51 protein-coding genes, 1 pseudogene and 1 riboswitch (1 of these 53 running past the window's edge) are annotated in these 57,671 nt (G+C 41.6%); of the genes and pseudogenes, 27 read left to right on the top strand and 25 right to left on the bottom strand.

What is annotated here, in order from left to right; translation table 11 throughout:
* A protein-coding gene (locus R0K30_RS12620; RefSeq protein ID WP_099727271.1) for an MFS transporter crosses the window boundary here: on the bottom strand, positions 1–484 show its beginning. 698 nt of this gene lie to the left of the window's left edge; only the first 484 of its 1,182 coding nucleotides appear in the window; it begins with the start codon at positions 482–484; its stop codon lies off the left edge, out of view.
* 418 nt (positions 485–902) lie between these two features.
* Positions 903–1,925 carry a LacI family DNA-binding transcriptional regulator gene (locus R0K30_RS12615; RefSeq protein WP_230031389.1) on the bottom strand — a complete coding sequence of 341 codons (1,023 nt, stop codon included), beginning with the start codon at positions 1,923–1,925 and terminating at the stop codon, positions 903–905.
* Positions 1,926–2,199: 274 nt separating this feature from the next.
* A riboswitch (glycine riboswitch) is annotated at positions 2,200–2,279 on the top strand.
* A 162-nt stretch (positions 2,280–2,441) separates the two neighbouring features.
* Here R0K30_RS12615 and R0K30_RS12610 point away from each other — a divergent pair.
* The gene (locus R0K30_RS12610; protein ID WP_410611009.1) at positions 2,442–3,788 is read left to right on the top strand and encodes an amino acid permease; all 1,347 of its coding nucleotides are present in this window, start codon (positions 2,442–2,444) and stop codon (positions 3,786–3,788) included.
* Positions 3,789–3,836: 48 nt separating this feature from the next.
* Here the strand turns inward: R0K30_RS12610 and R0K30_RS12605 are convergent, their stop codons facing one another.
* Positions 3,837–4,517 carry a DUF3169 family protein gene (locus R0K30_RS12605; RefSeq protein WP_099727268.1) on the bottom strand — a complete coding sequence of 227 codons (681 nt, stop codon included), beginning with the start codon at positions 4,515–4,517 and terminating at the stop codon, positions 3,837–3,839.
* Positions 4,514–4,720 carry a helix-turn-helix transcriptional regulator gene (locus R0K30_RS12600; RefSeq protein ID WP_034323321.1) on the bottom strand — a complete coding sequence of 69 codons (207 nt, stop codon included), beginning with the start codon at positions 4,718–4,720 and terminating at the stop codon, positions 4,514–4,516. The genes R0K30_RS12605 and R0K30_RS12600 overlap by 4 nt, the downstream gene beginning before the upstream one ends.
* Positions 4,721–4,890: 170 nt before the next feature.
* Here R0K30_RS12600 and R0K30_RS12595 point away from each other — a divergent pair, with 170 nt between their 5' ends.
* Positions 4,891–5,514, top strand: coding sequence for an NUDIX hydrolase (locus R0K30_RS12595; RefSeq protein ID WP_249705689.1), 624 nt, complete (start codon positions 4,891–4,893; stop codon positions 5,512–5,514).
* 11 nt (positions 5,515–5,525) lie between these two features.
* Here the strand turns inward: R0K30_RS12595 and R0K30_RS12590 are convergent, their stop codons facing one another.
* Together R0K30_RS12590 and R0K30_RS12585 are read right to left on the bottom strand one after the other, a co-directional pair.
* Entirely contained in the window at positions 5,526–6,008 is a 483-nt protein-coding gene (locus tag R0K30_RS12590) for a DUF4188 domain-containing protein (protein ID WP_099727266.1), read from the bottom strand.
* Between the two features lie 4 nt (positions 6,009–6,012).
* Positions 6,013–6,564 (bottom strand): PadR family transcriptional regulator, encoded by a 552-nt coding sequence (locus R0K30_RS12585; RefSeq protein WP_327924962.1) that lies wholly within the window; start codon positions 6,562–6,564, stop codon positions 6,013–6,015.
* Between the two features lie 192 nt (positions 6,565–6,756).
* Here R0K30_RS12585 and R0K30_RS12580 point away from each other — a divergent pair, with 192 nt between their 5' ends.
* From R0K30_RS12580 to R0K30_RS12565, 4 genes are all read left to right on the top strand, one after another.
* Positions 6,757–7,653 (top strand): hypothetical protein, encoded by an 897-nt coding sequence (locus R0K30_RS12580; protein ID WP_410611005.1) that lies wholly within the window; start codon positions 6,757–6,759, stop codon positions 7,651–7,653.
* Between the two features lie 308 nt (positions 7,654–7,961).
* On the top strand, positions 7,962–9,821 hold the full coding sequence (locus R0K30_RS12575) for a beta-glucoside-specific PTS transporter subunit IIABC (protein ID WP_410611003.1): 1,860 nt from the start codon (positions 7,962–7,964) through the stop codon (positions 9,819–9,821).
* A gap of 4 nt (positions 9,822–9,825) precedes the next feature.
* Entirely contained in the window at positions 9,826–11,292 is a 1,467-nt protein-coding gene (locus R0K30_RS12570; RefSeq protein ID WP_410611001.1) for a glycoside hydrolase family 1 protein, read from the top strand.
* Positions 11,293–11,323: 31 nt separating this feature from the next.
* The gene (locus R0K30_RS12565) at positions 11,324–12,172 is read left to right on the top strand and encodes a PRD domain-containing protein (protein WP_249705685.1); all 849 of its coding nucleotides are present in this window, start codon (positions 11,324–11,326) and stop codon (positions 12,170–12,172) included.
* Between the two features lie 99 nt (positions 12,173–12,271).
* Here R0K30_RS12565 and R0K30_RS12560 read toward each other — a convergent pair whose 3' ends face one another.
* On the bottom strand, positions 12,272–13,450 hold the full coding sequence (locus tag R0K30_RS12560; RefSeq protein ID WP_410610998.1) for a response regulator aspartate phosphatase: 1,179 nt from the start codon (positions 13,448–13,450) through the stop codon (positions 12,272–12,274).
* 386 nt (positions 13,451–13,836) lie between these two features.
* Between R0K30_RS12560 and R0K30_RS12555 the strand changes: the two genes are divergently transcribed.
* The gene (locus R0K30_RS12555) at positions 13,837–14,049 is read left to right on the top strand and encodes a hypothetical protein (protein WP_099727260.1); all 213 of its coding nucleotides are present in this window, start codon (positions 13,837–13,839) and stop codon (positions 14,047–14,049) included.
* Between the two features lie 32 nt (positions 14,050–14,081).
* Here R0K30_RS12555 and R0K30_RS12550 read toward each other — a convergent pair whose 3' ends face one another.
* The 4 genes from R0K30_RS12550 to R0K30_RS12535 form a co-directional block, all read right to left on the bottom strand.
* Positions 14,082–14,843, bottom strand: a complete 762-nt coding sequence (locus R0K30_RS12550; RefSeq protein ID WP_099727259.1) for an ABC transporter ATP-binding protein — start codon at positions 14,841–14,843, stop codon at positions 14,082–14,084.
* 13 nt (positions 14,844–14,856) lie between these two features.
* On the bottom strand, positions 14,857–17,184 hold the full coding sequence (locus R0K30_RS12545; RefSeq protein ID WP_410610995.1) for an FtsX-like permease family protein: 2,328 nt from the start codon (positions 17,182–17,184) through the stop codon (positions 14,857–14,859).
* Entirely contained in the window at positions 17,181–18,434 is a 1,254-nt protein-coding gene (locus R0K30_RS12540; RefSeq protein ID WP_410610993.1) for an MFS transporter, read from the bottom strand. Before R0K30_RS12540 ends, R0K30_RS12545 begins: the two co-directional genes overlap by 4 nt.
* A 69-nt stretch (positions 18,435–18,503) precedes the next feature.
* On the bottom strand, positions 18,504–19,154 hold the full coding sequence (locus R0K30_RS12535; protein WP_230031379.1) for a TetR/AcrR family transcriptional regulator: 651 nt from the start codon (positions 19,152–19,154) through the stop codon (positions 18,504–18,506).
* A gap of 161 nt (positions 19,155–19,315) precedes the next feature.
* On the opposite strand from R0K30_RS12535, the gene R0K30_RS12530 reads away from it, so the two are divergent.
* The 8 genes from R0K30_RS12530 to R0K30_RS12495 all read left to right on the top strand — a co-directional run bounded on the left by R0K30_RS12530 (position 19,316) and on the right by R0K30_RS12495 (position 26,919).
* Positions 19,316–20,428 carry a CdaR family transcriptional regulator gene (locus tag R0K30_RS12530; protein ID WP_249705681.1) on the top strand — a complete coding sequence of 371 codons (1,113 nt, stop codon included), beginning with the start codon at positions 19,316–19,318 and terminating at the stop codon, positions 20,426–20,428.
* 117 nt (positions 20,429–20,545) lie between these two features.
* The gene (locus R0K30_RS12525; RefSeq protein ID WP_099727254.1) at positions 20,546–21,817 is read left to right on the top strand and encodes a GntP family permease; all 1,272 of its coding nucleotides are present in this window, start codon (positions 20,546–20,548) and stop codon (positions 21,815–21,817) included.
* A gap of 29 nt (positions 21,818–21,846) precedes the next feature.
* Positions 21,847–22,986 (top strand): glycerate kinase, encoded by a 1,140-nt coding sequence (locus tag R0K30_RS12520; protein ID WP_230031376.1) that lies wholly within the window; start codon positions 21,847–21,849, stop codon positions 22,984–22,986.
* A gap of 93 nt (positions 22,987–23,079) precedes the next feature.
* On the top strand, positions 23,080–23,418 hold the full coding sequence (locus tag R0K30_RS12515; protein ID WP_034323363.1) for a zinc ribbon domain-containing protein YjdM: 339 nt from the start codon (positions 23,080–23,082) through the stop codon (positions 23,416–23,418).
* A gap of 369 nt (positions 23,419–23,787) precedes the next feature.
* Positions 23,788–24,309, top strand: a complete 522-nt coding sequence (locus R0K30_RS12510) for a tubby C-terminal domain-like protein (RefSeq protein WP_410610988.1) — start codon at positions 23,788–23,790, stop codon at positions 24,307–24,309.
* Positions 24,310–24,588: 279 nt separating this feature from the next.
* Entirely contained in the window at positions 24,589–25,518 is a 930-nt protein-coding gene (locus R0K30_RS12505) for an ABC transporter ATP-binding protein (protein ID WP_410610986.1), read from the top strand.
* Complete coding sequence (locus tag R0K30_RS12500) at positions 25,515–26,465, top strand: ABC transporter permease (protein ID WP_249705677.1); 951 nt, start codon at positions 25,515–25,517, stop codon at positions 26,463–26,465. Before R0K30_RS12505 ends, R0K30_RS12500 begins: the two co-directional genes overlap by 4 nt.
* Before the next feature lie 25 nt (positions 26,466–26,490).
* A complete protein-coding gene (locus tag R0K30_RS12495) occupies positions 26,491–26,919 on the top strand; it encodes a DUF4064 domain-containing protein (RefSeq protein ID WP_249705676.1) in 429 nt (142 codons plus the stop codon).
* A 44-nt stretch (positions 26,920–26,963) separates the two neighbouring features.
* Here R0K30_RS12495 and R0K30_RS12490 read toward each other — a convergent pair whose 3' ends face one another.
* From R0K30_RS12490 to R0K30_RS12460, 7 genes are all read right to left on the bottom strand, one after another.
* The gene (locus tag R0K30_RS12490) at positions 26,964–28,292 is read right to left on the bottom strand and encodes a CitMHS family transporter (protein ID WP_249705675.1); all 1,329 of its coding nucleotides are present in this window, start codon (positions 28,290–28,292) and stop codon (positions 26,964–26,966) included.
* 294 nt (positions 28,293–28,586) lie between these two features.
* A complete protein-coding gene (locus R0K30_RS12485; protein ID WP_410610982.1) occupies positions 28,587–30,653 on the bottom strand; it encodes a beta-galactosidase in 2,067 nt (688 codons plus the stop codon).
* Positions 30,654–30,676: 23 nt separating this feature from the next.
* Complete coding sequence (locus tag R0K30_RS12480) at positions 30,677–31,885, bottom strand: glycoside hydrolase family 53 protein (RefSeq protein ID WP_099727246.1); 1,209 nt, start codon at positions 31,883–31,885, stop codon at positions 30,677–30,679.
* A gap of 11 nt (positions 31,886–31,896) precedes the next feature.
* The gene (locus R0K30_RS12475) at positions 31,897–32,739 is read right to left on the bottom strand and encodes a sugar ABC transporter permease (RefSeq protein WP_249705672.1); all 843 of its coding nucleotides are present in this window, start codon (positions 32,737–32,739) and stop codon (positions 31,897–31,899) included.
* Position 32,740: 1 nt separating this feature from the next.
* A complete protein-coding gene (locus R0K30_RS12470) occupies positions 32,741–33,979 on the bottom strand; it encodes a carbohydrate ABC transporter permease (RefSeq protein ID WP_099727244.1) in 1,239 nt (412 codons plus the stop codon).
* Positions 33,980–34,125: 146 nt separating this feature from the next.
* Positions 34,126–35,391: a galactooligosaccharide ABC transporter substrate-binding protein GanS gene (gene ganS / locus R0K30_RS12465; RefSeq protein ID WP_249705671.1), complete on the bottom strand. Its 1,266-nt coding sequence runs from the start codon at positions 35,389–35,391 to the stop codon at positions 34,126–34,128.
* A 172-nt stretch (positions 35,392–35,563) separates the two neighbouring features.
* Positions 35,564–36,559 carry a LacI family DNA-binding transcriptional regulator gene (locus R0K30_RS12460; protein WP_410610978.1) on the bottom strand — a complete coding sequence of 332 codons (996 nt, stop codon included), beginning with the start codon at positions 36,557–36,559 and terminating at the stop codon, positions 35,564–35,566.
* A 172-nt stretch (positions 36,560–36,731) separates the two neighbouring features.
* Between R0K30_RS12460 and R0K30_RS12455 the strand changes: the two genes are divergently transcribed.
* A complete protein-coding gene (locus R0K30_RS12455; RefSeq protein WP_410610976.1) occupies positions 36,732–37,631 on the top strand; it encodes a LysR family transcriptional regulator in 900 nt (299 codons plus the stop codon).
* A gap of 15 nt (positions 37,632–37,646) precedes the next feature.
* Here R0K30_RS12455 and R0K30_RS12450 read toward each other — a convergent pair whose 3' ends face one another.
* The 3 genes and pseudogenes from R0K30_RS12450 to R0K30_RS12440 all read right to left on the bottom strand — a co-directional run bounded on the left by R0K30_RS12450 (position 37,647) and on the right by R0K30_RS12440 (position 41,339).
* A complete protein-coding gene (locus tag R0K30_RS12450) occupies positions 37,647–39,323 on the bottom strand; it encodes a hypothetical protein (protein WP_099727240.1) in 1,677 nt (558 codons plus the stop codon).
* 82 nt (positions 39,324–39,405) lie between these two features.
* Entirely contained in the window at positions 39,406–39,816 is a 411-nt protein-coding gene (locus R0K30_RS12445; protein ID WP_099727239.1) for a hypothetical protein, read from the bottom strand.
* 12 nt (positions 39,817–39,828) lie between these two features.
* A pseudogene (locus R0K30_RS12440) lies at positions 39,829–41,339 on the bottom strand (lipase family protein).
* A gap of 84 nt (positions 41,340–41,423) precedes the next feature.
* On the opposite strand from R0K30_RS12440, the gene R0K30_RS12435 reads away from it, so the two are divergent.
* The 7 genes from R0K30_RS12435 to R0K30_RS12405 all read left to right on the top strand — a co-directional run bounded on the left by R0K30_RS12435 (position 41,424) and on the right by R0K30_RS12405 (position 48,731).
* The gene (locus R0K30_RS12435) at positions 41,424–41,921 is read left to right on the top strand and encodes a DUF1433 domain-containing protein (protein WP_230031365.1); all 498 of its coding nucleotides are present in this window, start codon (positions 41,424–41,426) and stop codon (positions 41,919–41,921) included.
* A 63-nt stretch (positions 41,922–41,984) separates the two neighbouring features.
* Entirely contained in the window at positions 41,985–42,467 is a 483-nt protein-coding gene (locus R0K30_RS12430; RefSeq protein ID WP_230031364.1) for a DUF1433 domain-containing protein, read from the top strand.
* Positions 42,468–42,564: 97 nt separating this feature from the next.
* Positions 42,565–43,500 (top strand): nucleoside hydrolase, encoded by a 936-nt coding sequence (locus R0K30_RS12425; protein WP_410610972.1) that lies wholly within the window; start codon positions 42,565–42,567, stop codon positions 43,498–43,500.
* A gap of 91 nt (positions 43,501–43,591) precedes the next feature.
* The gene (locus tag R0K30_RS12420) at positions 43,592–44,449 is read left to right on the top strand and encodes a MurR/RpiR family transcriptional regulator (protein ID WP_367308039.1); all 858 of its coding nucleotides are present in this window, start codon (positions 43,592–43,594) and stop codon (positions 44,447–44,449) included.
* Positions 44,450–44,634: 185 nt separating this feature from the next.
* Positions 44,635–46,179, top strand: a complete 1,545-nt coding sequence (gene gntK / locus R0K30_RS12415; RefSeq protein WP_410610970.1) for a gluconokinase — start codon at positions 44,635–44,637, stop codon at positions 46,177–46,179.
* 24 nt (positions 46,180–46,203) lie between these two features.
* Positions 46,204–47,532: a GntP family permease gene (locus tag R0K30_RS12410; protein WP_099727232.1), complete on the top strand. Its 1,329-nt coding sequence runs from the start codon at positions 46,204–46,206 to the stop codon at positions 47,530–47,532.
* Positions 47,533–47,624: 92 nt separating this feature from the next.
* Positions 47,625–48,731 (top strand): DNA alkylation repair protein, encoded by a 1,107-nt coding sequence (locus R0K30_RS12405; protein ID WP_410610967.1) that lies wholly within the window; start codon positions 47,625–47,627, stop codon positions 48,729–48,731.
* 32 nt (positions 48,732–48,763) lie between these two features.
* Here the strand turns inward: R0K30_RS12405 and R0K30_RS12400 are convergent, their stop codons facing one another.
* Positions 48,764–50,101 (bottom strand): amino acid permease, encoded by a 1,338-nt coding sequence (locus R0K30_RS12400; protein WP_099727230.1) that lies wholly within the window; start codon positions 50,099–50,101, stop codon positions 48,764–48,766.
* 320 nt (positions 50,102–50,421) lie between these two features.
* Here R0K30_RS12400 and R0K30_RS12395 point away from each other — a divergent pair, with 320 nt between their 5' ends.
* Positions 50,422–51,936 (top strand): methyl-accepting chemotaxis protein, encoded by a 1,515-nt coding sequence (locus R0K30_RS12395; protein WP_410610965.1) that lies wholly within the window; start codon positions 50,422–50,424, stop codon positions 51,934–51,936.
* Between the two features lie 39 nt (positions 51,937–51,975).
* On the opposite strand, the gene R0K30_RS12390 is transcribed toward R0K30_RS12395, so the two are convergent.
* Together R0K30_RS12390 and R0K30_RS12385 are read right to left on the bottom strand one after the other, a co-directional pair.
* Positions 51,976–52,959 (bottom strand): Gfo/Idh/MocA family protein, encoded by a 984-nt coding sequence (locus R0K30_RS12390; protein ID WP_410610962.1) that lies wholly within the window; start codon positions 52,957–52,959, stop codon positions 51,976–51,978.
* 144 nt (positions 52,960–53,103) lie between these two features.
* Positions 53,104–53,463, bottom strand: a complete 360-nt coding sequence (locus R0K30_RS12385; protein ID WP_099727227.1) for a MerR family transcriptional regulator — start codon at positions 53,461–53,463, stop codon at positions 53,104–53,106.
* A 309-nt stretch (positions 53,464–53,772) separates the two neighbouring features.
* On the opposite strand from R0K30_RS12385, the gene yidA reads away from it, so the two are divergent.
* Positions 53,773–54,585: a sugar-phosphatase gene (gene yidA, locus R0K30_RS12380; RefSeq protein WP_099727226.1), complete on the top strand. Its 813-nt coding sequence runs from the start codon at positions 53,773–53,775 to the stop codon at positions 54,583–54,585.
* Positions 54,586–54,621: 36 nt separating this feature from the next.
* Here yidA and R0K30_RS12375 read toward each other — a convergent pair whose 3' ends face one another.
* The gene (locus R0K30_RS12375; RefSeq protein WP_099727225.1) at positions 54,622–55,629 is read right to left on the bottom strand and encodes a helix-turn-helix transcriptional regulator; all 1,008 of its coding nucleotides are present in this window, start codon (positions 55,627–55,629) and stop codon (positions 54,622–54,624) included.
* Between the two features lie 129 nt (positions 55,630–55,758).
* Between R0K30_RS12375 and R0K30_RS12370 the strand changes: the two genes are divergently transcribed.
* Both R0K30_RS12370 and R0K30_RS12365 read left to right on the top strand, forming a co-directional pair.
* Positions 55,759–56,466, top strand: coding sequence for a class I SAM-dependent methyltransferase (locus tag R0K30_RS12370; protein WP_099727224.1), 708 nt, complete (start codon positions 55,759–55,761; stop codon positions 56,464–56,466).
* On the top strand, positions 56,463–57,560 hold the full coding sequence (locus R0K30_RS12365; protein ID WP_410610958.1) for a saccharopine dehydrogenase family protein: 1,098 nt from the start codon (positions 56,463–56,465) through the stop codon (positions 57,558–57,560). The genes R0K30_RS12370 and R0K30_RS12365 overlap by 4 nt, the downstream gene beginning before the upstream one ends.
* The last annotated feature ends 111 nt before the right edge of the window (positions 57,561–57,671 follow it).

Raw genomic sequence — 57,671 nt, 5'->3', positions numbered from 1 at the left:
AGCCCCAGAAGATGTCATGTGCAATAAAGAATGCCAAGATAAATGGAAGAACAGTCGCTCCAATTGAAACGGACGCCTTCACTAAAACAGAAGCTGAACTTGCTTTTTTAGGAAACGATTCTGTTAGAGCAGGGTATGTCCCTGAATCAAGCAGTGAGTTTGCAATCCCTGCTGAAATCGCAAAGATAAAAGCGAGTGTATAATTCGTTGTCGTTGGAATTCCGATTAAGAATAATAAGTAAAGAAAGTTTCCTGTAATAATGACAGGCTTACGTCCCCAGCGGTCTGCTAACCGTCCAGAGAAAAAGAGAGCAATCAGTTTACCTATTCCGATCGCCGATACAAGCAAGCTGATTTTCGGAATATCCACATGGTAGCGTTCAGATAAGCTTTCCATGTTGGAAGCCACAATAATATTGATCATGCCGAGCATGAAGTAGTTTAAATACATGCCAAGTGACGATTTAATATAAGGATTTTTCATGTTCTCACTCCTATATTTAAAACCCTTTTTGGGTCAAATTCTTTGTTAACCTTTGTAATATCAAGCCCATCACAACACCCCTTGTGTGATTGATGAAAAAATAATGAATATTCATCTGTTCTTCCATTAAGTACATCGTTCTACTAAAAATAAAAAATAATAACAGTCTTGATAAGAAAGTGTATCTTCATGATTTGATCAGAATCAGAAATTATCAATTTCAACTGTTGTTAAATAAAAATAATAGTATGACGAATTTGGTATAACGATATACCAAAAGAAGCAACGTGATAAATATACTCCTGCGCTTTAAATGTGTCAAGTTTATGACTTTGTGATGTAAAAAAAGAAAAATGAAATAAAGAAATAGTTGACTTGATCAATAAAAAAAGAGAATTGCTGCACGCAATTCTCCCTTTCATGATGATGTAGAGGTTTCTCTAATATGAAGTTGAGGCTTTAGGATCAATCGCTGCAGCTCTTCATCCTGCTCGTTCATTTTATGATATAAAAGGTTCGCTGCTTTTACTCCGATGGATCGTGGGAATGATGAGACAGTGGTGAGCGGCGGGTGATACATCTCAGCTTCAGGGATGTTATCGAATCCAACAACATCGATGTCTTCACCAGGCTTGATGTCACGTGCTGTCAGTTCCTGAATGACCCCAAACGCGACTAAGTCACTAAAGCAAAAAATAGCAGTAGGAGGCTCGGGCTGGTCGATGACTTGGGTAAGGGCTTCTTTCCCGCCTTCACGGGTAGGTTCCATATCGATAATAAGAGATTCATCAATCGTCAGGTTTGCCTCATCATGGGCTCTTTTGAAACCTTTCATGCGTTCAATCCAAGTCGATGAGGACTTGATGCCGCCTAAAAAGGCAATACGTCGATGTCCTTTTTGAAGAAGGTGATGTACCGCCATCCAAGCGCCTTGTTCATAATCAGCGCCGACATAGTCACAATGCACTTCCGCTAATTCACGGTTTGCTAGCACTTTTGGGGTGCGAATTTGATTTAACTGTTTGACCGTCCTAGTAGAGCTTTTCGAAGCTGGGTTTAAAATAATCCCGCCAACTCGGTGCTCTACCATTGTGGAAATGAGCCGTTCCTGCTTATCGACACTGTCAAAGGTTGTACCGAGTAAAACGGTATAGCCAAGTGATTCAAGTGTGGTTTGCACGCCGATTAAAAACTCAGAAATAAAGGTGTTTGAAATGTCCGTGACGATAACACCCACAATATTGGAGCTTTTTGACCGCATGTTTGCAGCGACGCGGTCGTACACGTATCCTAAATCCTCCATGGATTGCAGTACTTTTGTTCGAGTGGCTTCAGAGATTCTAGGATTGTTTCGAACAACGAGTGAGGCCGTTGAAGTCGAGACACCGGCATGCCGGGCGACTTCCTGTAATGTGACACGCTGTTTGTTCAATTTTTTCATTTGTCTTCACCAACTTCAATGGATTGCCTAACTTTGGTTCATAGTCAAGATGGATTTCTCCATCAAACGAGCCGAACATCTTTTGATTTATTATACCTTATCAGGGGGTGTTGATGAAGTGAAGTCATATTGCATCAGGTAGAGAAGGGATAAAATCTTAAAAGATTACCATTGACAGCTTTCTTCTAGAGGCGTAAAATATAAAATTATTCAGAAATAGCAACATTTTAAGTAAATAACGAAGGCTATGATTGCTGTGGGTCACACTATGGCAGGAGCAGCTTCTGGAGAGACCGCATGTATGTGCGGCGCCGAAGGGTTCACAATCTCAGGCAAAAGGACAGAAGAGTACGAAATATTGTATTTGTGATGCATGGATGATGCCATGTATTGCTTTTCTCTATTTTGCTATTCTTTTATGACCATGAGATTGGAGCGCATCCAATCTCTTTTTTTATGGACTTTTTGAAGGTTCATTATTTTAGTATAGGATCGTGTCGGAGGAGGGCGTTGACATTGGCACAACAAGAATTAAAACGAGATTTATCAAACCGTCATGTTCAATTAATTGCAATAGGCGGAACCATCGGAACAGGGCTGTTTTTAGGCTCTGGAAAGGCCATTCAATTGGCAGGTCCGTCGATTATTTTTGCTTATTTAATTGTCGGAATGGCCATCTTTTTTGTCATGAGGGCACTTGGAGAATTGCTCTTATCGAAGACAGGCTATCAGTCATTAACCGATATTGCAGAGGACTATCTTGGCCCATGGGCTTCCTTTGTAACTGGCTGGACGTATTGGTTTTGCTGGATTATGACAGCGATGGCTGATGTCATTGCGGTCGGGGTGTATGTGCAGTATTGGTTTGACATTCCGCAATGGATTCCTGCAATCATTTGTTTGTTGATTTTACTAGGGTTTAATTTATTAACAGTGAAGCTTTTTGGAGAAATGGAATTTTGGTTTGCACTGATTAAAGTCATTACGATTCTAATGCTAATTGGCGTTGGGGTTGTTCTTTTAATCATTGGTTTTCAAACAGATGCCGGGCCTGTGACGGTCACGAACCTTTGGTCACATGGCGGGGTATTTCCAAATGGTGTCACAGGCTTCTTATTGTCATTCCAGATGGTGATTTTTGCGTATGTGGGAGTGGAACTTGTTGGCGTGTCCGCAGCAGAAACGGCGAATCCACAAAAAAACATTCCGTCTGCGATTAATAAAATTCCATTAAGAATTCTATTTTTCTATGTGGGTGCGATCTTTGTTTTATTATGTATCAACCCATGGACCGAGCTCAGTGCATCAGAAAGTCCTTTTGTGAAAACCTTTGGACTGATTGGTATACCAGTAGCAGCGGGGCTCATTAATTTTGTTGTCCTGACTTCTGCGGCTTCCGCTTGTAATAGCGGCATGTTCTCGACGAGCCGTATTTTGTATAATCTCAGTCATCAAAAACAGGGACCATCTTCCTTTGGCCGTCTGAATAAACACGCTGTCCCAAGCAATGCACTATTTGTTTCAACGATCGTGGTATCTGTCGGGGCTCTTTTAAGCAAGCTGATTCCTGAACAAGCCTTTGGCATTGTGACAACAATCAGTGCCATTTGTTTCATTTGGGTATGGAGTATTATTTTAATATGTCACCTGAAATATAAAAAAACACGTCCTGAACTGCATGCAGCATCTACCTTTAAAGCGCCATTCACACCTTTTGTGAATATTTGTGTTCTTGTGCTTTTTGCCGCCATTCTCGTGATCATGCTCTTCGCTGACGCAACACGTCCAGCGCTGTTATTGACACCGGTATGGTTCGGATTTCTATTTTTGGTTTATGCACGAAAGAAACGCCGTGCTGCATAATGGATGAAAAAAAGCACAGCCTTTTCATAGCGCTGTGCTTTTTACCATTTAACGATTTCTAATCTTCAACATGTAATTTGCATTCAGAATGATCAAAACAAGTCCTATGATCATGATCGAGAAGAGCTGAGAGTGATTCGCTCCAAGGGAATATACAATGAGAATAAACATGGCACCGATCAATAACATATTCATCATTTGGTAGGTGTGAAACAGCCCTCCCAGCATCACATGCTTTTCACCTTCGTCAGAAATGGCGAGCAGCTTTTTGCTATAATCTTTGTCGGATGGGCTTGGTAGATTGCGATTAGGATAGACGAGTTTTAGAACCGATATCGCAGCATAAGAACTGATAATGGTGATCGTAAATAAAGCGACATTGACAAGAATAAGCCAGAGTGGCTGCTCGGTCACGATGGCCATACCGATTGCAATAATGGATAAAATGGTACTCACCGTATTGGCTAACGACAAATCAGTAAAGGTTCGATACTGTTTTACTTCCAGTTCATCCTCCTCATCACCAGATACAGAAAGTGATACTCTTTTCTTCATACGTGAAATTCCTGAAAAACAATAAATGATCAATAGGATCGTCAATCCAGTGATGACAAGAGTCGTTTCGAATGCAATATCAAGAAGTGTCATTTCAAATTCGGCCGCCAGCAAACAGTAAGCACCGAGAAAGCCAAGGAGAGCACCTAAGAGCATCTTGTATACAGTTTTCATGTGAGTTCATCCTCCTCGAATAGAAAAATACGTTCAATGGGTTCCTGAAAAATACGTGAAAGCTTAACAGCGAGCAAGAGCGACGGCATTAATTCGTCGCGTTCCATTAAGCTGATGGTCTGACGAGAAACCTTTGCACGCTTTGCAAGCTCAGTTTGGTTCAAACCATCACGTGCACGAAGCTCTTTTAGCCGATTTTTCATTCCGTCACCTCAATTTTGATCGAAATCTTTCCTTGATTGTAAAGCATTATATTCATTTTGACAAGTTTAGTTGTCAAAATGATAAAAATAATTGTCAGAAAGATCATCTTTATTCAAAAGGTGAACAATGATACGCTAAAGGAAAGAGAAACAGAAAACAGGTGATGTCCTTGTTCATTGATCAATTAAAGAATGACTTACATCAATCACAACCGTTGTTTATTGGAGAAGAGACAGCGTTCAAAGCGGCAGTCCTTGTTCCTTTGGTGCAAGTAAACGGGGAATGGCATATTTTATTTGAGGTGCGATCGCTGACCATGAGAAAACAGCCTGGTGATATTAGCTTCCCTGGAGGCAAACTCGACGGCGGTGAAACAGCACAAGAAGCTGCACTGCGAGAAACACATGAAGAGCTGGGCATTCCGCCTGAATCAGTCGAGATCCTTGGGCAGCTCAGTCCTTACATTGCTTCTCCATCCTTCGTGGTCTATCCGTATGTCGGCATCATTGATGAGCAAAAGGTAAAGCACTCCTTTAATCAAGAGGAAGTGGAGGAGACCTTTACCATACCTTTATCATGGCTCAGCCAATATGAGCCGTACCTACATCATGTGTCTGTTCAGCCAACACCAGCTGAGGATTTCCCCTATGAAAAAATCATGAATGGCGAGAAGTACCGCTGGGGGAGCCGTTCGATTGAGGAATGGTTTTATGATTATGAAAAATACACCATTTGGGGGTTAACAGCCCGCATATTAAAGCATTTTGTGACCGTTGCAAAAAGAAATTCCTAGAGAATCGCTCTCTAGGAATTTGTTGTATCCAGCCGTTCTTCCGCTGTTTGTTTTCCTTTACCAATTGGAATAGAAGCTCTCGCTTGGCTCAGTCCGTAGGAAGGCATGTTCACGTAGACAGATTCATATGATCCGGCTTGAACTTGATACGTTTCATGATAAATGCCCACTGCGTCATTGGTCCGTGCTCTTTGATTAAAGGCCTTCCAAGCCGCCAAATGCTTTTCCATCTTGGCATAGGCAAGAAGGTCATCTGTTGACTTCCAATATTGGATCATCGCTGTAGTGCGTAAACCGAAGTAATTCTCTGTCCCGAGGAAACCAAGCTCGTCTTGATGGGTATACAGTTCTTTGATCATGCCAGGCATCGCCATGAACACAGGCAGCCATTGATGGATCGCCCAGCGTTTGTTGATCCTCATTCCGATGATGAACACAACAATCGAGTCAGAATGGTCCGTTGTAAATCTGCCAGCACGTATGTCGTTTTTCATTCGTTCACCCCTCTTTCTTCATCTGTTCACATGTTTCCACGCACCAATCAATTCCTGCTTGAGCCACTTTCTTTCCATAATCTAAAGTAAACAGCCAGTACTTCGCATCAGCTTCATCTGGATAAAGCTCCTTGATGTTTTGTTCAATCGAAACGTATGTCTCATAACGGATACGGAGCCCCCTCTCATAATCCTGTAGAAGCACCAGCTTTTTCTCAAATGAAAGATATTGTCCAAAAAATAACTTTAATAACACTTCATTTCGTTCTGCTGGTAACTGATCGAGCGGCTGCGCCAGCCATTGCCTTAACGTATCCAGTCCTTTTTCAGTCAGATGATATTCACGCTTGTCTGAACGGCCGGATGTAGAAGTAGGTGAAACCTCAGCAAGTCCTTCCTCGACTATAAACTTTAAAGCAGGATAAATTTGTCCATAACTAATTTTCCAAAAATGATGCAAGCTCTTATCAATTAATTGCTTCACTTCGTACCCTGACTTGCAATCTGTCGTTAAAATACCTAAAATCGCATACGTCGTATCATTGTATTTTTTCAGTACATCCACACACCTAGCTAAAAGATATATCATTTAGATATATAATAAATTTGAAATGAATAAAAAGCAAGAAAATAATAATTGATAGCTTTATATTTTTAAAATACAGGAGATAAATCATAAATATGGTAATATATACTTGATGTGTAAAGAGCTTGCGCATCTATTCATAAAAGAATGGAGGGTGTACAAATGAAGTTGAGGAACATAGGAATATTGTTCATGATTGTTGCACTATTGATTGGTGCTGGAAGTTTTGGAGGAAACAAAGCATCTGCTAAAAAAGAATCACTGAACCAATCTTATGCATATGCCTATAAAACAAAGGACAATGTCAGTTGGCTGAAGGTGACTGAAAAGAAAGGCAAGGTCACGGGATACCTAAACGGTAAGGGTGTGAAGATTGATCCAATTGAGCCTTATATGGTGAAAACAAAATACAAACTAACGGGGAAAACCACGAAAAAAGGATACAAACTTAAAGTCCAACAAAAGAAAAAAACAATCGTATATGACATTTATTTTTCTGGAAAAGACCTCATGGTCAAAAAGCAAGGAGCGAAGAAAAGTAAACGCTATCAATCTGTTGATGAGAAGAGATTAAAAGAATACAAAAAAGCCATTGATAAGCGCTATGATGAGTACGTGGATACAGCAGAAGACCGTTACTATGAGATCATAGGGAAATACACAGACAATTTAAATAAAGCCTACGGCTATTTGTATACAGCAAAAAACAATTCATATCAAATTTTCCTTAATATCGAAGAAGCCGTTTTTGAAGGGGATTTTTCAGGGGCTATTACAATCTCCAAAGCCACAGGGAAGAAAAGTAAGCCATTGAAAAAAGAAAAATATCAAGCAGTTGGAATCACAGGTTTTAAAAACTTTTGGGTCTATCCCACACCAAAAATAAAGGGTGGCCTGTCTAAGATGATAGGATCATCTGATGTAAAAGCTGCCTATATTGAGTTGCCGTTTTGGAAAAAGAATGAAAAAATGAAACTGAAAGCTGTGAATAAGAAACAATATCAAAAGCAAGTAGAAGCATTTAAAAAAGCCGCAAAGAAAAAAGCAAAGAAAAAATAAAGATAACAATCACGTCAGATAGGACATATGATACTATCTGACTTTTTTGATTTAAATGTCCTCTAAAGTAAAATGAGATCGTTTTGGTGACATTAGACTTATAAAAAATATTTTTTAATTCATAAATATATGTTGACGCTTACATTAACTCAATATATACTAAAAACAAATCCAATATTGATAAATTAGACATGTGACTGGTCATGCAGGCAGGATCTAAAAACGATGAATTTCTTGAATTTGTCGTTTTAGGTCCTTTTTTTATTGCCAAAATATAGGTCTCGTGTATGAGAAAAGGGGGAGAAAAGATGGATTATACACAGGTTGCCAAAGACGTCTTACAGCATGTAGGTGGCAAAGAAAACATTGCTCATCTTGAACATTGTTCAACAAGACTTCGCTTCACATTGATTGATCAGAAGAAGGCAGATGTACCGGCTCTAGAAAAAACGCCAGGTGTCATAGCTGTCAGAATGTCAGGACAATGCCAAGTGGTCATTGGGAATGACGTGATTGAAGTGTATCAAAAGTTAACAAGTTTAATAGGTGCCAGCTCATCAGGGAGAGACGCACCTTCCAATCAGCCAAAAGAAAAAAGAAAAGTAGGCGCAGTTCTGTTAGATTTCATTGTCGGTGTCTTCCAGCCGCTTGTTCCAGCTATCGCAGGTGGAGGGATTTTGAAATCATTTCTTCTCCTTTTCTCTTTATTAGGCTGGGTGGATGCAAAGGGTCAAACATATCAAATACTGAACATGGTCGGTGACACACCGCTTTACTTCCTGCCTTTACTAGTCGCTGTGACGACTGCAAATAAATTAAAAGTAAATCCACTCGTCGCATTATCGGCAGTCGGAGCACTCATTCTTCCGAATATGACAGCAATGCTCACTGAAGGAGCGCAATTACTGTCGTTCGACGTAAAAAATATAGCCTATGCGTATCAAGTATTTCCAGCAATCCTCTCTGTATTGCTTTACGCTCAGATGGAAAAATTCTTTACTCGATTTTCACCAAAACCAATTCGGATTTTCTTCGTACCAATGATGTCATTGGTCATTACAGTACCAGTTACGTTACTTCTGTTAGGACCGATTGGTTTTACAGCAGGACAAGGTTTTTCATCTCTCATTCTTGCAATGTTTAATACAGTAGGCTGGGTAGCTGTCGCTATTTTAGCAGCGGTTCTCCCATTCATGGTGGCATCAGGCATGCACAAAGCGATGGTTCCTTATGCAGTCACGACGATGGGGAACCTTGGAAAAGAAGCGCTTTACCTACCAGCATCACTTGCGCATAATATTGCGGAAAGTGGAGCATGTTTCGCTGTTGCACTACGGACAAAAGATAAAGTGCTCAGGTCAACCGCAATCTCGGCAGGAATATCAGCATTTTTTGGGATCACAGAGCCGGCATTATATGGTGTGACCCTCCAAAATAAACGAGTTCTTGGAAGTGTCATGATTGGTTCCTTTGTCGGTGGGATCTTCATTGGATTAGTTGGTATACAAGCCTTTGTGCTTGTTGGTCCTGGATTAGCAAGTATGTCGATGTTCATATCAGATGAGCTCCCGCGAAATCTTATGTTTGCTGTCATTGGAGCTGTCATTTCGTTTGTTGTTGCATTTATCGCTGCTTTTGTTTTAGGTAAAGATCGAACAGTAGAAGAAAAGACAAATGACCAAGCGGCATTTGCTGAACAAATTGGAGCAGGTGAAACATTCAAAAGCCCTGTCATTGGTCAAATGATCTCCCTATCTGAAGTGAAAGATGATATTTTCTCTTCAAAGGTTATGGGAGAAGGGATTGCCATTGTGCCTTCAAAAGGAGCACTTTATGCACCAGTAGATGGTGAGGTCACCCTGCTGTTCGAAACAAATCATGCACTTGGTATGAGAACGGATCAAGGGGTTGAAGTATTATTCCACATTGGCATCGACACCGTTCAGCTGGAAGGTCAGTATTTCAATCCGAAAGTACAGGCAGGAGATCGTGTTCAAGCAGGAGATTTCCTGATTGAATTTGATCTAGAAAAAATCATAGAAGCAGGATATGATCCAGTTACACTTGCTGTGATCACAAATACAGATCAATTTGATATTAAAGTACAGCCATTACAAGAGGTCAATCGTCAAGATACATTGATGGTTGTCACACAATTAGGAGGCTAATCATATGACAACAATTAAAGGTTTTCCAAAAGGATTTTTATGGGGCGGCGCAATTGCCGCAAACCAAGCAGAAGGCGCATGGAATGTAGATGGAAAGGGACCATCTGTTGCAGATATTGCGATGTACCGTTCAAATTTGAGTGTAGAAGATTATGAAGGACACCTAGCAGTTTCTTCTGAAAATATTGATCGTGCCATTAACGACTCAGACGATAAAAAGTACCCAAAACGTAGAGGCGTTGATTTCTATCATCACTATCAAGGGGATCTCGCTCTCTTTTCTGAAATGGGCTTTAAAACACTTCGTATCTCAATTGCCTGGAGTCGCATTTTCCCAACTGGTGAAGAGACTGAACCGAATGAAAAAGGGCTGCAATTTTATGAGCGTGTATTTGCAGAAATGAAAAAACACAACATAGAACCGATCGTGACGCTGTCACATTATGAAATGCCGTTAGCACTTAGTGTGAAATATAACGGCTGGGCTGAAAGAAAAGTCATTGATCTCTTTGTTAAATTCGCCAATGTGTGTTTTGAACGCTATAAAGATGATGTGAAATATTGGCTCACCTTTAATGAAATTGATAGTATTCACCGCCATTCTTTCATTACAGCAGGAATTATTCCTGATCGCTGTCCTGAAGGAAAAGAGGAAGAGACGGTTTACCAAGCACTGCATCATCAATTTGTCGCATCTGCTCTCGTAACAGCAGATTGCCATCGCATCATACCAGGCAGTCAGGTAGGGTGTATGCTGACAAAATTGACAACGTATCCGCATACGTGTCATCCGAATGATGTGGAACGAGCTTTGAAACAAAACTTAGAAAACTATTTCTATGCAGATGTTCAGGTATTTGGTGAATATCCGCCACTAATCAAGCGCATGCTTGAGAGAAAAAATATTCATATCCAAATGGAAGCGGATGACCTTGCCATTTTAAAAGAAAACACAGTAGATTTTATCTCGTTTAGCTACTATATGTCTTTAACTGAATCAGCCCAAGAAGGATTAGAACAGACTGAAGGAAATACGATTCTTGGGGTCAAAAATCCTTACCTGCCATCAACTGACTGGGGCTGGCAAATTGATCCGGTTGGTCTGAAAATATCTTTGATAGAATTGTATGACCGTTATCAAAAACCTCTTATCATTGTAGAGAACGGCATGGGTGCAAAGGATGTTGTTGAAAGTGATGGATCTATCCATGACGACTATCGTATAAACTATTTCAAAGAGCACTTCCGTCAAATGAGAGAAGCAATTGAAGAAGGCGTCGATCTCTTTGGATATACGAGCTGGGGTTCAATTGATATTATTAGTGCAGGTACATCACAAATGTCAAAACGCTATGGCTTTATTCACGTAGATCAGGATGACGATGGAAATGGTACATTAAAACGTTCTCGGAAAGACTCGTTTTATTGGTACCAAAAGGTCATTGAGACAAATGGTGAATCGCTTGATTGAAAAACCACAATCATGAAAACAGGTGATGACGATGTTTAAAATCAAAAAAGTTTTAAACTCGAGTGTGGTCCTGGCTGAAGATCAGAACCAACAGGAGATGGTTTTATTCGGCCGAGGGATCGGCTATGGTCAGAAGCCGGGTCAAATGATAGAAGAGAAGAAGGCAGACCAAGTATTTATGTCAGTTGATAATATGAGGGCAAAAGAATTTCTTCAACTGTTAGATTCAATGCCTCAAGAGTTCATAGATTTAACTCAGCACATCGTTCAATACGCAGAAAAGCGCTTGAACACAAACCTAAATTCAGGTGTCTATTTCACCTTAATGGACCATTTGAATTTTGCAGTAGAACGACACAAAAAGAATATTAATATCACAAATCGCGTGTACTGGGAAATCAAAAACTATTATACTGAAGAATTTGAAGTAGGTAATTATGCGCTTGAGTTGGTTAATGAGACATTAGGCATACAATTACCAAAGGAAGAAGCGGCCAATATCGCCTTTCATTTAATCAATGCACTAGGTGAAGAATCCGATTCGAAAGATGGCATGAAATATGCAAAGATGATCGGGAGTATTGTCAATCTCGTGCGATATACGTTAAATATGAAAATGGATCAAGAGAATATTCATTACAGCCGGTTCATTACCCATGTGAAATTCTTTGTAGAAAGATTTTATGCAAATAAATTATTATCAGATCAAGAAAATGAGTTGTTTGAACAAATTGCTCACTTGTATCCTCAAGCGATGGATGTTGCCTTCAAAATCAAAGATTATATTAAACAGGTGCATAGTATCGTCATTCCTAATGATGAACTTACTTATCTTGCGGTACATATCCACCGCCTCATTTCTTATCAAGAATTAAAATAAATGTGGAACCACTTGCCTTGTAATAAGGCGAGTGGTTCTTTGTATTGTCCCGTTTTAAATTATGTTCCGATAGGTCGTTCTGTTGTACCAGGATTCGTTTCATTTAAGGAATTGAAAGACACTGTTTGTCCGAAAACAACGATGGCTAAAGTGAAAATCAGTAAACTCATTTTTTTCATTTGAATTCCTCCAGTCAAGTGTAGTGTGTTCCATGTGATAGGCGTCCTTTAAAAAGAGATAGGCTTGATGAATTGCCCCCAGCTCTTCAAAGTGTCTGGCAGCCAGTGCACTTAATTCACGGGCACCCTCCGCATCCTTTAATTCTTTCAAAATGCTGATTTCATCGAAACAGGCTTGAGCTTTTTTGACCATATCCTCAGTGAAATATAAATGGTGGAGCAAATTCATTTTTGCTGTATAGATGGGGCTTTTCTCCGTTGCATGTTTTTGTTTGACCAATTCGAAATAATAGAGTGCTTGTGTTCTTTCATCGATGGAGAGCAGCTCTTTTATTAACATAAACATGGAGTGATGGAAATAACACGATGAAAGATAGTCATCATCACTAAGAGCCTGTTCTAGTGCATCGATACATTTTTTTGATTCTTCAGTTTCAGCATACAGAATGCTGATATTATGATACAGCTGTGATGTTAGAAAATGATCGTTTAGACTGTTTGCGATGTGTAATGCTTTTTTGTAGTAGCTTTCTGCTCTTATGAAGTCACCAATATCCATAAAATTAGCAGCGGCGATCACAATGGCTGCCGCCAGTCTTCTTTCATAGCCTTCATGACTTTTAAAAATATCAATGGCATTCTGAATATAGTGAAGTGAAATCAGGCTTTGACGAAGCAGCATATATAAGTTTGCGATCTTTGTATGGAATTCTGCTACTTCTATTTCATCAGGAATGTTTTGTAGTTTTTTCTCGGCAATTTTAAATAGTCCAATCGCTGATGCATAGTCTCTTTTATATGAAGCGTAAAGGGCTTTGTAAAGGTAAAAATAGTATTCAATTAAGTCGTTTGTTTTAGAGGGGCAATCCAGCTCTGTCTGTTCATTCAGTTTTTTACCTCTTCGTTCATATAACATGAGTTTATACTTGCCTTCTAGCAATGAATAATAAGTCAAGACCTCCTGATTCTCTTCCATTTCTTGAAGTAATTCCTGTAATTCTGTGTACATTGCCTTTGCACTCTGTATATCATGCTTACGAATCGCAATTCGCCAATCATTTAAACGGTTCCCCACCTGTTCAGCTGAAATGATAGTCATCAAAATTTCACCTCTTTAAGATCCTTTCACCTGTTTCACTAAAAAACGATATCACAATTTTTGGTAAAATATAATCGTTTCTGCGAGGTGATTGACAAGAGGTAATAAAAAGGACCTTAGGTCATGTGATGTACGATATTGTAACGGTGAATGATTGTTTGTACAAATGGATAAAAACTTTTTTTGGAAGTCTAAAAAAGTGATAAATACAATCAGTTTTATCTTTATGTTTTAGGTAAGGAAGAGGAAGAATGAAGGGTCGATCTAGCAGGGAAAATCAGTTATGATGTTGCTAGATCATGATGGAAAAGAAACTGACTGAAGTGGACAAAGGTGAATATAAGTACAAATTATAAAAACTCTCGTATTTTAGAAAGGATGTTGAATTGAAAAAAAGATCTCAAATCTTAAACTGGAAAATCACACTAATGATCACGACACTTTTACTCGTTCTAGTGACTCTTTACATGTCAAAGAGATACTTTTATAGCAAAGAAATTGAACTGCTGACAGAGTCATGTCAACAAGCAGATGGCAAAATCATATTAGAAACTAATTACTTGTCTATGGATTATTCGTTTGAGTGTCAGAAAAAGTAAAACAGGCAGCTCTCTGCCTGTTTATACCCCCGTTAAAACCCTAAATCTTGCAACCAATTATTTAACCTAATTTCTCGTTTCTCAGCAGTTAAGCGTTCGTATTTCCCTAAATATAAACTGGATACAATTTCTCCATCATTCATAAACATCATTCTTTCAGAGCGGAGAGCAACTTTCGGATCATGTGTGACGAGAAGTAGAGTTGTTCCTTCAGAGTGAATTTTTGAAAAAATATTCATGACTTCCTTTGTGGTACTTGAATTAAGGGCACCTGTTGGCTCATCGGCAAAAAGAATGTCTGGTTCATTCATAAGAGCCCGACAGATAGAGGCTCTTTGGAGCTGTCCACCAGATACTTCTGACAAATATCTATCTGCTAAATGATCAATATCAAGTTTCTCCATTAAATATTTAGCTCGTTCATTTACTTCTTTTCTCGGCTTTTTTTTCGCTAAATAAGCTGCAGCGATAATGTTATCAAATAAATTGAGATTCTTTAGTAAGTGGCTGTGTTGAAAGACGAACCCCATCTCTGTTAAGCGCAGAGCCGTTAACTGTTTGTCTGTCATTTTTGATAGTAATTGGTCTTTATATTTGATCTCTCCCGCTGAGGCTGTTTCTATACCGCTAAGCTGATAAAGCAAAGAGGTTTTCCCGCAGCCGGAAGGTCCCATAATGGTCACGAACTCTCCGGACTTAATCGATAAATGAATATTTTTAAGAATAGTTTGCTTTTGCCCTTTTAATGAATCAATTTGCAAAGACAATCGCTCTGTTTCTATTAAGTGTTCCATGTGAAACATCTCCTTATGAAAGTGTATGTTGGGTGGTTTTGCTAGAAAAAAACGTCTTCAATAACCAAGAGGTTAAAGCTAAGCTGACGATAAACAGTGAGAGTGGGTACACGACTGACACCCATTGTGGTGCCAACCACTGAAGGCTTGATGCCCCTAAGGATGCTCCACCTACACTCATTAAAGCAGAACCAATGGTATTGACAGCGATTGTTCCAATAAAGGCGCCAAAAGAGAGAACCACGATAAAACTTGTTAAGTATTGTCCCGTTAAATCTTTTATAGAAAATCCAATCATTCTTAACATATGGTTACGACTTGAATCTTTCGCCTTTAACATGTGCAGAAACATTAATAGCATCAGACTGGCGGTTCCAAAAGCAGCTATTGTAGAGAAAAATGCAACCACCTTTACTAAAGATGCTGTGCTGCCGATGGTTTGATGAACGTATTCTTTCATAGCTGTCACTTTTGCAGGAGACATACTTGTTTCTAATGCTGCCTTTTTTTCTGCAATATCTATTCCTTGTTTCAGTTGAATTTGAATGGTTTTCCAAAGAGGTGATTGAGGAAAAGGTTGTGATAATGCTTTTGCTGTTTTTCCTCCGTTGGTGACATCCTGGTAAATGCCAGTCACCAATCTTTGAATTTCATGCCCATTTGTTACGAGAGTGATTTTTTCTCCTACCTTTTTCTGAAGTGAGTCTGCACTTAGCACTGATAAGGCGATATCTCCATCCTTGAAAGGTTCTCGTCCTTTTAAATAGGTGAGAGGGAATGCTGAGAGATCACCTGTTTCTAAATAGAGCGTTTCTAATGTATTATCCTTTGCTTTAGATTGGAGAGAAGTTGTTTCATATACGGCAGATGTTTGAATGTCTAGATCTTCGCGAATCTTAGGCTCGATTTTATTTGTACTTTTCTCTACATCATTTCCTTGCCGAATGTCGATTCGAAGGTCACTTTTGCCAGAGCCAAGATATGTGATGAAATCTGGTGATTGTAAAGTGTGCCATAGCTGAATAGGCATCAGCATCAAAAATGTACAAAGTGAGATAATGCAGGTAATCGTTGTATACAACTTCATTCGCGAGAACAGATCTTTTAAACCAAACCATATATTGACTGGGAGGAACCTGTTTCTCTTGAGGTGCATGGGAATTTGTTTTTTGTGATTTGGTGAAGTGACACCACCTTGAAGCGCTTGAGCTGCCGATACTTGACCAAACTTTCTTAGGACAGCATAGCTACATGAGATGACGATCATTGCCGTCAAAATAGAAACGAAAAGCGGGATCAGCCATTGAGCAAAAGAAGAGTCATTCCCCATATATTGCTGAATATTGGCCGTAAACATATCACCAAACATAAGCGTTAACAAATATCCTGCTATACACCCTGCACAGGCAAGCACAGCATACTTCCCAACGTATAATTGCTTAATTTTTGATAAAGGAATCCCCAGCACCTTCAGTATTCCAATTTCACGTTCATCCTCTTCTATAGCAGCTGTCATAGCAAGATGGAGAGAGAGAAGGGCTATACTAATGAGCAGCATGCACACAAGCAGGAGAATGGCAATCACCATTCCATCTGTCAATGCATTCAGCATACGTAGTAAGGGTAATGTAACAGCTGGTCCCTGTTGTGGTAGCTTTGATGATTGATAAATTGATTGAAAAGCATCTGCTTGCTTGGCATCATGCAGTAAAAATTCGATCAAGTACTCCTTTTTTGGAAACTCGTGATTCAGTGCGTCCCAATCCTCGTCATGAAGGAGGAATCTTTTTGAACTGACAAGGCTGGGGTTCATTTGCGCATCTCGTAAGAACGCTTTGATTTGAAAAGAGAAATGATTAGACCCTTTTTCAATCTTTAAGGTTTCCCCTATCTTGAGATGATACTTTTGTTGAAAATAGATGGGGACAGCCACTTCACCTTTGTTTACAGTTAGTTTTTCATTTCGCTCGTTTAAAAGAAAATCAAAAAAACGATTTTGTTTCACAAATAAATGATCCATCACACCTGCTTTGGCAGGTTCATTTCCGAACTTGATGCTGTCATGTTCAATTGCAATCATTGGGACAATTTGATGTGCTTTTACCATGGGCTGCTTGCTTGAAAATGTTTGAATGTCTTTTTCATCTATGGTGCCGTCATGCATTTGGACAAAGTCTGGTGCTTTGGCTGAATGGAGTAGGTTAGAAATGGAACCATTCAGCTGAGCTGTCATTTGAGCGGCGCTTGTTGCTAAAAATGATGTCATCATGATGCAAATGGTTAAGCCGATTGAAATGAGTCGGTGGCGGGTTAAGTCTTTCTTTATAAACGTCAATCTCATGAGGCTGATTCTCCTTCATGGTGAAGCATATTTTTTGTTAAGAAGGCTAGTGCAAACATGAAGATACTGACTATTAGCACGGTCACATACATGTTGGTAGAAAAGATGTTGAACAAGAACCCATACATCATTTGACCAAGCGGAGCAGCACATTGAGAAACCATTGTCAGATTGGCCATCACTTTCCCTAATTGGGCATTGGGTGTTTTCTTTTGAACATGTGAGATCACAACGATTGAAATCATTGTGAGCAGCATAGCAATTGGGAGACATCCTGCTAAAAAGAGAAAATAGGCTGGATATGTGCCAAATTGAAGGGCCATTTTTGTTGTTGAAAAAGCCACAGGCAGTAAAATGATGGCGATGACGAGCAGCCAGCGATATAAAGTAGGAATGCGCCAATGCTTTGCTACGAGTCCAACTAGCAGTGCCCCTGCGATGACAGCAAACTCAATCAAGCCCATTCCAATCCCATACATGATGTCACTGCTTTTCATTATGACCCTTAAAATGATTGGACCACCCACGATAAAAAAAGGTGTGAGGATGAAATTTAACATCGCTGCAAGCAACATGGCTCTTTTTAAAAATGGCTGATTGCCTATATAGGAAAATCCCTGCTTCATATCTTTCACGAGCACTTTACTCATGGACTCCGTTAGCAGGCTAGGTGAGAAGGAAATATTTAACCGTAAAAGCATGCATGCGGATAGAAAAAATATGATGGCACTAGCGCCTATGATGGATTGACTCCCAATAAGTCCGTACAGAATTCCGCCGATAATAGGAGCGAGAACACCTGAAAGAGCCTGCACACCATTTACGATGCCGTTTGCTTGTTCTAATTGTTCTTCTTTCACTAGCTGTGGAATGCTGGACATCACAGCAGGAGCGTAAAACGTACTCATCACGCCAAGCAGTATCATAACGGCTCCGATCATATAGAGTGAATCATTTCCTGAAAATAACCAGAAATAAAAGGCCAGAATCATGATGCCAGTGAGGACATCAAATAAAATCATTAAGTTCCTTCTGTTAAACCGATCAGCGATTGCCCCTGCTAATGGGGAAAGGAGGAGCGGGACATTGGATAAAGCGAAAAGTAAGGCATATAAGTCAACACGCTGTGTCATATCCAGCACGTGTAAAGATAAAACAAACCGAATTAATGAAGACCCGAAAACGGAAATAATCTGTCCGAGAACAAGGTACATAAAGTGGGTGGGGCCTCTTTTGGATAACAAAAACATGAATATCACTCTCCTTTTAGACCGACCGTCAGTCTATAAAGTATGCAGGATTGGTATTAAAGTGACCAATCACTGATTATTTTCATCTCCCTCTCCAGTTAATCGCTTGAGAAGGAAGGAGAAGCTTCCCTTTTCTGCATGTAAAGAAGATTCGAGGAGATCGATAAAAGCTAGAGCTCTGTGTATACTTTCTTCGGCAGTCCATTGGAAAAGGCCTTCATCAAATATGACCTGTGCAGAAGCAAGGAGAAATTCAACCGTCTCTTGCGGATACTTCGTTTGAAATGTCCCTTTCTCTACACCTTGCTGAATGACATCTGCCAAAACAGGTGAAAGTTCTTTAATGGCTTTGATCAAGCTTTTTTGATGCATTTCTGCATTAGAAGGTTGATGAAATTGTTCGATCATGCCCTGTTTATTGCTTCCTTGCTTAGGTGATTGCGCCATGATGATATGAAATAGTTTATCGACGACTGGCAGGTCTGGGTCAGCCGCAATACGCTTTGCCACGATGATATCTGCTTTGATGATTCTATCAATAATAGCATCCATCACTTCTTCTTTGGATGTAAAGTGATAATAGAATGTGCCTTTTGCAATGCCAACGGCTTTTAATATGTCAATAATCGTTGTTTGCTGATAGCCTTTGGTTGAGAAAAGCACCTCTGCTGCGTTTAAGATGTCATTTTTGCGTTCTTCAGGATGTTTAACGGTTCTCATAAAGCCATCCTTTCTTTTGACTAGACTGTCGGTCGGTCCCTTGTTTTGATTAAACACTTTTCAACGTACCTTTGTCAACGGCTGTTTTTTGAGAACTTTGCATTTATTGTGCAATAACACTATGATACATTGAATGAAAATACCTTCAGGAGAGATGCTGCATGCAATTTTTAACCAGTGAATTGGCTCAAGAAATGGTTGAACGTACGATGCATATTTTACATAAAAACATCAATGTGATGAATGCAGATGGTGTGATTATTGGTTCTGGTGAACGAAAAAGGATTGGACAGAAACATGATGGTGCACGACTTGTGCTGACGAGCGGGAACAGTGTGGAAATTGACCAGGAGAAATCCTTCCGTTTAAAGGGAGCGATGCCGGGAATCAATTTGCCTATATGCTTTCGTGAACAAGTAGTTGGTGTGATTGGGATTACTGGTGAGCCAGAGGACATTCGGCATCATGCAGAGCTGGTGAAAATGGCAGCTGAGCTGGTGTTAGAACAATCTTTTCTGCTTGAACGAGTTCAGTGGCGGCAGCGAATAGAAAGTGAAATTGTCAATCAGTTGATTTCTGATTCTGACGTGGGTGATCATCAGCTAAAGAATCGAGCGGCCTGGCTGGGGATGGATTTAGATAAGCGGCGAATGGCGATTATTTTTCAGCCAGTTCCATCCTCCGAGGACACTGTGCACAAAATGATGCATGCGATTCAATACGATAAAAATGCGGCCGATTTACTAGGCATGACCTTCCTTCATGAATTGATTCTTTTAAGGCAGCCGATTCATGAACATAGTCTGAAGCACGTGACCGGGCAGCTGCAGAGAACGATGGTGAGAGCAGTAGATAGGCAAGTGCTTGTAGGTGTAGGGACTGTCGCTGAGGACATGAGTCAATTACCATTGTCTTTTCAGCAGGCGAGAGATGCTCTGCGGTTGGGGAAGGTTCTTGATCCAGGTGAAAGTATATTTTTCTTTGAATCTTATCAGCTGGAAAGCTTATTTATAAGAGCAGGAACCGCTGAAGAGGAAAATAGATGGACTGATTTTTACAAGCCACTTGCACAAGAAACGGAGCTCGTCCATACGTTAAAGGTATACATTGAAGAGGGAGGCGATTTGCAAAAAAGCGTGGATCGCTTATTTATTCATCGCAATACACTGCGATATCGTTTAGATAAAATTCAAGCAATAACCGGGAAAGACCCTCGTCATGTGAAACAGTTGATGGAGCTCTATATGGCGCAGTTGATGAGTCAACTACCTTGATTGTGCATTTGCACAATTGAATGAAGTGATAAATAAAAAAAGATCATATAGATTCACAACTCGATCCCGATGAGTAAACGCTTACAATTAAGAAAAGACAATTTGGGGGGATTGAGAATGAGTGAAGATGTAACGGTAAGTACACTGGGTGCCATGATGGCGCTTGTGATCGCTATTGTTCTCATTCTAAAAAAAGTATCACCTGCATATGGCATGCTGGCAGGTGCATTCATAGGCGGTTTGGTTGGCGGTGTAGATATTGTTCAGACCGTCAACGTCATGATGGACGGAGCTAAGGACATGATTCCGGCTGTCCTTAGAATTATGGCCGCAGGTGTACTGGCTGGCGTTTTGATTGAGTCAGGTGCAGCGTTATCTATCGCTGAGGCCATCGTGAAAAAGCTAGGAGAGGCGAGGGCCCTTTTAGCACTCGCACTTGCAACGATGATTTTAACAACGGTGGGCGTTTTTGTAGATGTAGCAGTCATCACGGTAGCACCAATTGCACTTGCCATTGCCAAACGGGCAAAGCTTTCAAAAATGGGGATTTTACTTGCCATGATTGGGGGCGGGAAGGCAGGAAATATCATGTCGCCGAACCCGAATGCGATTGCAGCCTCTGACGCATTTGGTGTACCTCTTACTTCCATGATGGCGGCAGGTGTTATTCCGGCTGTGTTTGGATTAGCTGTCACGTACGTGTTAGCCAAAAAGCTCGGAAATAAAGGGACACCCGTTCTTGAAGAGGAAGCTGACCAAAGCAAGGTTCAAGTGCCTGCTTTTTTTCAAGCATTGGCTGGTCCGCTTGTTACCATTTTATTGTTGACTCTAAGGCCGCTATTTCAAATCAATATAGATCCAATGGTTGCCTTACCGATTGGAGGCATTGTAGGCGCTGTTTTGATGAAAAAAGGAAAGTATATCAATGATTATGCGATGTCGGGACTTCATAAAATGTCGGGCGTAGCGATTATGTTATTAGGGACAGGTACACTAGCAGGAATCGTATCGAATTCTTCCTTAAAAGATGTGTTTATTCAAGCACTTGATGCATCGGGACTGCCTCCTTATTTGCTTGCACCAACGTCAGGTATTTTTATGTCAGCAGCAACCGCTTCGACAACAGCAGGAACGGCGGTCGCCAGTGGCGTATTTAGCGGCACACTGATTGGGCTTGGCGTATCTGCTCTTTCAGGCGCAGCCATGATTCATGCTGGAGCAACGGTGCTTGATCATATGCCGCACGGGAGCTTTTTCCATGCAACAGCAGGAAGTGTGCAAATGGACATCAAAGAACGGTTGAAATTAATGCCTTTTGAATCGTTAATTGGTTTGACTTTAACCGTTGTATCGACCATTATCTTTGGCATTTTCCAGCTGTTCGGCTGAGGACATGATGAGAAACGAGGGGTTTTTGGATGAAAATTGTGATCGCACCAGATTCATTTAAAGAAAGTTTATCTGCTTATGAGACGGCCTGTGCCATTGAGCGAGGGTTTCGTTCTATTTTGCCAACCGCAGAATATCTCAAACTTCCAATGGCAGATGGAGGAGAGGGTACGGTTCAATCATTGGTTGATGCGACAGGTGGGCACATTGTCAATCAAGTGGTTACGGGTCCGCTTGGCGAACCTGTGGATGCCTTTTTTGGCATGTTGGGGGATGGTCAGACCGCTGTCATAGAGATGGCCGCAGCCTCTGGGTTACATCTGGTCCCGCCAGAAAAGCGGAATCCGTTATTCACGACGTCGAGAGGAACAGGAGAATTAATGCTTGCGGCACTGGATAAGGGAGCGAATCATGTAATCATTGGGCTTGGCGGAAGTGCAACGAATGATGGCGGCGCTGGGATGATGCAAGGATTAGGTGCAGCTTTTCTCGATAAAACAGGACAAGACCTCATGCCGGGCGGCGGGTCACTGAATCAATTAGCTACTATTGATCTATCTGGACTTGATCCAAGACTGCAATTCGTCCGGCTGGAGGCAGCTTGTGATGTGGATAATCCTTTAACGGGAGAGAGAGGGGCGTCTGCCGTATTCGGACCTCAAAAGGGAGCAGATGAAGAAATGGTTCAAGTGTTAGACAAGAACTTAGCTCATTTTGCACAAGTAGCAGAAAAGGAGTTTAATGTATCTATTGCTGATGCAGCCGGTGCAGGAGCAGCAGGGGGACTTGGTGCGAGTTTATTAGGCTTTTTACAGGCTGATCTTCAAACAGGAATCGATATTGTACTGAAGGCCGTTCATTTTAATGACGTCATCGAGGAGGCAGACCTCGTCATTACTGGGGAAGGCCGAATCGATCGGCAGACCATCTATGGAAAAACGCCGATCGGTGTAGCCAAAGCAGCCAAACAGTATGGTCTCCCTGTAATTGGCATTGCAGGATCACTCTCAGAAGACAGTACAGTCGTACATGATCATGGAATTGATGCCCTTTTTAGTATCGTTCCAGGTGTCATCTCTCTTTCTGATGCGATGCATGATGCGGCTCTTCACGTAGAGAGAACTGCGCGGAATATTGCAGCTGTGATGACATTTGGAAGAGAGAAGTAAATGCTGAAAAATGTTTCCTTTTCTATCACGTTCATTTCTATAGAAATGTGGTAAAATAGTGATAAATGAAATAGAAATTTGGAGGAAATACAAATGTCTAATCTACCGAATTGTCCTTCGTGCAGTTCATCCTATACTTACGAGGACGGCAGTCTGCTTATCTGCCCTGAATGTGCGCATGAATGGTCACTAGAACAAGAACAAGCGGCAGAGGAGCAGCTTGTTGTGAAAGATGCGAATGGGAATCTGTTAAGTGATGGCGACACAGTCACTGTCATTAAAGATTTAAAAGTGAAAGGTTCTTCTTCGGTTTTAAAAATAGGGACGAAGGTCAAAGGCATTCGTTTAGTTGAAGGCGATCATAACATTGATTGTAAAATTCCTAGCTTTGGCGCTATGAAGCTAAAGTCAGAGTTTGTGAAAAAGGTATAACGACAGAAAAGAGCAAGATCTCATTCTTTTCAGTAATTAGAACTTGTCCATGAATAGCTAGCAACAGAAATTTTTTCGGTAAGGGTTTGTCTGCTTCATTTTCTTTTCTTAATTGCTTAGAAATAAATATATGGATGTTGCTATTGAACAAAAAACACCTAAATTGTTAAAGGAAACATATTCCTTAATAATTAGGTGTTTTATATTTTTTCATAAAGTTTCTAAAGCTAATTATTGACTATACAAAAGGATATTCGAAGGTGTTTTTTAATCAAAACCTAAAATGCAAAATTCCATTTGTATTTTATTAGGAACATTATTTGGTCTTATACTTCTAATAAGCTTTAAATTATAAATGGGGTGATAAAAATGGAATTTGGATATTTTAAAAAACCTGTTATGAAAAAAACGACTAAATGTATACCTATTACTAATAAAGAAGATGTCGAAATTGGGTTAATAAAAAGATTTTATAAAAATAAAGTTGAGAGAGTAATTGATCACATATTTGATGAGTTTTTTGTGAATGTAGAGGTAATGGATTCGAATTCTAATACTATTGTAAAAGCTATAGAAAATATATCCCTCAAATCAATGTATCGTTCAAATTGGGTTATAGAATGTAAGGATAAAGGAAGGTTTTTATTAGAAGATAGAACTAAAATGAAAACAAATCCAACGATGAATTTAATAATAAATGATACTACGTATTATCTAAAGAAAGATTTCGCAGATAGACGTGTTAGATTGGAAGACTCAGAGCAGACTATAGCTGTAATTACATACGATAAAATTATGCCTCCTGCAACAGTTAGTATTGAAAAACGACAGGGTGACCTAACTGTCCATCTTATCGCGTGCCTCTATTATATATTTATGTTAAGAGAGTAGAAACACTACTTTAGAGGAATTCCTTAATGCCATCATAATTTTATACATCATGGTCTTTATATTGATACCTATTAATAAAATAAAGAATTAGATCATCTTAAATCATTACCTTAACCCTACCTTAAAAAAGGCAGAGGATTCTCTAAATTTTGGCTAATTCCCTTCACAATTTTTGGGCATTGCTGTACCATATGGAAGTGTTCTTCTATTTTTGACGGATCATGGTGTTTATCAGGAAATAGATGATAGATGATACTTAGACAAAGAAGGAGAGGTAACGTGACGAACGTTTTAGAACTGCATAATGTATCTAGGCATATTCGCGGGAAAAAGATTGTTCAAGACTTGAGCTTTTCTGTCCAAGCGGGAGAAGTCTTTGGCTTCTTAGGACCGAATGGCGCGGGGAAAACAACAACCATTCGCATGATGGTCGGTCTTTCTCCGATTACATCTGGTGACATTCAGATTAATGGACATAGTATTCAAACCTCATATCAGCATGCCATCCAAGATGTCGGTGCGATTATTGAAAATCCAGAAATGTATAATCATTTAACGGCAAGGCAAAACCTTGTTCATTTTGCCAGAATGAATGGAAAAGTGGATGAAGGTCGAATTGATGAACTGCTAGAACTAGTTAGTTTGCAGCATGTGAAACATAAGCGTGTCCGTACGTTTTCATTAGGAATGAAGCAGCGTTTGGGTATTGCTCAGGCATTGATACATAAACCGAAACTGCTAATCTTAGATGAGCCGACCAATGGACTAGATCCAGAGGGAATTCGAATGATACGAGATTACTTGAGAAGGCTGGCAAAGGAAGAAGGTCTTGCTGTCATCGTTTCTAGTCATCTCATGTCAGAAATGGAATTGATGTGTGATCGTTTCGCCATTATCCAAAAAGGAAAGCTGATTGCGATTGAGGATCAGCGTGCGGAGACGAAGCAGGATGATTTGGTCAATTATCGAATGAAAGTAGCATCAAGTGAGCTAGAAGAAGCTCAAAAGCTCATTGAGGCATGCGAGGAAGGCATCACGGTTAGAGAAGAGGAGCAGTACTTATTCTTCTCCATCCTAGAAGAGAAAATGCCGGAATTGATTCGTCATTTGAGCGGTGCGTCTATTCATTTGTACGAAATCAAAATAGAAAAACAAACCTTAGAAGATAAGTTCTTAAGCTTAACAGGTAAAAAGGAGGCAGACGTATGATTCGCCTCATTCAAAACGAGTGGATGAAAATCAGTTATCGTGTTGGTACTTGGATTATGGTTGGGCTTCTTGTGTTAGGCATGATTGCGACGTTGATCTTTGCAGTTAAGACAAATGACGATGAACAAACGTCAAGTGATTGGAAATCCGAGCTGCGAATGATCAATAAAGAAAAGAAGCAAGAATTGAAAGAGAATGATTTAGCATTTTATAAGAGATCCCTTGAAAATGATATAGCGATCAATGAGTATCGAATCAAACATGATTTGCCTCCAGCCGATCAATTCGGTAAAAATGCATGGACTTATGTGAAGATCAATGCTGATTTGCTTCAGCTGGTCGGTGTATTTGTGATTATTATTGCAGCCACAATTGTCTCGGCTGAATATAAGCATGGTACAATTAAATTATTATTGATTCGTCCGCCATCCAGGTTGAAGGTTCTTTTATCTAAATACTTTACCGTTCAACTATATTCACTTTTCCTGATCGCTGTCCTGTTTATCTTATCCTTTATCTTAGGTGCGATATTCTTTGGACTAAACAATGATTATGTGTATTTGGCTTATCAAAATGGTGAAGTCATTGAACGGTCTCAGTTTGCAAATATGGTCTCTTATTATTTGGCGCATTGTGCTATGTTTGTTGTATTAGGGACACTTTCTTTTGCCATCTCAACGGTGTTTAGAAGCGAGGCCATTTCCATTGCGATTAGTGTATTAGCCTATATTGTGGGAGCATCCATCACAGGCATTTTGATGTTCTTCTTTGATTGGGCGAAATACTTATTGTTTGCCAACGATCCTGCACAATATTTCGCAGACACACCTACTTTTATCGAAGACATGTCCCTAGGATTCTCATTAACGGTCCTAGTCATTTATTGGGCCATCTTCTTGGTGGTTGCTTTAATCGTCTTCCAAAAGCGAGAAGTAAAAACAGGTTAATTTAACTTTTTAGGAGGTTTCTATAATGATTAAGCGTAAAGGTGAAAAAATTATGGGGATTATTAGTATTGTCCTCAACGTAATTGGTGTTGGTTTTGGGGCGTTGATGCTCTCTGTAGATCCAGCAGTTTATGAAGAAATGAATGAAGTGTTAAAAGAGGAAGGCAGTGCATTGCCAGTTGAAACACTTGAGGCTTCGGTTCATGCCTTTGGTGTTCAGTTTATGGTTGTTTCCGCAATTGCGGCTGTCTTAACACTTGTTGGTGTGATTGTCTTGAAAACAGACCGACGTGCCGTGCTTTCTGGTATTCTTTTCTTGGTTTCGGCTGTGACTCTTTTAATTGGAACCGTTGGTCTTGCCTTCGTTCCGATGATCTTGTTGCTTATCGTTGGGTTGATGTCACTGATTAAAAAACCGAAAACAGAAGTGCACACAAGTGAATATCCTTCATAAATCAAAGAAAAAGACATGCGCCCATATGCGCATGTCTTTCTTTTTTATATGATGCCAATCAGCTTGGCGACGATGAGTAAAACGATACTGAATCCCCACATCCAAAAGAAGGAATAGCGGATATGTTTCCCCATGTCGACTCCTGCAAGACCTATGGCAAGCCAAACAGCAGGAGCAAGTGGACTGACAAAGGTTCCGATGATATTTCCAATCATCATGGCATATGCTGCTGAAGTGCCTGACACGCCAACCTCAGATGTAATCGATTCGACAATTGGCAGAAGTGCATAATAATAGGCATCTGTACTTGTCAGCATATCAAGCGGTACCCCAAACATCCCCACAATGATATGTAAAAATGGAAGCAGGAAAGCAGGTAGAATTTGAACGCTGTCAACAGCTATTGCTTTGAGCATTCCCGTCCCTTCTAGTATTCCTAGAAATGAACCTGCAGAGAAGATGACAGCAGCCATCATCAGCGCACTAGGTGCATGAGCCTTGATTCTTTCCATTTGTACATTCACAATCGGATAGTTAATCAACAGCGCAAGAGAAAGTCCAATCATAAACATATAACTGGCTGGAATCACACTCAGCACAAGAAGGACAACAACAGCCAAAAACAGGATGAAATTCACCCAGATGAGGTGATAACGTTTTAAAGAGGCGTCGCCTGTTTCGCTGATAGATTGAATAGCCTGGTCCCAATCAGCGCCTTCTAGTTGGACAGCGGCTACTTCGTTTGCAGCAATTTTCACCCTAATACGTTTCTCTTCTCTTTTCCCTAAGATGAACGCCATCCCCAACACGAGAACGACTCCGATGAGCTGAATTGGTATGAGCGGGACCCATAGCTCTGATGGATCGATATTCAAGACACTTGCTGCTCGTCCGGTCGGTCCAGCCCATGGCACCATGTTGGTTAAGCCGGCACTCGTCCCGATTAATAACAGCAGTAAGTAAGGACTCATATGTAATTTTTTATAAAGCGGAAGCAGTGCAGGTACAGTTAATAAAAAGGTCGTAGCTCCTGCTCCATCTAAGTGTGCGATGACCCCAATCAAAGCAGTTCCCATCGCAACCGTGACAACATTTCCTTTTGTCAGCTTAATTAAAGCTTTAATTACAGGTTCAAAGAACCCTGTATCTTGTAAAATGCCAAAAAATAAAATGGCGAAGATAAACATGGTCGCCACTGGCAATACTTTGATAATCCCTTCTTCAAAAAAGGTTTGAATGTCATTGATACCAAATCCCGCAATGAGCGCCCCTATCAAAGGTACCATGACCATGGCGACAATTGGACTTGCTTTCCCCCAAATCAGCAATACAACAATCGTTAAAATAATCAACAATCCAACAAACGTTAACATAAGCCCCTCCCCCTACAATAAACCGTTGACATTTATTTGCTCTTTTTAACACAATACAGTCCCACAGCTGCATTGAAAAAAAGAGTATCAAAAATATGAGTGTTAGGCAACCGCTTTCATACCTATACAATGGCAAAAAAGGATGGCGAATCCAGTCAGGGCGCTGTGTCAAACATGTCAAAAAATTTAGATAAAAAATAACACTTCGAGTGCATATCTACAATTAAAAAAATATATAGGTATTTAGAATTATTAAAATCAAAAAGCGTCCAATGAATGGACGCATCTTTCAATCTATTTTTTCAAGATGATGTATTCGTAAGGATCAAGTTGAAACTGTTCGGGCACATGCTGTCCAGTCAGCATATTTTCATAGCCTTCCATTGAATCTAGTGAGATGCCCTGCTGCTGTTCTGTAAAATTCATCATAAACACAAAGTCCTGAGTGCCATCTGTTCTCTTTTGTACACTGACTCCCTCTGGCATCGCAGAAGATAGGACAGGCTGTATGCCAGTGCCTGCAATGAGATCCTCGTAAAACTCATCATAAAAAGCCTGCTCATTTTCGGAAGCCATATAGTACGCTTTCCCATTTCCAAATGGACGGACAGTAAGCGCTGGCTGTCCTTCATAGCAGCCATTCTCAAAATGCCCTAACACAGAGGCCGTTTCAGGATGAATGGATTCGCAATATTGGCCGACATGGTAGGTGCGTCCATTCCCTGTGGTCATTAAGACGTGTTCATCTGGCATCAATGTGTTGATTTCTTCTGCCCAAATGCCAAGTACATGGCGGAGAGGGCCCGGGAAACCGCCGAGGAAACAGAGATCGTTTTCGTCAACCATACCGCTCCAGTATGTCGCGACAAAAATGCCGCCCTCTTTGACAAAGGCTTCAATCTTTTCTGCTACACCTGGTTTGATCATGTAGAGCATTGGCCCAACCAGCACCCGGTAGGATGAGAAATCCTTTTCCATTCCGACAATGTCAACAGGGATGCCCTTTTTCCAAAAGCTGCGATAGTGAGTTTGACAAGCCTCCACATAGCGTTTGTTTGCATTATTTAAGGCTTGAGCATCATCAATCGCCCAGTGATTTTCCCAATCGTATATGATCGCGACCTCAGGTTGAACGGATGTGCCCGCAATCGCCTGCAGCTGCTCTAGTTGTTTCCCTAGATCAGCCACCTCTTGAAACACACGCGTATGTTCATGCCCTGAATGGTCAACAACTGCACCGTGGAATTTCTCAGAGGCGCCTCGTCCTTGTCTCCACTGGAAATACAGCACGGAGTCTGATCCGTGGGCGATCGCCTGCATGGCAGAGAGGTGTGCCATTCCTTTATGTTTGACTTTATTCACATCATGCCAGTTCACGAGGCTCGGTGTGCTTTCCATCACGAGAAACGGCTGTCCGTCCTTTAATGAACGATACAAATCGTGAACGAAGGCGACGTTTGACGCTAATTCGGCAGTTGTTTCTCTGCCGCTATGCCATGCAGGGTAACTATCCCATGAGATCACGTCGACTTCTTTTGCAAATTGATGATAATCGAGCCCAAGGAATGGACGCATATGCGGATAGTCGCCCATAAAGTTGGTGGTCACTGGGATATGAGGCGTCAATTCTCGCAGCGGCTCAATCTCATTTTGATAAAAATTGATTGTTTGAGCTGTGACAAAGCGCTTCCAATCTAGGTTCATGCCGTGAATCATGTGCTCCCCATGCGGTGCAGGTGACTCAATTTGTGCCCAATCACTATAGGTGTGGCTCCAAAATCCCGTCCACCATGCTTGATTCAATGCATCAAGGTCATGGTTGTATTTGTCTTTCAGGTAATGTCGGAATGCCTCCTGGCAAAGATCGCAATGGCATTCGCCGCCGTACTCATTCGAAATGTGCCACATGATCAGTGCTGGATGATCCTTGTAGCGTTCAGCAAGCAACCGGTTGAGTGTATTTGTTTTTTCTCGATAAACCGGTGAGGTGAAGCAATGATTATGCCGAAGCCCGTGTAAGTTACGCTGGCGGTTCGCTTCGACGCGTAATACTTCTGGATATGTTTGTGAGAGCCAAGCAGGCCTTGCCCCGCTTGGCGTTGCGAGAATGGCGTGAGCCCCCTGCGCTGTCAAGCGGTCCATGATGTCATCCAGCCATGCAAAGTCATATTGACCTTCTTCTGGCTCTAGCTTACTCCATGAAAAAATGTTGATGGAGAATGTTTGACAGTGTGCAAGCTTCATTAATCGAAAATCTTCGTCAATGATCTCTGGCATATGGAGCCATTGATCTGGATTATAATCACCACCATGCAAAAAGCCTTTCACATTTGGGTGAACGAGCGGGTAACGCTTTCCCATTTTGTCACGTCCTATCCTTTTAATTACGGTGTCATTTGTTTAAATACATCGAGAGAAGGCAGTGCTTTTCCGTTGAAATCAAACATGGCTTGATTTTCCCAAGCATTTCCGACCGTACCGGTTGTTTGGATATAAGCCAGCCCGTATTGACTAGACCACGGCGCGCCTTTCGCTGGAATCCAAAGCGGCTCCCAATAAAAGAACCCTTTCCCGCGATTGTTTTTCACTTGTGAAATTCTTTCTGATACATCTCGTATAAAAGATGCCTGCCCTTGCGGTGAAGCTGGATACCCAGCTGTTTTGACGGAGTCTTGATTAAATGAGTTTTCTAAGTTGTCACCATTTGCTGTTGTAAACCCATAGGCGGTTTCCACCACAATGACGTCTTTGTTATAGCGCGCACTAATATCATTCATATTGGAGGAAAGGCCGCTGAATCCACCATCCCAATAAGGATAATAAGACAAACCGATCGTATCGAATGTGACTCCACGTTTTGTGATTTCATCAAACCACCAGCGAGATGCGCCATTGTCCCCTCCATGTGCAAGATGAAGCATGACTTTCATGTTCGAATCGACAGAGCGAACAGCATTTGTGCCAGCCTTTAGCAAAGCAGCGAGCCGGTCAAATTCACCGCCGCCTTCACCCCAGCTTTTGCCGTTTGGCCACAGCATACCTGAGTTCAATTCATTCCCGACCTGTACCATGTTCGGCAGAGCATTTTGCGCCCTCATCGCTTTTAGCACATCACTTGTGTAAGTGCCGACAGCCTTTTCTAAATCGCTTTGTGAGAGGGACGCCCAAGCCTTCGGTTTGAACTGTTTACCAGGATCGGTCCAGAAATCACTGTAGTGAAAATCCAGCAGCACTTTCATGTTTTGTGCTTTTGCTCGTTTCGATAGAGCGATGGCTGTGTTTAAATCATTTGTCCCGCCGTTATAGGCACGGCCTTGATTGTCGTATGGATGGTTCCACAGTCTGATGCGCACATAGTTGACGCCTTTGTCCTTTAATAGTTTAAGGGGATCAACCTGTTGTCCGTTCTGGTCGTAGTATCTGCCGCCGCTTCTCTCGACTTCTGCAAGCATCGAAATATCGGCCCCTTTGATGAAGTCCCCTTGCAGTCCATTAATCGGCTGAACAGAAACCGTATCTGCTTTTGCTTCAGGCAGAATACCTAACCCCATGAGAAAGAAAACGACAACAGTGACGAGCATCCATTTTTTCATCAAATCTCTCCTTATCCTTTTGTCCCGCCTTGTGTGAGGCCGGATACAAATTGTTTTTGTAAAACAAGAAACAATAAAGCGACAGGAATTGCAATCAGTAAAGCCCCGGCTGCAAAGGTCGTGTAGCTGGCACCCATTTTGTCTGAAACGAGATTGTACAGACCGATTGGGAGCGTATACATTTCGGGTGATCGGACAATGACACTGGAGATGATGAAATCACCCAGTGGTCCTGTAAATGAGTTGATGGCGACAACGGCTAAAATTGGCTTGGCGAGCGGCATAATAATTTGGATGAAAATCCGGAAATGCCCTGCACCGTCCATTCTGGCTGATTCATCGAGATCCTTCGGAATCGCATCAAGATAGCCTTTCATTAAATACGTATTCATCGGAATTTGTCCGCCTGCATAAATCAAAATCAGTGCAAGGTGGCTGTTAATCAGTCCAAGCATTTGAGCCAGAACAAAAATCGCAATCAGCGCTGAAAATTGGGGAATCATTTGCAGCAGCAAAAAGAGCATCAGCCCATTTTTCCGTCCTTTGAAACGGAATCTGGAAAAGGCATAGCCTGTAAAGCTGACAAGAATCAGCGTTAAGATCATGGTGGCGATGCTGATCTTCATTGAGTTCCAATACCAATTTGCATAAAGTGCCCCTTGACCAAAGAACAGCTCGGTGAAGTGGCTGAACGTTGGGTTCTTCGGAAACATGCTTGTGCTCATGAGGCTGTTCCCAGGATTAAAGGAAGCACCGATCGTCCAAAGCAGTGGATATAGAATACAAGCGGAGGCAATGAAAAGGATAAAATAAGTGATAGTCAGGCGAATGAGTTTTTGTTGTTTTGATCCCATATCACATCATGTCCTCCTCTTTGAATGAATTCGTTCTCTTAAACTGCCAGAGTGCAATGGCAATGACAAAGATCGAAAGTAAGATCGTCACAGCGGCAGCCAGTGCGTATTGAGAGGACTGCATCGTTAGCTTATAAATCCAAGAAACCAATATGTCCGTACCCCCAGCTGTTGACCCAGCAACAGGCGGTCCTCCGCCATTAAATAAGTAGATGATATTAAAGTTGTTAAAGTTAAAGGTATATTGCGTGATTAATATAGGTGCAATTGAATAGAGGACAAGCGGTAATGTGATGGACCGGAATTTCTGAAAGAAGTTTGCTCCATCAATGGTCGCTGCCTCGTATAAATCTTCAGGAATGGCCTGCAAAACACCGGTTGTCATAATGAAAACAAAAGGAAATCCAAGCCAAGTCTGCATCGCAATGAGGGCAATTTTGCTCCAAAATGGATCTGTCAGCCACGGCTTTGGATCAATCCCAATCGATGCAAAAAGCGTATTGTTGATGGCACCAAACGTGTCGTTGAACAGTCCGGCAAACACCAAAATGGTCACAAACCCCGGAACAGCCCAAGGCAGAATCAAAATCGTTCTAAAAAACCGTTTCCCTTTTAAATCCTTCTGATTGAGCAGGACAGCTAGAAAGATGCCGACAGCACATTGAAGGGTCGAAGCAGCCAATGTCCATACAACGGTCCAGCCAAGTACATCAATGAATGTGTCTCTCCAAATATCGATCGAAAAGATATTTTGAAAGTTTTTGACCCCTACCCAATCAATGAGATTGGCAGGTGGCGAGTGGTATAAATCGTAGTTCGTAAAGGCAATCGCAAAGCTGAACATGATAGGAAAGACAACAGAAAATAGAAGTAAAAAGAAAGCAGGAGTGCTCATTAAGTAAGGAAAGCCTTGATCGATGAGCTGATGATATTGAGCTCGGATGGAATGAAGCGGAACCCCTTGATCACGTTTCTTTCCGTTCATAAATGCATCACGCATCATGAGCACGTAAAATCCGATACCAAATCCAGCTGTTAAAAGCGCAATAATCCCCTTTGCTAAAAGGAAGACAGAGTTGTCACGAGGCAGCATCGTACCAAGTGTGAACAATCCCCAAAAGCCAATATTGAATAAATCATAAAATACAATCAGAAAAGAGACGCCGAACAGGAAAAAGAGTGCCCCTTTGCCATACTGTTTGTTGTATATTTGCCCCATCCCGGGTATAAGAGAGAACATTAGCGCCCGTCTCCGGTGTGTCTTTGGTTCCACTGTGTGTGTGCGGTCTAGTTCAAGGTTACCCGTCACGTCTAACACCTACTTCGTATGAAATTAGATGAAACAACGGGCAGCTTGATAGACGCAAGGCTACCCGTGTTCGATGTTTATTTTGAGTGATTCGCTTTGATTTGAGAGTCGATTTGTTTGACCGCATCATCAAATGCCTTTTTCACATCTGTACGGCCGGTCGCAATCAGCCCTAATGCGCTGTCAATCGGCTTCCACACCTCTGCCATTTCTGGATTGTTCGGTGTCAGCGTGGCATATTTCGTTTGTTTTGAAACAGCATTCGCATTTGCGTTTTCAGTAATGATTGGATCTTTCATCAGCTTTTTCACTGGTGGAATTTCCTCTGTTACTTCAAAGCGCTTCTTCGAATTTTTTTCGTTCGTGATAAACTCAACAAATTTCTCAGCAAGTTCTTTATTTTTAGAATAAGAGGAGACGTTGTAGCTCTTCACACCTAAGAAAGAGCTCATATGTTTTCCATTAGGGAGTGTTGGCAGTTCGGTCACGCCATAGTCAATACCAGCTTCTTTATATGGACCAAATGACCACGGACCAGAAATAAGAGCCGCTGCTTTTTTCTCTGTGAATAAGGAGTTGAGGACGTTGATACCTTGTTCACCAATGATGCCTTTCGGGAAAAGCCCTTCGCTAAAGAATTTCTGAATGTACTCTCCGCCTTCGATGGCGCCATCGTTATTCAGACCGATATCATTGACATCATAAGAGCCATCGCTTTTCTGTTTGAAAATATAGCCCCCTGATCCGCCTAACACACTTTGTGCGTAGTAAATTTCATCCCATTTCGCGACAAAACCGTATTTTCCGTCCTTTGTCAGCTTTTTCGAAAGATCATACCAGCCATCAAGTGTAGTTGGTGCCTTTTTCACAAGATCTTTGTTATAAAAAAGCACGGTGGTTTCAACAGATTTTGGCAGACCATACAGCTTGCCATTCACCGTTTGTGATTGAATAGATTCGTCTGTGAAGGAATCAATCACTTTTTGATCTGGTTTGATTTCCTGTAATAGCCCCTCCGTTACAGATGATCCAATTTGATCGTGAGGCATGGTGATCACATCTGGACCTGTCCCTGCCGCCCCATCAAGACGGAGAGCTTCTAGTTGGTCAGCATACGCTTTTTCGACCACTTTGATTTTCACATCGTTTTCTTTTTCGAATTCTTTTACAGCGTCTTGAATCCCATCAGACTTTTTGACATCCTCCCACACTAGCAAGGTCTTTGTACCTGTAGAGGAAGTCTGTGTGCCGCTTGAATTGTCATCTCCTGGTCCGCATGCTGAAAGCAGCAGCACAGCAGCACCAACGACTGCCGATAATATCGCCCATTTTCCCTTTTTCATTGGTAATCCCCTCTCGTTCTTTTTTCACAGATGATAAGAAAACGCTTTCTTAATGTGAGAATATCAACTTAAGTAAAAAAAGTAAACATATTTTATTAAATTTATTAAGTAAAATATTTTACTGGTTTAGAGAGAAAAGAAGCCCTCCACATTGGGCGGGGCTTCTAGCTGTTTATATGGTGCTTTTCCGAAAGACAGGTTCTGAGGCAATCAGCACGGTTTTAGGTAATGTTCTGCCGTCAACCAGTCTTTCTAAAAGTAAATCGACCGCTGTCTCACAAAGTAAAGAGGTATGGATATGATAGGTTGTGAGCGGTGGTGAGACATATTGAGAGACGTGAATATTGTTGATACTAAAGACGCTGACGCGATTCGGCAGGGAAAATCCGCGCTCATTTAATGCTTGTAAACAGCCAATGGCAAGGGGATCACTTGCGACACAAAAGGCGGTGGGCAGATCATCACCGAGCTCGTCGATCGCCTTCATCATGAGCGAATAGCCCTCATCTACAGAGAAATGGTGACCGATATAGACCAATCGCTCATCCAGCTCATTGTTTGCCGACATGTACTCGCGAAAGGTCGTTTCACGAATATCTGGAATGCGCATATTTGTATTGAGATCAAGGTCTGTCCCGCCAATGAACCCGATCGATTTGTGCTTTTTTTCGATAAAGGAATCAATGATCTTTTCAACAATTCGTTTCAGGTTTGGTTTTACAGAATCAAAGCGGTCTTCATCTGGAGACGTATCAATAAAGACGATGTGATGTGTAATCGCATATAATTGGTCAAGCTCTGACTTTTTAAATCGGCCGATAGCAATGATCCCCTCTGTAGAAGGATCAATGGAGTGTAGACCATCAGTTGGATTGTAAGCGGTGACATTTAAACTCCGGGTATTAGTGAGTTCCTCAATGCCTAGACGAATGGATTTAAAATAAATATCTTCAAGCTCTTCCTTTTCGGTCATCCAATAGAGAAAGGCGATTTTTTTTAAGGAATGTTTGAATGTCTTTTTTTGATAGGATAAAGCCTCCGCGGCGGCGTATACTTTCTCGCGTGTTTGATCCGTGACAGAAAGGTTGGGATCTTGGTTCAGTACGCGAGACACAGTTGCAATCGATAATCCAGCTTTTTCAGCAATGTCCTTTATTTTTGCTGCCAAATCAGCACCTCCTATAGAAAATATCTCCTCTCAGTATAGAGTCTTTAAAAAAATTAGTAAATATTTTTATTAAATTGTTTTCGTTTAGGTGGTTCTTTACGAGCTGGAAAGGAATTAGTAAGATATATGTAATGAAGGTGTTGGATTAAGATTTCTGATAGGAGAGGGACAGATGTATTATGATGCACTGAAGACATTTGTGACAGTCGTGGAGGAGAAAAACTTCACAAAAGCAGCCCAGAAGCTGCGGATTTCTCAGCCGAGTGTCAGTCTTCATATTAAGAACTTGGAGCAGGAATTCCAGACCGTTCTGCTCAATCGTTCGCCAAAGCAATTAACCGTTACACCAACTGGGGATATGTTATACCATCGTTCAAAACAAATCATTCGTTTATATGAACAGGCGAAGCAGGATATTTATGAGCATCATCATCTGGCAAGAGGGAAGCTGACGATTGGAGCGAGCTTCACGATTGGCGAGTACGTGCTGCCGCAAATATTGGCGGAGTTTCATCAGCTGTATCCGCATGTTGATATTGAGGTGGTCATTGATAATACAGAGGCAATCGCAAGACATGTCCGTTTGTTCCATGTCGATATCGGTCTCATTGAAGGACAGACAAATGATAAAGAACTCTCTGTGGAAACCTTTCTAGAGGATGAACTCTACATCGTTGCCCCATTAGACCATCCGTTTGCAAAGAAAAAGGATGTCACGATTGATCAATTGCAAAACGAAACATGGATCACAAGAGAAGAGGGATCAGGTACAGGGGAATATTTACAGCACGTTCTGAAATCAAATGGACTGAAAGCGCGGACGTTTGTGACATTTAGCAGCAACCAAGCCATTAAAGAGGCTGTGATCCACGGAATGGGACTTTCCATTTTATCAAAATATGTCCTCCAGCGAGGCAGCATTGGCGGGGAATTGGCTGCCATTTCTGTGAGGGGAATGGACTTTAAACGGAAATTTTCCTATGTCGAATCACCGATGACAGGCGGGAATAAAAATAAGGAATTGCTTGTTGAGTTGTTGAGGAAAGAGAGAAAAGACGCTTCTCCGCAGTAGGAGAAGCGTCTTTTTTTATAATCCTTTGATGTTTATTTCATCGACTGGAAGGAAGATTTCACCTGTATCTGTGTACTTAATGGTGACTTGATCCCCTTCTTTTAAGTAAATAATAAGAGGCTCTTTTTCAGATGACATGGTATAGTTTTTCCCATCGTCTAGTAGGAAGGTGACGGTTGTGTAATCACCGGTCTTTTCTTTATACACACGTTTGACCTTGCCTATGGCATCTTTCTTTTCTTGCTTAGATGAGCTGTTGACCGTGCCGCCGCCCTTTTGAAGAGCTGTTTTATAAGCTCTCAGTGCTTCGTTTGGTGTTGAAGCGTACGCAGAGATTTCAGGGTTGGCCGCAGAGACAATAAAGTAGTTTTGCAGGAACCCATTTGAATCGAGAACAGGTGTGAGCCAGCTGGCTTCTCCATAGAAATTATAAAGAATCGGCATGCTCCCTTTCCATTTCTTCTCGATGAATCGTTTCTCAATAATTTGCAAAGCTCCTTGAGAATCCATGTAGGACTCTTCAAGATTCCCGGTGTAATACGTGGCCTTTCCTGTTCGGGCATTTGTCAGGGCATACCCGAGCATGGAATCAACGCCCTCTTTCGGACTTGTGAAATCGGTGAAGTAATACATCTCTCCTTTTGAATCAAACACTGGACTCACATTGGCTTCTGTCCCCTCGTCTGAAGGCAGCTTCACATCCGATTTTCCAAACATACTGTTCCAGAAACCGTGAACATAGTTTCCGAAATAACTGTTTTGTAGACTAATCGCCTCTGGTGAAACAGCACCATCGATAAAGGCAGGTACTTGATCTAAGGAGTATTTCTTCGTTGCGCCAGTTTTGGCATCAACAACGACCACGCCTGACGCTTTAAAGCCGTTTCTGGCAGAGATGAAATCACCATACGTTTGAATGTAATAAGGCTTGCCATCATCATTGATTTCCAGCTGAGTGTCTCCATAGAAAATCAAATCTGGATACTGGAGACGGATATGCCGCTCAATTTCTTTGTTGAAATAGGAGGAAGGTGTATAAACCATCTCTGTTTTCACAAACTTTGGATTAGCAGATGAGTCGGTCGCACTTAATGTAAAGTAACCTGGCGTACTGCCTGAACGAATCCATTTAAAGAAATCCGAGAATTCCACTGGCGCGATGTACACATACTCACCATTGACCTTCTGAATTTGCAAGCTGCCAAGCTCGTAGTAGCTTGTGTTTGGAACCTGTCCGAACGATTTCTTCATTTTATTGCGAGCAAATTGAGGCGGTACACTCGCAGGTGTTTCTGTCTCATCAAACGCTTTGATTTCCACTTTTTGCTCCATTTTGGAGACATCGAATTTCTCATTCGCATTGAATAGAAAAGCTGTCGCCATATAAACACCAAGCAGCAAAAGAATAAGGAACAACACGCCTTTGATCTTCCGCTCCAATCCGACTGACAAAAAGGCGCCTGCTGCTGTTACAACAAGTCCAATCAGCCATAATGATGAAGGGTTACGGTCTAAATTGGTCATGTAATAGAAAACAAAAATACCGATCATGAACAGCAAAGCAAGGCCTGCAATCCACATAAGAGGAACCTGCTGTTCTGTCCCTTTCTTTCTAATAATCAACCTGAGCGGTGTGAGCAAAAGGGTCAATACAAGACCGATCACAACCGAAAATAACAAAATATATCCCACAAACAAATCTCCTTTCAAACAATCACTCTTTTAGTATATACGAGTGAGGCGGGGAAAAGATTCATCGGACTGAGAGGTTCTTCTAAATGCCAATCGAGTTGATGGCGGATTGAACATCTTCTTTCAGTTCGAAAAACGTGAGTCTTTGTTCGATTTTTTCTATTAATGCGTCAATGGCTTGACCTGACATATGCGTGTGAATTTGCTTTTTATGTTTATAGACTTTGATCAGAAGTTCATCAATCAGATCTAAAATTTCTCCCGCTTCTTTTTGGTCTTCTGCAAATTCATGTTGAAGCTGATGCCGGATGGCTCTGATTAGTGCTGTTTTCTGTTCTTCTTTGATCTTTGCTTTTAAAGCAGCCAGCTCTGCTGGCGTCATATCTTCTGTATGAAAGTTTGTTTGAGAAAAGACGGAGCTTGATGTATGCGTATCTGTCATTCGTTGCAAAAAACGATCTGCATCTGTTGGTTGTTTCTTTGAAAATTCCATTCTTCGTTCTCCTTAAGAAATACCCATATTCTTTGCCAGGGCTGTATCTGCATCATGGTATTCTTTCCCTAGCTGGCTCATATCATCTGATATTGAGTCCAGCCACCTTTTTATATTCATCGCGCTATCAACCGCCGTATCATACTTTTTGACTGAATAGAACTCGTTCTCAAGTCCCTCCGTTTTTAAGTGACGAATCACATCATCCACATCTGAAGCCGTCAGCTGATCATACGAACCAAAGCCAACAATCTGTTTGTATCTCGAGCGTACCCGTTCCACAGATTGCTCCACTTTGTCATCGAGTTTCTCGATTTTGCGAATGATTTGCTGCATATTGTGCTCGGCAAGTGATGAGAATTGACGACCTGTGTTCATGAGAACATGCGACTTGATTAAAATCGCCACCACACTTTGCGGGTGAACATTCGACTGACTCAATTGATGTAACATGGCGGCAGAGAGAGAAGGGTTTTTTCTCAACATATCATCAATGGTTTCAACGGAGCCATCTGATGAAAATGCATACCGATCTAAGCCATGGCTGCCAGCGAGGGCTTCAAGAAACAAATTTGCATCCAGTGAAGGATTAACGCTCATTGCCCGATTGAGGAGATCTTTCATGATTTGGACGGCTTTAGAGGAGTCCTCGGAGTAATCGACGCCTTCAGGTAAAGCGGCATCATACATCACTTTCACTTGACCGATTTCTGTCGTATGTCGATTTAAAAGAGAAAGCCCGTCGTTTAGATTGATATATTCTGTTAATCTACTGCGGTAATCGCCTTTTAGTGCTCTGGCTTGTAAACCATCTGATAGATTTGGATAAATATTTGGATTCTCAAACGTCACGCCGCCTTTAATAAAGTCATTTTTCACAAGAACATAGGAAGCATTAGACCCGCCGAGTGAATGCCCTGTGACATACATCTTGGCATTCGGCATTTTCTTTTGTATTTCTTTCGCATACCGATCCGCTTGAACCATTTGATTCTCTGCGCCATTTTCAAAAGGGATATTTTTAATCAGATACTTTGTATCTGAAACCATCCAATCTTGAACAATTTCATTTGTATAGGTCGTTGTCCCTGTCGCCACCTTCGTCGTAACTTCCTTTGACGTCTGTGACTGACGAAAAGGAGGCAGCTTCGTCAAAATGGTAGAAAGAAGATCATCTGACTCTTTTTTCCATGTTTTTTAATGGTATCTTTATATTGGCCTGCGCCAATCGGTTCTGAACCGCGGTAAGCGATGACTGCGTTTTTGATTTTGTGGAGGTCTCTTCCGCCATCGGAGCGATCAAAATCTTCTTCGGAAACGATAGTTAGTGCATTAAGACCTTTAGTTGTTTCTTTATAATCAACGACATACATTTTTCTACCATTTCCTATAACTATGTCGCTTGCTTTTTTGTAATAATCTATTTTGTAAGATGCATTCGAAATAAGATTATAGTCTTTGTCGTTAAGCTGAAAGTGGGATCTGTTTTTAGACAAAATTGTCACTCCTGTAATATTTATCATATAATATTATAAATTAAAGTATAATATATATCTATAAAAAGAACGGATCTATCAATTAAAATATTTAAAGGTGGATATTTCTTGATGAAAAACACATTGAAATTGGTATTAATTTTACTTACTATTGTTATCATTTTGGTAGTTGCACTTATACTACAACAAATTAATGAAAAAAAATCGAATGATTCAGGAGGTAAGATTACTGTGCAAGAAAAAAGCGATCAAGAAAAGGCAGAAGAATTCGCAGAAAAGATGAAACCAAAAATTGAAGAACGTTTACATGAAGAAGATATCTACAATTTTATAAAAACCATCACATTTGAAAAAGATGTAACCATAAGCCCTATGGGTTATATTACAGTTGATGGATATATAAATAATCAGCCTGAAAAATATCATTTCTCTGCATCATTGATATACAGATCTAATGAAATAGGGTCGATGAGCCACTCCCCTGATTTATCATATCGCTTTAAAGACTGGGATAAATATAAAGATGAGCCTGAAATAAAGGAAAACTATCTTAAAAGACTTTCTGAAAAAGAACGTGAACAGTATCTTAAGGATATTGGAGAAAAATAAAAAACAGGTAATCATCTACCTGTTTTTTTATTTTTCATTATTAAGAAGGTGGCAACGGTAGACATGAAAAACACAATAAAGCTTTTATCTGTATTGTTTGTAGTCATCCTTGTCGCAGTGACTTTGTTAATCGTTCAGGTTAACAAGCATAGCCAATCTAATAATGCGGTCAAGAGTGATCAAGCAAAAGCAGAAGGACTTGCAGAGAAGATGAAACCCAAGATTGAAGAGCACTTACACAAAAGAGATATTCATAACTTTATCAAAACCATAACGTTTGAAAAAGATGTGACCATCAATCCTATGGGGGATATTACAATAGATGGCTATATAAATAATGAACCGGAGAAGTACGGATTTTCAGCTTCTTTACAATATAGAGCTAAAAAAATAGGTTCAATGAGTTATGATCCTGAGTTGTCATATCGTTTTAAAGATTGGGATAAATTTAAAGATGAACCAGAATTAAAGGAAAACTATCTTAAGCGACTCTCTGAAAAAGAACGCGAACAATATCTGAAAGACATTGGAGAAAAAGGGAAATAACAAGTCGACAAAGCCGATTGATTCCCTAAATCAATTTCAAAAATAATATGCTATCATTCCCCTAACAACACTTACAAATAAGGGAGAGATTTCAGCCATGGCAAATACAAAGAAATTGATCTTAGATGTGGATACTGGGATAGATGATGCGATTGGTATTTTGCTTGCAGTGAAAAGTAAGCAGTTTGATATGTTGGGGATTACAACAGTGTGCGGGAATGTGTCTGTTGATGCGGCGACGTTGAATACGTGTAAAGTGCTGGAGTTGGTTGAGGCAGATGAAATCCCTGTCATTAAAGGTTCAGCGACTCCTCTTTTAAGAGCACCTCATTATGAACACAGGGTTCACGGGGAGGATGGAATAGGAGGTGCTTTAAAGGATGCCCAGCCTAAGAAGACAGCAGATGCTGGTTTCGCTCCTGATTTTATCATTGAACAGGTGCTTCAGTATTCGCAGCAGGTTACGCTTGTGTTGACAGGGCCATTAACAAATTTAGCCCTTGCGGTGAAAAAATGCCCTGAGCTGATTCATCACGTCAAAGAAGTCATTTTTATGGGTGGTGTCGTGCAGGGACAGGGGAACGTCACACCGGTTGCGGAATTCAATACATATGCAGACCCAGAAGCGGCGAAATTGGTGCTTGAGGCTGGGTTCCCTTCATTGACTCAAGTTGGATTAGATGTCACAAGGCAGGTCTTGTTAACGGATGAAAAAATCGACGCCATTCAGAATGAAACTTTGGCGAGTTATATAAGAGAGAGTACAAGCATTTACCGCCAGCGCTATTTTGAGCGTAATGGTATGTGGGCGTGTGCCATGCATGATCCGCTTGCTGTAAGTCTTGCCATTGACAAGCAGCACGTGAGCACACAGGCTTTTCATGTAGACGTGGAGACGAAGAGTGAGTTTTGTGATGGCCAGATGATATGTGATTTTCAGCATCAATGGGAGAAAGAGCGCAACGTCCAAGTATGTATGGATGTAGATGCTGAGGCTTTCTTTGAATTATTGATCCAAGTCATGAATTCTTAAAAAAGTAGTCTGTGCAAACAGGCTTCTTTTTTATAAGATGAGAACATGAGGAAATGTATGCGCTCACATTATCAGGAAGGAGTGAAGTCGATTGGCTTCTGTCAGTTTAAGTAGTATTGAAAAGATACGGGCAGCAAGCAGAGGATTGCCGCCAAAGTTGAAAGCAATTGCAGAACTTATTACGAGTGAACCCCGCGACATCATCCATTTGTCTATTGTAGAGCTTGCCAAAAAGACAGCAAGCTCAGAGGCAACGATTTTTCGTCTCTGTAAAAGGCTTGGATTTGAGGGCTATCAAGATTTGAAGATTGCTATTGCCCAGGAAATAGACCAAAAAAAGCCTGATTATGTAGATGAAGAGATGAGTCTTGACGATGATACCGCTGTTTTTATGCAAAAGGTATTTCAGGCAAATATAACTGCATTAAAGGATAGTTTTCAATTGTTGAATCCAGAAGATGTAGAAAAAGCCATACAATTAATCCATGAAGCTGAGCGCTTAGAGTTTTATGGCAGCGGTGGGTCTGGTCTCATCGCCACAGATGCTTTTCACAAATTTATGAGGACAGGCATTAATTGTATTGTTCATACAGATTCTCACTTTCAAGCGATGTCAGCAGGTCTGCTTGATCAAAAGAGCACAGTGCTCGGTATATCTCATTCTGGTCGAAATAAAGATTTACTTGATGCGATGAAAACAGCCAAGGAAAAAGGAGCGAAAACCATTGGCATTACAAGCTACCAGCGCTCGCCATTGAGTCAGATTGCAGATGTCACGTTGTATACATCAACGCAAGAAACGGCTTTCCGAACGGAAGCGATGTCCGCCAGGCTTGCTCAGCTTACTGTGATTGATGTTCTATACTTTGCACTTGCGCATTTAAGGCAGCAGGAAACATTAACAAACTTAAAGCAAATGAGAGAAATCATTTCTCAAAAAAGGGTGTAATGGTTTCAAAAATAAATTTTTCTATTAGTGAAAAATGCTGTTGTGGTAACGTTTCTGAGGTTTTAAATGAAAATTATTTTCTTTTTGATCGTTGAATGTCGAAAAAAATATTCCTATAATGGGATTTATCAGGTACACCGGCACCACGACATTTTATTTCAAATCAATGATTGGGCGTGATACAGATGAAGGGAAACCAGGCGGTAATTGGTTTGGATATTGGCACAACTAGTACAAAGGCGGTACTGTTTGGACCACAGGGGAAAGTGATAGCAAAGCATTCGGTTCCTTATGATCTCATTCAGCCCCAGCCAGCATGGGTTGAGCAGGATCCTGAACATATATTAGAAGCCGTCATTGCGAGTGTAAGAGGCGCATTGACGAAAGCAGCATTTGATGTAAAGAATCTCATAGGCGTCGGGATTAGTACGGCGATGCATTCCTTAATTGTGATGGATGAGGATGGCAAGTCTTTAACGAACAGTATCATTTGGGGAGATAACAGAAGTGCAGAACAAGCGAAACGAATCATTACGGACATGGATGGCTTTCAAATCTATAAAAGAACCGGTACACCGATCCATCCAATGTCACCGCTTTCAAAAATACGATGGATAAAGGAAATGACGCCTGATGTCTTCAAGCAGGCAGCAAAATTTATTTCCATAAAAGAATATATTCTCTATCATTTCTTCGGTCAGTATGTGGTCGATTATTCAATCGCTTCAGCAACAGGACTGTTTCGTTTGGAAACGCTTCAATGGGACGAGGAGGCACTGCGCATTGCTGGAATTGAGGAAAATCAACTGTCTGAACTTGTCCCAACGACGCATCAGCTGAGAGGGCTTCAGCCAGAGATTGCGCTGCGAATGGGGATCGCGGAAGATACACCATTTGTCGTTGGTGCGAATGATGGTGTTCTAGCAAATCTAGGTGTTGGCGCCATTGGTAAAGGAGAGGTGGCTGTCACGATTGGGACAAGCGGTGCAGTCCGTACAGTCGTAGATAAGCCAATCACAGATGAGCAATCAAGAACGTTTTGCTATGCGCTGACGGACAAGCATTGGGTGGTCGGGGGACCGACCAATAATGGCGGAATCATGCTGAGATGGCTTAAGGATGAATTTGGTTCTTCAGAGGTGGAGGTTGCAAAGCGCCTTGGTGTGGACCCTTACGATCTCATGATTGATATTGCGGAAAAGGTGCCAGCTGGCTCAGAGGGACTGCTGTTTTTACCATTTTTAACAGGTGAACGTGCACCTTATTGGAATCCAAATGCGAGAGGCACTTTTTTTGGTATTGGCCTTCAGCATAAGCGGGAGCATTTTATTAGAGCCGTGTTAGAAGGCGTCATTATGAGTGTTTTCTCGATCGGTGTTGCATTAAGAGATTTAACTGGTTCAGCAAAGGATGTCCGGGCTTCGGGTGGTTTTGCCAGATCTCCGCTATGGCGGCAAATTTTAGCGGATACGATGGGCAGAGAAGTACTTGTTCCAGAAAGTTATGAGGCCTCGGCACTTGGGGCGGCTGTCCTCGCACTTCATAGTTTAGGTCAAATGGAAGAGATGGAAGAGGTTCAAGAGTGGATTCGGATATCTGCCCGTCATGAACCAAATATGAAGAACAATGAGACATACATAGAGCTGTTTTATTTATATGAGCGCCTCTATGACAAATTAAAGGATGAATTTGATGTCATTAGTGCGCTGCAATTAAAACAAAATCGTTAAACATCAGGGAAAAGGTGGGAGAACATGCTTTTATTCATCGTGATTGCGGCGATTGTCCTTTTACTCATTCTCATTACAGTCGCTAAGTTAAATCCGTTTGTGAGTTTAATTATTACCTCTATGCTTGTCGGCTTTGCCACAGGGATGGATTTGCAGGAAATCATTCAATCGATTAAAACGGGATTAGGAAATACTTTATCATTGCTGGCGATTGTTCTTGCGCTTGGAACCATGCTTGGGAAAATGATGGCTGAATCAGGGGGAGCTGAGCGGATTGCTCAAACATTAATCGGCCGTTTTGGAACGAAGAATGTGCATTGGGCGATGATGTTCGTTGCCTTTATCGTGGGGATACCTGTGTTTTTCCAGGTCGGATTCGTTCTTCTCATTCCTTTACTTTTTACCATTGCGATTGAAACAGGCATATCGCTCGTGACGATTGGGATATCGTTAATCGCTGGATTGTCTGTTGTGCATGGTCTTGTGCCGCCTCATCCAGCTGCAATGGCAGCTGTGGGCATCTATCATGCCAACGTGGGGAAAACCATCTTCTTTTCCATTATTGTCGGTTTGCCGACAGCTATCATTGCTGGACCGCTATATGGAAAGTGGATTGGCAAACGGATACATAAGCCAGTTCCAGAGATGCTTAGAAAACAATTCACTGAACGAAATGAAGATCGAAAGCTTCCTGGCTTTGCGAATACGATGTTTACCATTTTGGTGCCGGTGATTCTCATGCTGCTTGCCACACTGGCGGATATTATTTTGCCAGAGGAAAGTATTTGGTTTCAGGTGTTCAAGTATATCGGAGATCCAATTACAGCCCTGCTGATTGCAACGGTGTATTCTTTCTTCAGCCTCGGCTTTATGCAAGGGATGAGCCGTGACCGGGTGCTTTCCTTTAGTAATGAGTGCTTAGGACCGATCGCTTCCATTCTGCTTGTCATTGGAGCAGGCGGGGCCTTCAATAATGTGCTCATCGATTCGGGTGTTGGTGATTATATTGCTGATTTAGCGAAACACTCGCCAATCTCACCGATTTTGCTTAGCTGGCTGATTGCTGCGGTCATTCGTGTGGCAACAGGATCTGCTACGGTATCCATGATGACAGCAGCTGGTATTGTAGCCCCAATTGCTGCATCCATGCCGGATGTGAGCAGAGAGCTTCTTGTGTTAGCAACAGGAGCGGGTTCGTTGATTTTGTCTCATGTCAATGACTCGGGTTTTTGGCTGATTAAAGAGTATTTTGGTATGACCATTAAAGAGACGTTTTTGACATGGACTGCTATGGAGACGATTATTTCCGTTAGTGCCATTGCATTTATAATGATCATTAATATGTTTATATAGCGAACGCAACAGCCTAGTTCTCCGGAATTGGGCTGTTTTTAGCTTGTTGCGATGCCACTTTTTACGGATTGGGGTAAAATAATGATATTGAGATGTGGGAGGCGGATACGATCGAACCATTAAAACATGTATATCATGAATTATTTATTCAAGAATTAGCGGAGAAACTAGCACAAGAGTCGACTGTATTTGATGCTGTTGAATTCCAGCGGCTCGTGCTTCAAGAGGGTTGGCAGCAGCTCGAGCTAAAAGGACGGATGAGAAGAGTCACTGAATCGATGCATGCTTGTCTGCCTGAGGATTATGAGCAGGCAATTGAAGTGCTGCGTCAGGCAGCACCGCATTTTTCAGGACTTAGTGCGCTCGTATTTCCAGACTACGTCGAGACGTACGGTCTGGCACATTGGGATATCTCGATTAAGGCGCTCGAATTCTTTACACCTTTTTCCACTTCTGAATTTGCTGTTCGGCCTTTTCTGATTCAAGATCAAGACAACATGCTGGCGCAGATGCTGGTGTGGTCACAGGATCAAAATGAGCATATCCGCCGGCTGGCTAGTGAAGGATGCAGACCACGTTTGCCATGGGGGGTATCTGTTCCTGCGCTTAAAAAGAATCCTTCGGTTACACGGCCTATTTTGGAAAACTTGAAATCGGATCCGGCGAGGTATGTGCAAAAAAGTGTAGCGAATCATTTAAATGATATTTCCGCAATTCAGCCTGATCTGATGAAGCAAACGGTCAAAGGCTGGTATGGAACCAATGAACATACGAACTGGATTGTCAAACATGCATCCCGTACATTACTAAAAAAAGGCGATCCAGATATTATGGCCATGTTTGGCTATGGAGACGATCCGTCCATTCAAGTAACAGATTTAAAGGTAGCGCAACATTCTATTCGAATTGGAGAAAAAATGGCCTTTCATTTTACTCTTCAGGCTGATAAGCCACTAAAGCTGCGCGTAGAGTATGCCATTGATTACGTTAAAGCTCGGGGTACCCGCAATCAAAAGGTATTTAAAATCACAGAATTTGAAACAGGCTCAGCGATACGTAGAGAATTCGTCAGGTCCCAGTCTTTTCAAAATATGACGACGAGAAAGCATTATGCGGGAACCCATACTTTATCGATTATCATCAACGGTGTCCCAAAAGCGTCGGTTGATTTTGAAGTGACAGAAGACAGCAGCTCATGAAAAAAACCCGCCTCTATGGCGGGTTTTAGCGTTTAAGCCTTCTTTTTCATTAAAAATGAAGCAATAATGGCAGCGACTAAGAAACCGATGCTAATAATCGAGCTAGGCAAGTTTTCTTGTCTGAATAGGAACATAACAAAACTCACACTTAGTACAAGACCTGCAAATAACGTCAAATACGGAAACAGCCACACCTTGAAATACGGCTCCTGTGGATATTTCGGGCGAAGTTTCAGATGTGCCATGCAAATGCTAATCCAAATGAGTGAAACAGCAAATCCAGGAATAGCCAGCATATAACTGAAAATTTGCTCTGGATATAAGTAAGCAAAGAATGTTCCGATGAGAAGAAACAGAACGGTTACCCATAAACTTAAAATAGGTACGCCTCTTTTATTGACCTGTGCCAGTTTTTTCGGACCGCCGTCTGATTTAGATAGAGAATGAATCATTCTCGTCGTCCCATAAATGCCAGAATTGGCCGCAGATAGAACGGCTGTAATCAATACGAAATTAATGAAGTGAGAGGCGCCTTGCATACCAGCAGCAGAGAAGACTTGGACAAAAGGACTGTTATTTGGATCGATTTGATTCCAAGGAATGAGACCACAGATAATCAAAATTGGCAATGTGTAAAATAAAATAATACGCCACATCATACTTTTGACAACACCAGGTAAGACCTTCTCCGCATCCTTTGTTTCTGTAATGGTCAGCCCGATCAATTCAGAGCCCCCATAAGAGAAAATAACCACTAATAATGATGCAAAGATCGCACCCCATCCGTTCGGGATAAAGTTTTGATAATTGGTGAGAGCAGGTGTGCTTTGTTCGTTCGGAATGATCCCAAATAATAATGCTGCACCGAGAATAATAAAGACAATAATAACGAAAATCTTCATTCCAGCGAACCAAAACTCAATTTCACCAAAATATTTTACATTATTTAAGTTAATTCCGATGACTAAAAGCGAGCAAAGTAAACATAGTGACCATAGCGGCACGTTCGGCATCCAATATTGGAGCAGGCTGCCTGCTGCAATGATCTCGATGACACACACAGTGAGCCACATAAAACAGTAAACCCAGCCGACTACAAATGAAAAACGTTGACCAAGCGCAATCTGTATAAGGTCGCGAAGGTTATTCCCCGGATAGACTATGGCCATTTCAGCCAAGGCTGCCATGACAATAAGAAGTAGCAATCCGGCAAATACATAGGAAAAGATGACTCCAGGACCTGCTAAACCGATTGTATCGGCACTTCCTTTAAAGATTCCTGTACCAATGACCCCGCCCAACGCAATCATGCGAATGTGACGCGGCGATAAAAGCTTTTTTAATTCTTGTTGTTCCTGATTCGCGCTCATGTCGTTCTCCTTTTTTAAAAATGCTTATGTTCCATTTTCTTTTTTCAAGACGCCAGTGTCAATATAAAAAAAGAGATTTTTCAGACAAAATAGACGGTTTATTCTATCAATTTAGCTACTTATCTCCATAAATTCCTTCCTTAATCCAAAACCAAAATATGAAACCTAGTGAAAAAATGAACATCTGCCTTATTGATGACATAAACAATTGTCTGTTTTTGTCGATATATCATTTGTATTACTAAAGACCTAATAAAGAATTGTTTATAACTGTAAAATATTTCAAAAATGTATGAAAGAGCTGAAAGGAGTTATTGAAGATGTTTATGAGAAAAGCAAATGATTCATCGTCGGGTATCCTTCTAAGTGAAAGCAGTCAATTAATAGAACAAATCGAGAAGGGAGATTTTTCAGCGAGACTAGATACTGCTGCGTTCTCTTCTAGTCAAACGATAGAAGCAGTGGCTCAAATAAATGAAGCTTTGCAAAAGATGCAGGAAGCGCATGAAAATATTCATATGCGTATGAATTTAGTGACAAAAGCTATTCAAGTTGGTTTATGGGATATGACGGTCGTAGCAGGAGATCCAGTGAATCCTAAAAATGAATTCACATGGACGGATGATTTCCGGAAAATGCTCGGCTTTCAAAATGAGCACGATTTTCCGAATGTCTTAGACAGCTGGGCATCTCGAATTCATCCAGATGAACAAGAATACACCTTGAATGGGTTCTCTACGCATTTATTGGATCATTCTGGTCGTACGCCATATGATATCGAATATCGCTTAAAGTTGAAAAACGGAGATTATCGCTGGTTCAAAGCAACAGGAACGACTATTCGTGATCGAAATGGTGTACCTCTTCGTGTGGCGGGGGCTCTTTTTGATATTCATGATCAAAAATTGAAAGAAGAAGAGCTGCAAGCATTCGTGACAAGATATGACCTGATCAACCGTGCGCTAGTGGAAGCTCCTTGGGACATGGTCGTAGAGGCAGGAGATCCAGTCAATCCAAACAACGAATTCTGGTGGTCTCCACAATTTAGAAAAACGCTTGGCTTCACAGATGAAAAAGATTTCCCGAACGTTTTGAGCAGCTGGAGCGATCGTTTGCATCCTGAGGATCAAGAAATGGCCCTGCAAGCCTTTGCTGATCATTTAAATGACCACTCTGGGCGCACGCCATTTGACATTGATTATAGATTGCAGAGTAAAAATGGCGAGTACCGCTGGTATCATGCGGGTGGTGAAACCATTCGTGATGAGAAAGGTGTACCTCTTCGTGTTGCAGGAACCATTCGTGATATCACTTTAGAAAAAAATAAAGAGAAAACAGCCAATGAAATGGCTTCTCAAGTAGAACAGCTTTCAAGTTCTATTAGTGAGATGGTATCGGGCATTAGCTCTGTTACAAACCAAGCGCAGGAGCTTGCTGTAGCTCAAGAGCAGTCAACGTCTGCCGCAAATCTAGCGGAAAACAGTGCAGATGAGACGAAAAACATTTCTGACTTGATCAAAGAAGTGGCGAACCAAACGAACCTACTTGGTTTGAATGCTGCGATCGAAGCAGCTAGAGCTGGTGAGCAAGGACGTGGATTCTCAGTCGTCGCAGATGAAGTGCGTAAGCTGGCGCTGCATAGTGCCAATGCAACAGAAAATATTGAATCTAGTTTAACTGAAATGAAAACACAAATTGATGAAATTCTTGAAAACATCTCGAATATGACAGCTCTTACGCAAACACAGGCTGCTTTAACAGAGCAAGTAAATGCTTCAGTCGATGAAGTGAATCACATGTCTCAGCGTCTTGTGGCGTATTCAAAGAGTATTTAAGCTTAAAAACCGCCCTCTCGGTAGAAGGCGGTTTTTCGCTTAAGCATGATCTGCCGGGAAAACAATACCTGCATCTTTTCTTGCGGCTTCAAGGACTTTCATGACAGAGAGACTTTCTTCAAGCCATGCATAGCACTGTTCATGATTTTCTGTTTCAATAATGTGCTGGAAAGCTTCTGCTTCATAAAACAGGCGGTTTGGATTCGTTTGTGCATTGAGTGAGATGACCCTGTCATCAACATGCAGCAGCACTTCCTCACAGCCATTGGCCCCATTTTTCACATGTATGAATCCTTTTTCTCCTTGAATCAATGCGAAGTTCATGCTGTTTGTATCCTTACTGCCAACACTTGTCGCAATGAAATCATTGTAATTGAACGTCAAAACACCAGATGTGTCAATGCCGTTAGGATGGCGGTTGGCCTGATAGCGAACCTGCTCCGGTGATCCAAAAAGATTCATGATGAAATGGACATTATAGATATTAATATCCATCAAGGCTCCTCCAGAGAATGCTGGGTTAAAGACATTCGGCGTTTCACCGGCTAGCAGCTGATTATATTTACTTGAATATTGACTATAGTTGCATTGGACCAGTTTGATTCTGCCTAATTGATGAAGGTGCTTTTTGATTAAATGATAGTTTGGCATATGAACGGTCGTAATGGCTTCAAATAGGAGGAGCTGCTTTTCCTTTGCGAGAGCGATTAAGGCTTCCAGCTCTTTCACATTAGAGGTGAAAGGCTTTTCGCAAATCACATGTTTTCCGTTTTTCAATGCAGCCGTGGCATGCTCGCTATGTAAACGATTCGGTGATGCGATATAAACAGCCTCTATGTGTGGATCTTCTAGCATAGCGGTTAAATCTGTATAAGTGGTTTGCACACCAAATTGATCTGCGAGTTTCTTTGCCGTTGCTTCCTTTCTTGAATAGACAGCGTGACAAGAGGCACCTTCCAGTTGTTCAATTGCCTGCAGGAAGCCTTCCACAATCACACCTGTGCCGATGGTTGCAATATTCATTCTACTCAAAACCCCTTCCACTCGTTTGATATCAAGTAAAGCTGTCTCTAGTATAACTGATGTTTAAATTGCGCGTGCACTTGGGAACTGGGCGGAGAGTGGTGCCAGTGTCAAACACCGGCACATCTTTGGCAGCCCTTACAATTAGCTGATGTTGGCTAATGTTTGTTTCGTTAACAATTGAATGGCAGCCTTCCTCTTTTTTAATTCTTGAATGGAGTGTTGTATATCTTCGACTTTTTGTTCGAGCAGCTGTTCAGCTTCTGTTTTTGACTGTTTTTCAAATAGTGATGTGATAATTTCACGAATTTCTTTGAGCGAGAAATCTAGCTTTCTCGCTTCGGTGATAAAGGATAGCATGAGTACATATTTTTTATCATATAAACGATAGCCGTTATGCGCTCTCTTAGGCTCGGGGAGCACACCCTCATTTTCGTAAAAACGAATGGTTTCAATATGTACACCAGACATTTTTGACAATTTCCCTCTCGTAAACGTAATCATTCCCTGCACCTCCTTTCTTTGCTATCCATCATACATTAGACTTGCTAGTTTCAACATATTCAATGGTGAACATTTGTTTCATTTCATTCATTTGAAATGGGGAGTAAGCTCTATTTAAATCAGGTTGAATAAAATGCGATATAATAGAGTAGGATAAAGTGATTTTTGTTACAGGGGAGAACAAGTAGACAGAGTGAGAAAAAAACGATAGGCTAAAATAGGTAAATAGTAATGGAATGATAAGTGATCATGTAGATGATTGCTCAAAATAGTGACAGCACGTTTTTGCTGAGAAAAGGGGAGCAGTGAATGTATAAATTAGTCGCAATTGATATGGATGGTACGTTATTAAATGATCAACATATGGTGCCAGATGAGGTTTTCGAAGCCATTCAACAGGCGAAGGCAGAAGGAGTTAAAATTGTTTTATGTACAGGCCGGCCAATTGGCGGGGTGAACCGCTATTTAGCAGAGCTTCAGCTCGATCAAGAGGGAGATTATGTGATTGCCTACAATGGGGCTCTTGTACAAAACAGCCATACAAATGAAGTGGTGTCAGAACTGACTTTATCCTATGATGATTTGACTTCTTTATATGAACTGAGCCGTCAGCTCGACACGCCGATGCATTATTTCGATTCAGCTCATTTGTACACACCAAATCGCGATATTAGCGAGTACACAGTGCTAGAATCCTACTTAACAAAATTACCACTTAAATATGTACCTGTCGAAGAGGCAGATCAGTCAATGAGACTTCCGAAAATGATGTATATCGATCAGCCAGAACGTTTAGAAAAGACGATACAAGCCATCCCGTCTGAAGTGAAGGACAAGTACATGATGGTGAAAAGCACGGATTTCTTCCTTGAAATCCTGCACCCTGATGTGAGCAAAGGAAATGCCGTGAAGCTTCTAGCTCATGAGCTGGGTATTTCTCGTGAAGAAGTGATGGCTATTGGTGACAACGGAAACGACGTATCGATGCTGGAGTTTGCAGGCTGTGGCGTTGCCATGGGAAATGCCATTGATGACGTCAAAGCAGTAGCGGATGTTGTGACAAAATCCAATAATGAAGCCGGAGTGGCACATGTGCTGCATGAGCTAGTCCTAAGAAAATAAGGAAAGAGCGGTCTACCCATGAGGTAGCCGCTTTTTTTATATGTTTGAGAAAAAGTAAACAAGCATACGTCTGCTGCTCAAATTCGTTTTTTGCAGCATCGCCTTCACATGATCATGGACGGTATGGGTTGAAATAAATAACGTACTGGCGATTTCCTTTGTAGACAGGCCCTTTAATAAACAGTCAAGGACGTTCATCTCTCTTTCTGTCAGCCGATACGTTTTCGCTGCATAAGGAAGAATATCACTCGTTTGGGCTCGCTTGATATGAATCATGACGGCTTCTGCCTGCCCGGCTGCCTGCTCTAATCGAAATGCCTGAAGAGAGAGAAAAAGCCCCGTAGGCATTCTCGTCATGCTGGCTGCTGTTTGTGCGCTGCCGCCGTATACAAGCTTAGCGCTTAATGCTCTAAACGGACGGGGCATGACGGCACGGTCATGGATTTGCTCAAAGGTTTGGAAGGTATGAAGCCAATGAAGCCCTGTCTCATTTCCATAAAGAAGGGTGTGATCATGAGAAAGAATGATGAATCCTTGCTGATTCGCCGCGTCATCAGCTTCAGTGTCTCCTTTTTTGAAAAGCTCATCTCTCAGTTTGGCTGCGAGTGCTGGTGTTTGATGGATGACCGCTTGTATGTCTTGTTCATGAAAAGGTTCCTTTCCCTTTTTACGATAGAGGCTGGCGATTCCCCAGCATTCTCCTTGAATCACAAGGGCTGCCCGTAATTCATCTGCCCATCCTTTAGGGATCAAGATGTGCTGATAGCGCTCACTGTTGTGATATTCTCCGCTCTGGACCAGGCTCGCAGCATGTACAGGTCCTTTGGCTAGAGAATCATGCTGGTGCACGTCCTTTTTTAAAAATTCATTTTGAAACAGCTGGTCATGAATTTCTTCAATCTGTTCATCTGTGAAGGAACCTGTCGAGAGGAGGGTGGCTGGATCAATGGTTGTGATGCAGGCGGCATCAAAATCAAGGACGGTGGCAAGCTCATCCCGAATGTGTTGTCTCAGCTGCTGAAAATGAGTGGCTGGATTGGTCACTTGATCTCCTCCTCAAAAATCCCTACTTTTAGGGATCGTTTTTTCTGATGTCTCTTTTTACAATAAAGATGTCATACCATTAGTGTACAGGAAACCATGTAAAGCGGAAAGGAACTGGGGGAGAAGCACATGAAAGGAAATCAGCATTGGTACGATCCCGTTGCTGAATCATACGCAGCAACGATTGCACATAAAGCACCTGGCTATCATCTCTTGCATGAGCTGTCAGTAGATGTATTAGAAACCGAATTAACGGGAGCAGCCTCTCGCATTCTGACTGTCGGAGCGGGTGGCGGCGAAGAGATCATCAACATGCTCCAAAGAAAAGAAGACTGGCAAATCACAGGGGTTGATCCGTCTCCATCCATGCTTGATATGGCCAAACGGCGGGTTGCACAGCTTCATATGGAGGAACGCGTCACTTGGCATGAGACCGCATTAGACAAGGTGTCGGCTGAAACTGTGTACGATGCAGCGGTGAGTATGCTTGTGATTCATTTTGTAAAAGATCGGCTGCCATTTTTACAGGAGATTGCCCTCCGGCTTCAACCAGGGGCACCGCTTGTGATGGCTTTTATTCAAGGAAATATGAAGTCTCACTCATTTCAGCAGGAGCTTCATATGCTTTCCCTATTCATGCAGCGTCAAGGCCTGGAAAAAGAAGTGTTTACTTCCTTTAAAGAAAGGCTGGGAGACACGACGCACCCTGTGTCTGAGAAAGAGATGAGGGGACATTTAATCAAAGCGGGATTTGAAGACATCAGACCTTATTTTCAGGCAGGAATGATCAAAGGACTTGTTTGCAAACGAGGTCGTAGAGAGGCGGATGAGAGATGAGATCACAGGTGATGGTGATTGGCGGCTATGGACATGTCGGACAGCAAATATGTCTTCAGTTGAGTGAAGTGTACCCTGGGCAAGTTTTTGCGGCAGGTCGAAGCTATGTGAAGGCTGAACAATTTTCACGCAAGACAAAAGGGCGGGTTCGTCCTTATCAAATAGATGTCAAAAAGCCGTTAAATTCGGACTGGATGGATGAAACGAAGCTGGTGATCATGTGTCTTGATCAAGACGACACGTCATTTGCTGACGCCTGTTTGCGGTCAGGGATCGATTATCTCGATATTTCGGCAAAGGGGGTATATATGGAGCAGATGGCAAAGCTGGATCAGCAGCACATGGGTGCAACTGCTTTGTTCAGTGTAGGGCTTGCGCCTGGCCTTACGAATTTATTAGCAGCGAAAGCGGCATCTAAGCTCGCTTCAGTGGATCAAATGGATATTAGCATTATGCTTGGGGTGGGCGATCAGCATGGAAGAGCCGCCATTGAATGGACCATTGATCATGTCCATTCTGACTATGAGCTCACCGAGCATCGTCAGCGGAAAAGAGTCAAAAGTTTTACTGGAGGGAAACGGGTAGACTTTGGCGGGAAACTTGGAAAGCGGTATGCCTATCGATTCCCCTTTTCTGATCAGCAGACATTGCCTTCAACGCTTCGCGTGCCTTCTGTAACGACAAGGCTTTGTTTTGATTCCCGCGTGGCAACGCGCGCATTGGCTTTTATGAGGAGTCTTGGAATGACGTCATTTCTCACCTTACCGAAGATCAAGGAACGAGCCATCTCGTTGATTCAATCCTCTCAAATGGGGACAGATCAATATGTTGTCAAAGTGGATGTGACAGGAATGAATGGGGAAAGGGTTCATCATTCAACGCTTGGAATTAAAGGACACGATGAGTCTCAGGCAACAGCTCAAGTCGCCTGTGCCACGGCCCTGCACTTGTTGAACAGACGATTTCAGCCAGGCGTTTTTCATATTGAAGAATTATTTTCACTAAAATATGCGAACGGTGATTTCGCTTTGGTTGATCAAAAAACGAAGGAAGAGCGGGCGTTAGCGATTAGAGCCAGCCTTTTGACGGCATAAAAGAAGACTAGCGCCATGCTAGTCTCAGCTTGTAGACAAAGTCTACAAGCTTTTTTGTATAATAAGGGTAATAACACGACTCTGTGGGGGATGAACATGTTATCAAAACGT

This window comes from Bacillus sp. SIMBA_154, assembly GCF_046536015.1.
Classification (GTDB): Bacteria; Bacillota; Bacilli; order Bacillales; family Bacillaceae; genus Bacillus; species Bacillus pumilus_P.
The sequence above is the reverse complement of the archived record's forward strand: the minus strand, read 5'-3'. Positions and strand labels throughout refer to the sequence as shown.

What these genes read in the sequence shown, in the direction of transcription:
- R0K30_RS12570 (WP_410611001.1), top strand. Translation starts at nt 9,826, where the DNA reads ATGACAACAATTAAAGGTTTTCCAAAAGGATTTTTATGGGGCGGCGCA.
- R0K30_RS12530 (WP_249705681.1), top strand. Translation starts at nt 19,316, where the DNA reads ATGCAATTTTTAACCAGTGAATTGGCTCAAGAAATGGTTGAACGTACG.
- R0K30_RS12575 (WP_410611003.1), top strand. Translation starts at nt 7,962, where the DNA reads ATGGATTATACACAGGTTGCCAAAGACGTCTTACAGCATGTAGGTGGC.
- R0K30_RS12490 (WP_249705675.1), bottom strand. Translation starts at nt 28,292, where the DNA reads ATGTTAACGTTTGTTGGATTGTTGATTATTTTAACGATTGTTGTATTG.
- R0K30_RS12455 (WP_410610976.1), top strand. Translation starts at nt 36,732, where the DNA reads ATGTATTATGATGCACTGAAGACATTTGTGACAGTCGTGGAGGAGAAA.
- R0K30_RS12500 (WP_249705677.1), top strand. Translation starts at nt 25,515, where the DNA reads ATGATTCGCCTCATTCAAAACGAGTGGATGAAAATCAGTTATCGTGTT.
- R0K30_RS12540 (WP_410610993.1), bottom strand. Translation starts at nt 18,434, where the DNA reads ATGTTTTTGTTATCCAAAAGAGGCCCCACCCACTTTATGTACCTTGTT.
- R0K30_RS12435 (WP_230031365.1), top strand. Translation starts at nt 41,424, where the DNA reads ATGAAAAACACATTGAAATTGGTATTAATTTTACTTACTATTGTTATC.
- R0K30_RS12600 (WP_034323321.1), bottom strand. Translation starts at nt 4,720, where the DNA reads ATGAAAAATCGGCTAAAAGAGCTTCGTGCACGTGATGGTTTGAACCAA.
- R0K30_RS12405 (WP_410610967.1), top strand. Translation starts at nt 47,625, where the DNA reads ATGTGGGAGGCGGATACGATCGAACCATTAAAACATGTATATCATGAA.
- R0K30_RS12480 (WP_099727246.1), bottom strand. Translation starts at nt 31,885, where the DNA reads ATGAAAAAATGGATGCTCGTCACTGTTGTCGTTTTCTTTCTCATGGGG.
- R0K30_RS12545 (WP_410610995.1), bottom strand. Translation starts at nt 17,184, where the DNA reads ATGAGATTGACGTTTATAAAGAAAGACTTAACCCGCCACCGACTCATT.
- R0K30_RS12390 (WP_410610962.1), bottom strand. Translation starts at nt 52,959, where the DNA reads ATGAATATTGCAACCATCGGCACAGGTGTGATTGTGGAAGGCTTCCTG.
- ganS (WP_249705671.1), bottom strand. Translation starts at nt 35,391, where the DNA reads ATGAAAAAGGGAAAATGGGCGATATTATCGGCAGTCGTTGGTGCTGCT.
- R0K30_RS12430 (WP_230031364.1), top strand. Translation starts at nt 41,985, where the DNA reads ATGAAAAACACAATAAAGCTTTTATCTGTATTGTTTGTAGTCATCCTT.
- R0K30_RS12475 (WP_249705672.1), bottom strand. Translation starts at nt 32,739, where the DNA reads ATGGGATCAAAACAACAAAAACTCATTCGCCTGACTATCACTTATTTT.
- R0K30_RS12370 (WP_099727224.1), top strand. Translation starts at nt 55,759, where the DNA reads ATGAAAGGAAATCAGCATTGGTACGATCCCGTTGCTGAATCATACGCA.
- R0K30_RS12400 (WP_099727230.1), bottom strand. Translation starts at nt 50,101, where the DNA reads ATGAGCGCGAATCAGGAACAACAAGAATTAAAAAAGCTTTTATCGCCG.
- R0K30_RS12395 (WP_410610965.1), top strand. Translation starts at nt 50,422, where the DNA reads ATGTTTATGAGAAAAGCAAATGATTCATCGTCGGGTATCCTTCTAAGT.
- R0K30_RS12410 (WP_099727232.1), top strand. Translation starts at nt 46,204, where the DNA reads ATGCTTTTATTCATCGTGATTGCGGCGATTGTCCTTTTACTCATTCTC.
- gntK (WP_410610970.1), top strand. Translation starts at nt 44,635, where the DNA reads ATGAAGGGAAACCAGGCGGTAATTGGTTTGGATATTGGCACAACTAGT.
- R0K30_RS12445 (WP_099727239.1), bottom strand. Translation starts at nt 39,816, where the DNA reads ATGGAATTTTCAAAGAAACAACCAACAGATGCAGATCGTTTTTTGCAA.
- R0K30_RS12615 (WP_230031389.1), bottom strand. Translation starts at nt 1,925, where the DNA reads ATGAAAAAATTGAACAAACAGCGTGTCACATTACAGGAAGTCGCCCGG.
- R0K30_RS12580 (WP_410611005.1), top strand. Translation starts at nt 6,757, where the DNA reads ATGAAGTTGAGGAACATAGGAATATTGTTCATGATTGTTGCACTATTG.
- R0K30_RS12470 (WP_099727244.1), bottom strand. Translation starts at nt 33,979, where the DNA reads ATGTTCTCTCTTATACCCGGGATGGGGCAAATATACAACAAACAGTAT.
- R0K30_RS12365 (WP_410610958.1), top strand. Translation starts at nt 56,463, where the DNA reads ATGAGATCACAGGTGATGGTGATTGGCGGCTATGGACATGTCGGACAG.
- R0K30_RS12385 (WP_099727227.1), bottom strand. Translation starts at nt 53,463, where the DNA reads ATGATTACGTTTACGAGAGGGAAATTGTCAAAAATGTCTGGTGTACAT.
- R0K30_RS12535 (WP_230031379.1), bottom strand. Translation starts at nt 19,154, where the DNA reads ATGAGAACCGTTAAACATCCTGAAGAACGCAAAAATGACATCTTAAAC.
- yidA (WP_099727226.1), top strand. Translation starts at nt 53,773, where the DNA reads ATGTATAAATTAGTCGCAATTGATATGGATGGTACGTTATTAAATGAT.
- R0K30_RS12485 (WP_410610982.1), bottom strand. Translation starts at nt 30,653, where the DNA reads ATGGGAAAGCGTTACCCGCTCGTTCACCCAAATGTGAAAGGCTTTTTG.
- R0K30_RS12515 (WP_034323363.1), top strand. Translation starts at nt 23,080, where the DNA reads ATGTCTAATCTACCGAATTGTCCTTCGTGCAGTTCATCCTATACTTAC.
- R0K30_RS12550 (WP_099727259.1), bottom strand. Translation starts at nt 14,843, where the DNA reads ATGGAACACTTAATAGAAACAGAGCGATTGTCTTTGCAAATTGATTCA.
- R0K30_RS12425 (WP_410610972.1), top strand. Translation starts at nt 42,565, where the DNA reads ATGGCAAATACAAAGAAATTGATCTTAGATGTGGATACTGGGATAGAT.
- R0K30_RS12565 (WP_249705685.1), top strand. Translation starts at nt 11,324, where the DNA reads ATGTTTAAAATCAAAAAAGTTTTAAACTCGAGTGTGGTCCTGGCTGAA.
- R0K30_RS12605 (WP_099727268.1), bottom strand. Translation starts at nt 4,517, where the DNA reads ATGAAAACTGTATACAAGATGCTCTTAGGTGCTCTCCTTGGCTTTCTC.
- R0K30_RS12590 (WP_099727266.1), bottom strand. Translation starts at nt 6,008, where the DNA reads ATGAAAAACGACATACGTGCTGGCAGATTTACAACGGACCATTCTGAC.
- R0K30_RS12525 (WP_099727254.1), top strand. Translation starts at nt 20,546, where the DNA reads ATGAGTGAAGATGTAACGGTAAGTACACTGGGTGCCATGATGGCGCTT.
- R0K30_RS12510 (WP_410610988.1), top strand. Translation starts at nt 23,788, where the DNA reads ATGGAATTTGGATATTTTAAAAAACCTGTTATGAAAAAAACGACTAAA.
- R0K30_RS12495 (WP_249705676.1), top strand. Translation starts at nt 26,491, where the DNA reads ATGATTAAGCGTAAAGGTGAAAAAATTATGGGGATTATTAGTATTGTC.
- R0K30_RS12520 (WP_230031376.1), top strand. Translation starts at nt 21,847, where the DNA reads ATGAAAATTGTGATCGCACCAGATTCATTTAAAGAAAGTTTATCTGCT.
- R0K30_RS12560 (WP_410610998.1), bottom strand. Translation starts at nt 13,450, where the DNA reads ATGACTATCATTTCAGCTGAACAGGTGGGGAACCGTTTAAATGATTGG.